The sequence below is a fragment of the Streptomyces sp. B6B3 genome (assembly GCF_039871525.1).
GTDB lineage: Bacteria > Actinomycetota > Actinomycetes > Streptomycetales > Streptomycetaceae > Streptomyces.
In genome coordinates this window covers 1-57193 of record NZ_JBDPLU010000022.1, presented here as the reverse complement: position 1 = coordinate 57193, position 57193 = coordinate 1, and the positions used below count along the sequence as shown (strand labels likewise).

The window sequence follows — 57193 nt, the reverse complement described above, 5'->3', positions numbered from 1 at the left end:
CGGAGGCGCAGGCCGGGGACAACGTCGCGGCGCTGCTGCGCGGCGTCCCGCGCTCGGCCGTCCGCCGCGGCGACCTCGTGCTCCAGCCGGGCAGCGTCATGCCCCGCCGGCGCTTCACGGCGGAGGTGTACCTGCTGTCCGCGGCCGAGGGCGGCCGGCGCACCGCCGTCGCGACCGGCTACCGGCCGCAGTTCTACGTCAGGACCGCGGACGTGGTCGGCGCCGTGCACCTGGCCGGGAGCGACCGCGCCCAGCCGGGGGAGCGGGTCACGATGACGGTCGAGCTCGGCCACCCGGTGCCGGTGGAGCCGGGGCTCGGCTTCGCGATCCGGGAGGGCGGACGCACCGTGGGGGCCGGCACGGTCACCGAGGTCGACGACGACTGACCGTCCGCCCCGCCGCCTCCCGGACCGCACGGGTCCGGGAGGCGGGCCACAATGGCCCGATGACCCGACGCACCGACCGGCAGGACGACGCCGCCGAGCCACGGCCCGTACGGCGGGCCGTGGACGGCGGCGTCGCCCGGCTGCTGCCTGACGTCGACCGCGACCGGGCGTGGCTCCTCACCGTCGACGACGCGCCCCAGTCCTATGTCGACCTGACCGACCCGACGCACCTCGAGTTCCCCTACCTGCGCCGGATCGCCGACGTGCTGGACACCCACGCCCCCACCGGCCGGCCGCTGGACGTGCTGCACCTGGGCGGCGGTGCCCTCACCCTGCCCCGCTACGTCGCCGCGACCCGACCAGGATCCCGGCAGCGCGTCGTCGAGGTCGACGGCCCGCTCGCCGAGTTGGTGGCCCGTCACCTCCCGCCGCCCGCCGGCGCCGGGATCGGCGTCGAGGTCGCCGACGCGCTGGGCGCCCTGGCCGCGGCCCCGGCCGGCTCGGCGGACGTCGTGGTCGCCGACGTGTACGTCGGCTCCCGCATCCCCGCCCACCTCGGCACCCTCGACCACGCCCGGGCCTGCGCGCGGGTGCTGCGGCCAGGCGGCGTCCACGTCGCCAACCTGGCCGACGCCGCGCCGTTCGGCTTCCTCCGCTCGCAGCTCGCGGCCTTCGCGACGGTGCTGGACCGGCTCTGCCTGGTTGCCGAGCCGGACGTGCTGGCCGGTCGTCGGTTCGGCAACGTGGTGCTCGTCGCCGGCGGGGCGCCGCTGCCCGTCGCCGAGCTGACCCGGCGCGCGGCCCGCAGCGGCGCCGAACTGCTGCACGGTGCCGCGCTCGCCCCGTTCGTCGCCGGTGCCGCGGCGGCGGCCGAGCCCGCCGCGGTTCCCGCGCCGCGGGCGCCGCGGGGGGCGTTCCGGGTGGGCTGACCCCCGCCCCGCCGGGTCACTCCTCCGTGGCGTAGGGGCGCAGGCTGTTCATCATCTGCTCGATGGTGGCGTCGTCCAGCTCCTCGTCGAATCCGGTGTCCATCACCAGCACCCAGGTGGCCAGGTCGCTGTTGACGTCCAGGTAGGAGACGGTGACGACCTTGCCGTCGAACGTGCCGCAGCGGTTCTCGGGATCGTCGGGAACGTCCGTGATGGTGGCCGTGACGGTGTGTCCCGAGATGCCGTGGTCGCTTTCGAACGGCTCGGTCTGGGACATCTCCAGGCGCCCGCGTTGTTCCTGGTCGTAGGCGGCGAGCGCCCAGTTGCGGGCCTCGTTCTCCGCGGCCTCCTCGGTGCTGGTGGCGCCCTGACCGCCCTTGGTACCGGCCACCGCGCGCCAGCTGACGCCGTACTCGGCCTCGTCGCACCAGCCGTCCAGGTAGGTGCTCACGCCCGACATCGCGACCAGCAGTTCCCCCTCGGCGCTCTCCCGGTTGTCCTCGTATCCCACCATGTAGCCGTCGCTGCCGACCTCCCAGTCCGGCGGCACGTCGAAGGCGTTGTGCCGGTTCTCGATCGTCTGCACCTGCCAGTCGGGCGCGACGACCGGATCGGGCCTCTCGAGCACGCTCTGCCGGGGGTCGTCGGGGTCGGAGCCGCCGCCGGAGTCCTCCTCGTCGTCCGTGTCGTCCGTCGCCGTCGGCTCGGGCGACGGGGAGGCCGTGCCGCCCCCACTCGGCGTGCCCTTGTCGCCGTCGTCGCCGAGCAGGAACACGCCGGTGATGACGGCCGCCGCGATGACCGCCGTGGCCACGACGATGGCGATGGCCGCCCGACCGCCGCGGTTCCGGCCCTCCGGCGGCCCGCCGGTGAGCTGCCCCGGCGGCTGCCACTGGCCCGAGGTCGGGCCCTGGTAGGGCGGGTACGGCTGGGCCTGGGGGTAGCCCGGCTGCTGGCCGCCGGGCGGCGGGTACCCGGGCGGCTGCTGCGGCCCCGAGGGGTACCCGGCCTGCTGTCCCGGTTGGGGCTGTGCCGGTTGGGGTGGTGCCGGCTGCTGCTGTCCGGACGGAGGGGGCCCGGGCTGGTGACCCGGTGGCAGCGGCCCCGGCTGCTGGCCGCCTCCCTGCTTTCCCGGCTGGTGGTGTCCCGGTTGCTGGTAGGGATTCGACCACGGTGGTTGGGGCCCGCCCCCCGGCTGGTGTTCTCCTGGCCTCATGTCCCCCGACCCTAGGCCCCGGCCGGTCAACGAGCCACGTCCGTCCAGTTATCGCTATCCAGCTGGGACATGTCCGGCCACCACCCGGTAGATTACTGGTTGGTAATATGTGGTCCATGACCGATGCCCAGCCGTCTGCCCAGCCGTCCGTCGGCGAGCTGCTGACCACGATCGTTCCGATGGTCCGCACCCTGAGTCTGGAGTTCCTCCTGGTCACCGCCGACCGCGCGGAGGTCCGGCTGCCCGACCAGGCCGCGTTCCACAACCACCTCGGTGGCCCGCATGCCGGCGCCATGTTCACCCTGGCCGAGTCGGCGAGCGGAGCCGTCGTGCTGGCCGCGTTCGCCGACGAGATGTCCCGCGCCGTGCCGCTTCCGGTGCACGCCGAGATCGACTACCGCAAGGTGGCCCGCGGGCCGGTCACCGCGACCGCGACGCTCGCCGGGGCGGCCCGGGACGTCGTCGCGGAGCTCGACGCCGGGCGCCGCCCCGAGTTCCCGGTGACCGTCGCCCTCCGCCGCGAGGACGGGGCGGTGACGGGGGAGATGACCGTCGTGTGGACCCTCCGCCCGCAGCGCGACTGAGCCTCGGCCACCGGCTCAGCCGGAGGCCAGCAACAGCGTTCCCGCGACCGCCAGGCCGGCCCCCGCCGCCTGCATCCCCATGAGCCGCTCCCGCAGGACGCCGCGCGCGGTCAGCGCGGTGATCACCGGGTACAGCGAGGCCAGCACCGCGGCTACGGTGACCGGCCCGATCCGGGCCGCCAGGGCGTAGGTGGCGTTGGCCGCCACGTCGGCGAGCCCGACGAACGCCAGCGAGGGCAGCGCGGCGGTGACCACCGGCCGGCCGCCTTCGGGCAGCGCGGGGCTGCCCCGCCGCACGGCCGCGTAGAGCGCCGCTCCGCCGGCCGCCACGTTGCACACCCGCTGCACGAAGAGGGCGAGGAACAGTCCGGTGACACTGGTGGCCGCCTCGGCGATGAGGGCCAGCACCGCGCCGAAGCCGAACGCGGAGACCAGCGTGTACACCATGGTCCGCTGCTGCACCGGGCCTCCGCCGCGCTGCGGCCCGCCGGCCAGCACCACGCCGACGAAGGCGACCAGGATGCCGGCGTACTGCACCGGCCCCGGACGCTCGCCCATCAGCAACGCCACCCCGACGGGCACCGCCACCGCCGTGCCGACCAGCGGGGAGACCACGCCCATCGGTCCCAGCGCGAGTGCCCGGTAGAAGCACAGCAGCGCGATCGGGCCGATCAGGCCGGCGGCGACGGCGAACCACAGCCGTTCGCCCGCCTCGCTCCACGCGCCGGTGGCCAGCACCACGACGCCGAGCACCGCCGCGGCCAGGGCCTGCGAGACCACCACCACGGTCAGCGCCGGGATGCGGCGGGCCAGCAGGCCGCCCCCGAAGTCCGCCAGTCCCCACAGCAGGCTGGTGGCCAGGGCCAGGGCAATCATCAGGAGCCTCGCAGTACAGTGTGATGGACGGTGCGGTCCATCACACGATAGCGCATTGTGTTGTACTGCTTCATGCACAATATTTCACCAAGCTCAGCGGGGAGCCCGTGACCGAACTCGACCAGCTCACCCAGTCGCTCGCCCGGAACCTCAAGCGGCTGCGCACCGAGCGGGGCTTCACCCTGGACGCGCTCGCGGCCCGGGCCGGCGTCAGCCGCGGCATGCTCATCCAGATCGAGCAGGCCAGGACCAACCCGAGCGTCGGCACCGTGGTGAAGGTCGGCGACGCGCTCGGCGTCAGCATCACCACCCTGCTCGACTACGACCAGGAGCCCCTGGTGCGCCTGGTGCCGGCCGAGCAGGCGGTGCGCCTGTGGTCCACGGCGGCGGGCAGCCACAGCACCCTGCTGGCCGGCACCGAGTCTCCCGGGCCGCTGGAGCTGTGGCACTGGCGGCTGATGCCGGGGGAGGGGAGCGCCTCCGACGCCCACCCGGTCGGCACCAGCGAACTGGTGCACGTCACGGCCGGCGTGCTCACGCTCAGCGTGGACGGCGCCGACCACGAGGTGGTCGCGGGCGCCTCCGCCTCCTTCGAGTCCCACGTGCCGCACGGGTACCGCAACGACGGCGGCGACCCGGTGGAGATGACGATGGCCGTCTCCGTCCCCGCGGCCCCGCACTGATCTGGCACCGCATCTGGCCGACCGCCCCGCCGGTCTGGAGAGGGCGGACCGTCGACGGGGCGGCCTGGGTCAGGTGAGGTGATCGGGTAGGTGCGGCTCGCCGCGGCGGGGCCGCCGGAGGCGTAGGCGATCACCTCGCCCTGTTCGGTGTCCAGGATGCCCTCGAAGTTCTCGAAGCACTCGATCCCGCCGAGGCCGAGGAACGCGCCGTCCCGCAACGGACGGGCGTGGTAGTCGGAGGAATCCGGACGATCTCGGCGGCTGCCGATCTTCCAGGCAGTGCCGCCCCCATGGCGGTGTCGGAGCCGGTCGCCACGATCACGGCTCGCGGAGGTGGATGGTGCCCGTGGTGTCGGTGACGGTCTTGATCTCGTCGGCCAGGTCGACAGCCACGATGTCGTCCGGACCAGTTCGGCGCCGAAGCGTTCGGCCTGTCGACCTCGGTGGGTGGGTGGTCACGGTGTTCGCTTCGCCCGCGTGGCGTCGATCTCGGCGATCAGGGCCTCGATCCGGGTGCGGATCTCGTCGCGGATGGGGCGGACGGCTTCGAGGCCCTGGCCGGCGGGGTCGTCCAGGGCCCAGTCCAGGTACGTCTTGCCGGGGAAGATCGGGCAGGCGTCGCCGCAGCCCATGGTGATGACGTAGTCGGACGCCTTCACTGCCTCGGCGGTGAGCACCTTCGGCTGCTCGGCGGAGATGTCGACGCCGGCTTCCTTCATGGCCTCGACGGCGGCGGGGTTGACCTGGTCGGCGGGCAGGGAGCCGGCGGAGCGGACCTCGACGCGGTCCCCGGCCAGGTGGGTGAGGAACCCGGCGGCCATCTGGGAGCGCCCGGCGTTGTGGACGCAGACGAAGAGGACGGACGCGGCGGGGGTGGAGGACATCAGCGTTCTGCCTTTGCGAGACGTGAAGCGGGTTCAGGGGGGAAGCCGGCGAGGAGATGGGTGATGTGGGCGTTGCACTGGTCGCGGATGGCGCGGACGACGACGAGGGGTGCGAGGTCGGGGTCGGGGAGCTGTCAGTCCAGGTAGCGGTGGCCGGGCATCACGGCCAGGCGTCGCGGCAGCCCGTGGTGACGACGATGTCGGCGGTATGGACGACCTCGTCGCTCAGCGGCTTGGGGCAGGCGTCGCCGAGCGTGCCCCCGGCCTCGGCGAGGACCTCGGCGACGTCCGGTTCCACGTGGCCGCTCGACGCGGTTACCGGCGGAGGAGACGTCGACGCGAGGGGGTACGGAGAGGCGGTCATCGGATCGGCCCTTCACGGCTTACGCATCAGCCCATTTGGTGTCAGCTTCAGCTGATGTGACAGTATCAGTCCATGCTGACTTCAGTCGATACTGATCTGATCCGGGTGCTGGCCGACCCGCTTCGCCTGCGGATCGTGACGCTGCTGGCGCACGAGACGCTGTGCACCACGCACCTGGTGGAGGAGACCGGAGCCAGGCAGACCAACCTCTCCAACCATCTGCGGGTCCTGCGCGAGGCGGGTGTCGTGGAGACCGAGCCGTGCGGCCGCTTCATCTACTACAGGCTCAAGCCGGCGATCCTGGAGAGCCTTGCCGGGCAGTTCGCGGTCCTGGCGGCGACCGCCCGCGACACGGTCGAGAACAACCGGAAGCGAGCCTGCCCGTGACCACCGCCAAGACCCCCTCCGTCCCGGAGCAAACCGGACGGCCGGACGCGAGCGAGACCGGGATCGTCGCGAAGCTCTCCACCCTGGACCGCCTTCTGCCGGTGTGGATCATCGCGGCCATGGTCGTCGGCCTGCTGCTCGGCCGGGCGGTGGACGGGCTGGGCGAGGCGCTGGCCGATCTGGAGGTGGGCGGCATCTCCCTGCCCATCGCGATCGGCCTGCTGATCATGATGTACCCGGTGCTGGCCAAGGTCCGCTACGACGCCATCAGCCTGCGCGCCGTCACCGGGGACCGGCGCCTGATGGCCTCCAGCCTGGTGATCAACTGGCTGCTCGGCCCGGCGGTGATGTTCGCCCTGGCCTGGATCTTTCTGCCTGACCTGCCGGAGTACCGCACCGGGCTGATCATCGTCGGCCTGGCGCGCTGCATCGCCATGGTCATCATCTGGAACGACCTCGCGTGCGGCGACCGCGAGGCCGCGGCCGTGCTCGTCGCGGTCAACTCCGTCTTCCAGGTCCTGGCGTTCGGTCTGCTGGGCTGGTTCTACCTCGACCTCCTGCCCGGCTGGCTGAGTCTCGGCGAAGGGGAGGATCTCGACATCTCCGCGGGCGAGATCGCGCTCAACGTCGCCGTGTTCCTCGGCGTCCCGCTGATCGCCGGGTTCGTCACCCGCCGGATCGGCGAGAAGCGCCTGGGGCGGGAACGCTACGAGGATCGGGTGCTGCCGCGGATCGGGCCGTGGGCCCTGTACGGGCTGCTGTTCACGATCGTCCTGCTGTTCGCGCTCCAGGGGGAGACGATCACCTCCGAGCCGTGGGACGTGGCCCGGATCGCGCTGCCGCTGCTGGCCTACTTCGCCGTCATGTGGTTCGGCTCCTACGCGCTCGGGCGGGCGGCCGGCCTGCCGTACGAGCGCACCGCGACGCTGGCGTTCACCGCGGCGGGCAACAACTTCGAGCTGGCCATCGCGGTGGCCATCGGCACCTTCGGCGTCACCAGTGGCCAGGCGCTGGCCGGGGTCGTCGGCCCGCTCATCGAGGTTCCCGTGCTGGTGGCGCTGGTCTACGTCTCCCTCGCACTGCGCCGCCGGTACAGCGCGGCGGCAAGGTCCTGAAGACAACGAGCGGGCCATGTCGCGGACACCGCGGCCGCGACGCGGCCGGCTTCTCGGCACCCGGCCGGGTCCGTCACCGTCAGGTGGCGGGGCGCAGGTCGAGCATCGCGGACATCGCGGCCACCACCGAGGGCGCCACGGCGTAGTAGACCCAGGTGCCGCGGCGCTCGGAGGTCAGCAGCCCGGCCTCGCGCAACTTCTTCAGGTGATGGGAGACGGTGGGCTGGGACACGCCGACGTCGGCGATGTCACACACGCACGCCTCACCGCCCGGATGCGAGGCCACCTTCGAGAACAGCCTCAGCCGCACCGGGTCCGACAGCGCCTTGAACATCGCCGCCACCCGCTCCGCGTCATCCACCGAGAGCTCCCCGGCCGTGAGCGGCGGGCAGCACGGCACCGCCACTCCCTCCGGCTGAAGCACCGGGAGCTCCACCGTTCTGGATTTCGACATACGTCTATATTGACAGCCATCGATGTGGAGTGGCAAGCTGGCGACGTATCGACAGGTGTCGATGCAGAGCGAGGAGTGCTGATCATGTCCGAGTCCGCCGGTCTGCCCGTAGCCGTCATCGGTGCCGGCCCCATCGGTCTTGCCGCCGCCGCCCACCTTGTCGAGCGCGGGATCGAGCCCGTGGTCCTCGAACGCGGCGAGAGCGCCGGGGCGGCGGTGCGTCAGTGGGGACATGTGCGGCTGTTCTCCACCTGGCGCGAGCTGGTCGACCCGGCCGCCGAGAAGCTGCTGGCCCCCACCGGCTGGACACGTCCGGACGACGCCGCCTACCCGACCGGCGCCCAGTGGGCCGAGGACTACCTTCAGCCTCTGGGCGACGCCCTCGGCGAGCGGGTCCACTACGGCGCCACCGTCACCGGGGTAGCCCGCGCCGGACGCGACCGCGTGGTCGACTCCGGGCGCGACACCCAGCCCTTCACCGTCCACCTCAGCCTCACCGACGGCAGCGAGGAGCGGATCACCGTCCGCGCCGTCATCGACGCCTCCGGCACCTACGCCACTCCCAACCCGCTCGGCGCCGACGGCTACCCGGCCGCCGGTGAGCGCGAGCTGGCGGCCGAGGGCCGGATCACCTACCGCGTCCCGGACCTCAACGATCCGGCCGTCTACGCGCGGTTCGCCGGCCGCCGCACCGCCGTGGTCGGGACCGGCGCCTCCGCCTTCACCGCCCTCGCCGGCCTGGCCGACCTCGCCACGGCCGAGGACGGCACCGGAACACACGCGACCTGGGTGCTGCGCCGCGGCATCTCCGGATCCACCTTCGGCGGCGGCAGCGCCGACCAACTCCCCGCCCGCGGGGCGCTGGGCCTGGCCGCGAAGGCCGCCGTCGACGACGGCCACGCCACGGCCCTGACCGGCTTCCGCACCACCGCCGTGGAGACCACCGCCGACGGCCGCCTGGTGCTGGTGGCCGAGGACGGCCACCGCACCGAGCCGGTCGACCAGATCATCGCTCTCACCGGCCTGCGCCCCGACCTCTCCTTCCTGTCCGAAGTGCGGCTCGGCCTGGACGAGCGGCTCTCCGCGCCCACCGCGCTGTCGCCGCTGATCGACCCCAACCAACACTCCTGCGGCACCGTCTACCCCCACGGCGTCACCGAGCTGTCCCACCCCGAACAGGACCTGTTCCTGGCCGGCATGAAGTCCTACGGCCGCGCCCCCACCTTCCTGGCCATGACCGGCTACGAGCAGGTCCGCTCCATCGCCGCCGCCCTGGCCGGAGACCTCGAAGCCGCCCAGCGCGTGGAACTCACCCTCCCCGAAAGTGGGGTGTGCGGCGGCTCCGGACTCTTCGACATCTCCGGAACCGACCAGACCGCCACAGACGGCTGCTGCGCGACGCCCGAACCGCAGCTCGTGCAACTCGGCGTCGGAGTCCCGCCCGCCCAGGACTCCCAGGCGGGCGGCTGCTGCGGCTCCTGATCCACACCGCGACCGCCTGCGCAGCGCCGCCAGGACGACCCGGCAGGTCCGCGATCATGGAGGTCTCACGAGGCAGCTGACCGTGCGGAACGGTGTACCCCCGGCTGCTTGACGGACGCACCGGGAAGGTGATGATGGCGGACGATCGCGACCTGGCCGAGACGCAACGGCGGCACTGGCAGGACACCTACACCGCCCACCCGGGCATGTACGGCGCACAGCCGTCCTCACCCGCGCTCCACGCGGCCTCGGTGTTCCGGCGGGCCGGCGCGAAGGACGTGCTGGAGCTGGGCCCCGGGCACGGCCGCGACACGCTGTTCCTCGCGAGAGAGGGCTTCACCGTCCACGCCGCCGACTTCAGCGCCACGGGGCTGGAGCAGCTACGGGACGCCGCCCGTCTCCAGGGAGTGGATCAGTGCGTGACGACCACGGTGCATGACGTCCGCGAGCCGCTGCCGCTGCCGGACACCTCCGTGGACGCGGTCTTCGCACACATGTTGCTGTGCATGGCGCTGTCCACCAGAGAGATCCACGCGCTCGTCGGCGAGATCCGCCGCGTGCTGCGGCCGGGCGGCACCCTCGTCTACACGGTGCGGAACACGGGCGACGCCCACTACGGCGTCGGCACCGCACACGGCGACGACATCTTCGAGCACGGCGGTTTCGCCGTGCACTTCTTCTCCCGTGACCTGGTCGACGCCCTGGCGGAGCGCTGGACGCTGAACGAGGTGCACGCCTTCGAGGAGGGCGACCTGCCCCGCCGCCTGTGGCGCGTCACCCAGACCCGGCCACGTTGACCGGGTCCACCCTCACCCGGCCGGCGGCCTCGCCGGCGAGCCGCGAGAACCACCGTTTTCCACACCCCGCCACGGTCGTCGGCAGCGCCGAGCCGCCGGTCGGCCGGTTGTCCGTGTGGCGCGGAGGCCGGCGGCGCGGATGTGGTGACGATGGGGGACATGAGCGCCATGCCCCGCCCCGGTCCCCTCGCCTCCGCCGAGCGTTTCGACGCGTTCCGCGCTCTGGCGGAGCGGCGGGGGCGCCCGGGCGAGGCCCTGCTGACGGCGCTCGGCGAGAGCCGGCGAGCGACGCCTGAACCGCCCGAGGCGTGGGCGCCGGGCGCCGCCTCGGCCCTCGGGCTGCCCGCCGCGGCCGGGCTGGGGCCGGCCGGCTACTACGCGGATCTGGCCGCCCCGCACGGGCGTCGGCATGTGCGGGTCTGCACCGCGGCCGCGTGCTTCGCCGCGAGTGGCGGCCGGCATCTGGCAGAGGTGGAACGGGCGCTGGGCGTGCGCTCCGGCGAGGTGAGCGCGGACGGGGCGACCTCCCTCCAGGCGGTGCGCTGTCTGGGCTACTGCTACGGCGGACCCGCCGCTCTGGACGGGGTCCTGCCGCGCGCCGGGCCCACGCTGGCCGCCCAGCTCGCTGGGCGGGAGCCGCCCGCCGCACCGGAGATCCCCGCGGTGGCGGCCACCGACGATCCGGTGCTGCTCGGTGGCCTGCTGGGCGGTGCGCGGGGAGAGCAGCCGCCCTGGCGGACCTGGCGGGCCACGCTGACGAGCCGCACCCCCGAGCAGGTGCGGGCCGAGGTGGCCGCGTCGGGGCTGCGTGGTCGGGGCGGGGCCGGCTTCCCGGTGGGCAGGAAGTGGGACGCGGTCGCCGGGCGGGGCGAGGGCGTCGTTGTGGTGGCCAACGGAGACGAGGGCGATCCCGGCTCGTACGCCGACCGGCTGCTGATGGAACGGGATCCGGTCCTGGTGCTGGCGGGCCTGGCGCTGGCGTGCTTCGCCTGCCGCGCCGCCCGGGGCGTGGTGCTGGTGCGCTCGGAGTATCCCCGTGCCCTCGCCCGGATGCGCGAGGCGATGGCGGAGGCGTACGACCAGGGGCACCTGGGGCCCGACGTGCACGGCACCGGGGTGGAGCTGTGGCTTCGCGTGGTGGAGGGCGCCGGTTCGTACGTGGCGGGCGAGGAGACGGCGTTGATCGCCGGCCTGGAGGGCGATCGAGGGTGCGCCAGGCCGCGCCCGCCCTATCCGACCGACCGGGGACTGTGGGACGCGCCCACGGTCGTCAACAACGTCGAGACGCTCGCCGCGTTGCCCTGGATCCTGAGGCGTGGCGCGGCCGCCTACGCGCGGCGCGGAGCGCCGGGGGAGACCGGTACCAAGTTGGTCTGCCTCGCCGAACGGTTCGCCCGCCCCGGATGCTACGAGGTGGAGCTCGGCACGCCGGTCTCGCGGATCGTCGACGAGCTCGGCGGCGGGCTGCGCGGCGGCGGGACGCCGGCGGTGGTCCAGGTCGGCGGGCCGCTCGGCGGTTTCCTTGCCGGCGACGCGCTCGACGTCCCGCTGTCCGAGGCGGCGCTCGCGGAGCGCGGAGCGGCCCTGGGGCACGCCGGACTCGTCGCCTTCGAGGCCGGGCTGGCACCGGAGGAGGTGCTGCGGCACGTGTGGAGGTTCGCCGCCGCGGAGAGCTGCGGCGCGTGCTCGCCCTGCCGGGTCGGCTCCCGGCGGGGACTGGAGATGGTCGAGTCCGGGGACCCCGCGGGGTACGGGCCGCTGCTCGGGGTGCTGGCAGAGGCGAGCCTGTGCGCGTTCGGGCGGCGGATCCCGCCCGCGGTGCGCAGCCTCGCCGCCGCCTACGGCGACCGGCTGGCGAGGTGGCGGCGGTGATCCGGCTGGCGGTGGACGGCGTCGAGATGTCGGTGCCCGATGGTGCCTCGGTGCTGGCCGCCGTTCGGGCGGCGGGCGGCGAGCTGCCCAGCCTGTGCCACGACGACCGGATGAGCCCGGCTGGCTCGTGCCGCACCTGCCTGGTCCGTGCCGACGGGAGGATCGTGGCGTCCTGCGTCACCCCGGCGACGTCCGGCGTCCGGGTCGAGGCGGCGGCCGAGGAGCTGCGGGCCCTGCGGCGCGGGGCGCTGGAGGTCATCGCCGCCGGTCTCCCGCGCCGGGCGCTGGCCGGGACCGACAGCGAGCTGTCCCGGGCCTGCGCCGACCTGGGCGTCGGCCCGGACGCCGCCCGGAGCACCGGAGGCCGCGGCGCGGACACCTCGCACCCGTACGTGCACCTCGATCGTGACCTGTGCATCGCCTGTGGCCGGTGCGTCCGCATGTGCTCCGAGGTGCAGGGCACCTTCGCCCTCACCCTGACCGGGCGTGGCGCCGACACCGTCGTCGCTCCCGGGACGGGCGGTCCCTGGGTGGACTCCGACTGCGTCGCCTGTGGCGGATGCGTCGACACCTGCCCCACCGGCGCCCTCACCGAACCGGGCCCGGCGCGCGGCCTGACCTCCGCCACCCCCCTCCCGATCCCCGGCGGCCCCGCCACCGGCGTCACACGCACCACCTGCGGCTACTGCGGTGTCGGCTGTTCCCTGGACGTGGTCACCGCCGACGGGGAGGTCACCGCGGTGCTGCCCGACCTCGGCGGCCCGGTCAACCGGGGCCACGCCTGCGTCAAGGGACGCTTCGCGCACCGCTACCTGCGTTCGACGGAACGCCTCACCCAGCCACTTCTGCGCCACGGCGACCGCCTGGTGCCCGTCGGTTGGGACGAGGCACTCCGGCACGTGGCCGACGGCCTGCGCGCCGCCGTCGCCGAGCACGGCCCCGAGTCGGTCGCCGTCATCTCCTCGGCCCGCGCCACCAACGAGGAGAACTACCTCATCCAGAAGTTCTGCCGGGTGGCGATCGGCACCAACAGCGTCGACAACTGCTCCCGGCTGTGCCACTCACCCTCCGCCCTCGGTCTCACCGCCTCCTTCGGCATGGCCGGCGGCACCGACGGCTTCGACGACGTGCAACGCGCCGACTGCTTCCTCGTCGTCGGCGCCAACCCCGTGGAGGCCCACCCCGTCGTCGGCGCCCGCCTGCTCAACCGGGCGTTGCGAGGCGCCCGGCTGGTCGTCGTGGATCCCCGCGCCGTCGGCCTCGCCCGCCACGCCGACGTGCACCTCCGCCCCCACCCCGGAACCAACGTCGCGCTGTGCCACGGACTCGCCCACGTGATGCTGGCCGAGGATCTCACCGACGAGACGTTCCTCCGCGACCGCGCCACCGGTCTGCCCGAGCTGACCGCGCTGCTGGACGACTACCCGCCGGCCCGGGTCGCGGACCTCACCGGCGTGCCCGAGTCCGACATCGTCGCCGCAGCCCGGCTGTACGGGCGGGCGCAGCGCCCCGCCATCCTGCACGGCCTCGGCGTCACCGAACACCTGCACGGCACCGACGGGGTGCGGGCGTTGGCGAACCTCGCCATCCTGCGGGGCGCCGTCGGCACCGGGCGGGGCTACGGGGTCAACCCGCTGCGCGGCCAGAACAACGTCCAGGGCGCCTCCGACATGGGCGCGCTCCCCGACCTGCTGCCCGGCTACGCCAAGGTCACCGACCCCGAGGCCCGCGCCCGCGCCGCACGGGTGTGGGGCGTTCCCGTCCCGGAGCGCCCCGGCCTGCGCATCCCCGAGATGTTCGCGGCGGCCCGCGCGGGGCGGCTCCGCGTCCTCTGGGTCATCGGGGAGGACATCTGCGCCACCGACCCCGACACCCACCAGGTCGTCGCGGCCGTCCGCGCCTGCCCCCTCGTCGTGTGCGACGAACTGTTCCCGTCCGAGACGGCCCGGCACGCCGACGTGGTGCTGCCCGCCACCTCGTGGCTGGAGAAGGACGGCACCTTCGTCAACTTCGACCGCCGTGTCCAGCGGGTACGCCCCGCCGTTCCGCCGCCGGACGGTGCCCGCAGCGACTTCGACATCGTCCACGCCGTCGCCGACCTGCTGGGCGCGTCGTTGGGCTGCCCCACCCCGGCGGCGGCGCTGGCCGAGTGCGCCGCCCTCACCCCCGACTTCGCCGGGCTCTCGCACGAGCGTCTCGACCGCGAGGGCGCCGTCCCCTGGCCCTGCCGTGGCCCCGACCGCCCCGGTGAGACGTCGCTGTACCGGGAGCGTTTCGCCACGCCCGACGGCCGCGCCCACCTGGCCGCCGCCCCCTACCTTCCGCCGGGGGAGGAACCCGACGACACCTACCCTCTGGTGCTGGTCACGGGCCGGCGGTGGGCCCACTACAACTCGGGCAGCATGACCCGCCGCGGGCCCAACCTCACGCTGGCGCCGGTGGACTTCCTGGACCTGCACCCCGACGACGCGGAGCGGTTCCGGATCGCCGACGGGGCGCCGGTCAGCGTGACCAGCCGGCACGGCTCCGCCCGGCTCGTCGCCCGCGTCGGCCGGGAGAGCGCCCCCGGCCAGGTCTTCGCCGCCTTCCACTTCCCGGCCCACGGCGTCAACAGCCTCACCTCCGGCAACGCGGACACCGTCACGTCCTGCCCCGAGTACAAGGTCACCGCGGTGCGGGTGGCGCCGGCGGGCGCGACCGCGCCGGGGCCGCCCGGGCGGCCTGACCGGCGTCCCGGAATCGGTCCCGGATTCACTTCCGGTGCCCCGGGGCCGAGTGGTGTACTGGAGGTAGGCGCCGAGGGAAAAGGCGCGGAGAGACGATCGTAAGGATCGTGTACCGCGGTCTTGGATCCACGACAGTGGACGACCCCCGGCGCTGACGTGTGTCCGGGACACTTCCCGCCCTCCGCCGCGCCGCCGAGCACCCCGCCGCGTGCGAGCGATCACTTAGCGTCCCGATCGGCGCACCGTCGCGCGGCGTTCCCTCTCCGGTTCTAGCCTGGTTAGTGGACATATGCGCGCTACGCGCCAGATTGTCGACGCAAGGCGAGGAGGCGGCTGTGAAGGCGAGCGTGGGAGACGTCCTGATCGTGGAGAGCCCCACGGCCGGTGGGTCCCGACGGGAGGGTGAGATCGTCGCGCTGCATCGTTCCGACGGGGAGCCGCCGTACGACGTGCGCTGGTCCGACACCGAACGGGTCGCCCTGGTCTACCCGGGGCCGGACGCCCACGTCGAGCACCCCGGGGAGGGCGGGCCGTGAGCGTGGTCGGCAACAGGCTGCTCGCCGCCGTTCCCGCGGACCGCCGCGACGAGCTGCTTCGGCTCGCCCGCGAGGTGGAGTTCCCCAGCGGAACCCGTCTCTTCGCCGAGGGAGGCGTGGCCGACCGCTTCTGGACCATCGGCTCCGGCACCGTGGCGCTCGACGTCCACGTGCCCGGCCGACCGTCGGCGACCGTGGAGATCCTGGGCCCCGGCGAGCTGCTCGGCTGGTCGTGGCTGGTGCCGCCGCACCACTGGCATCTGGGCGCGGTCGCGGTCAGCCCCGTGCACGCCCAGGAGTACGACGCCGCGGCGGTGCGTGCCCTGTGCGATCGCGATCCGGTGCTGGGCCAGGCGCTGGCCGTGTACGTGGCCGGCGTCGTGGGGCACCGGCTGCGCGCCACCCGGCGGCGGCTGCTGGACCTGTACGCCCCCTACGGCGCCGGGGCGGCCTCGTGAACGCGCGGTCGCCCCGCCGGGTGCGCGACGTCATGCGGCGACCGGGCGTGGCGGTGAGCTCCGGCACCCCGTTCAAGGAGATCGTCCAGCTCATGCGGCGCTGGGACGTCGACGCGCTGCCGGTGGTCCGTGGCGACGGCCGCGTCGACGGGATCGTCTCCGTGGCCGACCTCCTTCCCAAGGAGGAACTCCGCGACCCGAGCCGGCTGCCCACAGACGACACCAGGGCGGGCGCCGCGACGGCGGGTCGGCTGATGACCTCCCCCGCCGTCTCGGTCCGCCCCGACGAGCCGTTGGCCCACGTGGCCCGCCTGATGGGCTCCTGGCATCTCGCCCTGCTGCCGGTGGTCGACGGCGAGGGCCTGCTGACCGGCAGCGTCTCCCGCCAGGACGTGCTGCGTGGTTTCCTGCGGCCCGACGAGGACATCGCCGACGACATCCGGGAGCAGCTGTGGCACCTCGGTCCCGACGCCCCGGAGACCGTCGCGGTGCGGGTACGGGACGGCGTCGTCACGCTCACCGGCAGCGTCCGGGGAGGAAGGCTCACCCGGGCGGAGACGCGTGGCCTCTACACGGTCGAGGGCGTCGTGGACGTCGTCTGCCGCTTCACCGGGGAGGCGGGGCCGCCCCAGGACCGGACCGGATGAGACGACACCGTCGTCTCGGCTGGCGGAACTACGGATGCGGCCGGATGGGCCTGTCCCGATGATGAGGGTATGAGCCGTGCCGTCCGGGTGGGTGGCCGCGAGGAGCCGCCCGGGAGCCCGGACGGCGGTGGGGCCGCCGAGCCACGGGCGGCCATCTCGGAGGTGCCGGCGGGCGCGGTCTTCGCGTCCCTGGACACCTCGCCGCCCGGCCTGCCGTCGGAACGGGCGCTGGAGCGGGCGGCCCGGTACGGGGCGAACGAGCTACCGCGGCCGAGGCGGCGAGGGCTGTGGCGACAGTTCGCGGGACAGTTCAGGGACCTGTTCGCCGTGGTGCTGCTGGCGGCCTCCGCGATCACCTTCCTCTCCTACGCCCTGGAACGACCCCGCGACGTCGGGCATCTCCAACTCGGCGTGGCGATCCTCGGCGTCGTACTGCTGAACGCGCTGATCGGTTTCACCCAGGAGTACGCGGCCGAGCGCACGGCCGAGATGTTGCAGCGGATGGTGCCGCACACCTGCCGGGTGCTTCGCGACGGTCAGCGCCGCGAGCTGGCGGCGCGCGAGCTGGTGCCGGGCGACGTGGTGCTGCTGGAGGCGGGGGACGCCGTGCCCGCCGACTGCCGGCTGGTGGAGAGCCACGAGGTCGCGGTGAACAACGCCTCGCTCACCGGGGAGAGCGACGCGGTGGGCCGCACCGACGAACCGGTCGCGGCCGGCCCTCCGCTCCAGGCCCGCAACTGCGTGTTCCTCGGCACCGACGTCGTCGCGGGCTCGGCCCGGGCCGTGGTGTTCGCCACCGGGCTGGACACCGAGTTCGGGAGGATCTTCCGGCTGACCGCCGGGGCGCCGGCGCGGAAGTCCCCGTTGCAGGACCAGGTGGCGGGAATGGCCCGGCGCGTCGCGCTGGCGGCGCTGGCGTGCGGTGTGCTGCTGTTCGCCGTCCGGCTGCCCGCAGGCGAGGGGATGGTCTCCTCCTTCGTGTTCGCGCTGGGGGTGATGGTCGCGCTCGTGCCCGAAGGGCTGCCGGCCACCCTCTCGGTGACGCTCTCCTTCCAGGTGCGGCGCATGGCCCGGCGCCACGCCCTGGTGAAGCGACTGCTGGCGGTGGAGGCCCTCGGCTCGACGACGGTGATCTGCACCGACAAGACGGGCACGCTCACCCAGGCGGCCATGACCGTGACGATGGTGTGGACCGCCGGGCGCGCTCACCCCGTGTCGGGCATCGGCTACGCGCCGGAGGGCGAGGCGGCCGGCGGGGAGCCGGTGCGCGAGCTGCTGCGGGCGGCCGGTCTGTGTGGCAACGCGCGGCTACTCCCCCCGGAGGAGCACCGCGGCTGGCGGGTGCTGGGCGATCCCACCGAGGGCGCCCTCGTGGTGGCGGCCACCAAGGCCGGCCTCGACCTGCGGGCCGAGGAGTCGGCCACACCCCGCACGGCGGAGTTCCCCTTCGACTCCGTCCGCAAGCTGATGACGACCGTCCACGCGTGCGACGGCGGCGCGGTCCACCGGGCCCACGTGAAGGGCTCCACCCAGGCCGTCCTGGCCCGCAGCGACCGGATCAGGTGGGACGCCGACCAGCGGCCGCTGACCGAGGAGGCACGGGCCGAGGTGGTCGCCGCCCACGACGAACTGGCCGCCCAGGGACTTCGGGTGCTCGCGGTGGGCACGCACGAGGTCTCCTCGGCACGCCCCGCGCAGGACGAGGCGGAGAGCCGACTCACGTTCCTCGGTCTCGTGGGCATGAACGATCCGCCGCGCCCCGAGGTCGGTGACGCGGTCGCGGCCTGCCAGCGCGCCGGCATCCGCATCATCATGCTGACCGGCGACCACCCGCTGACCGCCGAGAGCATCGCGCGCCGCGTCGGCGTGGTGAGCCGGTCCTCGCCGGCCGTCCTGACCGGCGACCGCCTCGACGCCCTGGACGAGCCGGGACTCGACGCCCTGCTGGCGGACGACCGGACGTTGCTGCTGTGCCGGGTGAGCCCGGAGCACAAGACGCGCGTGGTCGCCGCGCTGCAGCGGCGCGGCGAGGTGGTGGCGGTCACCGGGGACGGAGCCAACGACGCCCCCGCCCTGCGCCGCGCGGACATCGGCGTCGCCATGGGCCTGTCGGGCACCGACGTCGCCCGGGAGGCGGCGGCGATGGTGCTGCTGGACGACTCGTTCGCGTCCATCGCGGTCGCGGTGGAACTGGGCCGGTCCGTCTACGGCGACATCCGCAAGTTCCTCGTCTACCTGTTCAGCCACAACGTCGCCGAGCTGGTGCCCATCCTGGCGGCGACCTTCTCCGGTTTCCCCCTCGTGCCGATCACGGCCGTGCAGATCCTGGCGATCGACCTCGGGTCCGACGTCCTGCCGGCGCTGGCCCTGGGCACCGACCCTCCCGAGCCGGACGTGATGGACCGCCCGCCCCGCGGCCGGCGCGAGCCGCTCTTCTCCGCGGCCGTCGTCCGCCGATTCCTGTTCCTGGGCACCATCCAGGCGGCCGGGGCCTGCGCGGTGTTCTTCTGGCGCGTCCACTCCTCCGGCATCCCGTTCGCGGACTTCACGGCCGACGACGTCGCCTACCGGGAGGCGATCACCATGACCCAGGCATCCATCGTGGTCAGCCAGTTCTTCAACGCCCAGGCCGTGCGCACCGAGCGGGAGAGCGTCCTGAAGGTCGGCCTGCTGTCCAACCCGCGGCTGCTGCTCGCCGGCCTGCTGGGCATCGCCCTGATGGCGGCCATCAGCTACGCGCCGCCGCTCCAGTCCGTGTTCCACACGGCGGCCCTGTCGGCGACGGACTGGCTGGTGCTGGTCGGGCTGGGCGCGCTGCTGCTGGTCGCCGAGGAGACGCGCAAGTGGCTGCTGCGCCGCGGCCGGACGGACGAGAGGGAGGTGCCGCGATGAGGGTGCTCGTCGTCGGCTGCGGGCGGGTCGGCACCGGCCTGGTCGCCCAGCTCACCGCCGAGGGCAACGACGTGCGCGTCATCGACCGGTCGGCCCGCGCGCGGCACCGGCTGCCCGCCGCGTTCACCGGAAGCTTCCACGAGGGCAACGGCTACCACCGAACGGTGCTGGAGGAGGCGGGCATCGAGCACGCCGACGCGCTCGTCGCCGCCACCTCCGCCGACACCAGCAACATCGTCAGCGCCCGCGTCGCACGCGACGTCTATCGCGTCCCCACCGTGCTGGCCCGCATGGACGACCCGCGCCACGCCACCGCCTACCAGGAGCTCGGCATCCCCACCGTGGCCGGCGTCCGGTGGACGGTCCACGAGATCCACCGCCTCCTCACGCACCGCCACCTCGCGCCGGAACTCGCGTTCGGCCACGGCGAGACGCTGCTGCTCAGGGCCCGAACGCCCGACCACCTCGTCGGTCGGCGACTGGCCGAGTTCGACGTGGCGGGCGAGATCCGGGTCGTCGAGGTGACCCGGGCCGGCCGCTCGCTGGTGCCGGGCGAGCACACCCGCATCCGGGGCGACGACCTGGTCACCTTCGTGGTGGCGGCCACCTCCCTGGCCCGGCTGCGCGGCTTCCTCGGCAAGGATCTCGGCACGTGAGGGCCGTCGTGGTCGGCGGCGGCCGGCTGGGTGCGCAGGTCGCCCAGGCGCTGGCCGCGGCTGGCCACGAGGTCGCGCTTGTCGAGGTCGACGAAGATCGTCTGACGGTCCTCGGCCGGCACGTCCCTGCCCGACTGGTCCCCGGTGACGCGTGCGACCCGGCGGTGCTGGAGGCCGCCGGCCTGCTCGGTGCCGACCTGATGGTCGCCGCGACCGGCAGCGACGAGACCAACCTGGTGGTGAGCCTGCTCGCCAAGCGGCGCTTCGCGGTGCCCCGGGTGGCGGCGCGGGTGGACGACGCCGAGAACGCCTGGCTGTTCGACCGGAGCTGGGGCGTGGACATCGTCGTGCCGTCCGCCATGCCCCTGGTGTCCCTCATCGAGGAGGCCGTCGGCGCCAGCGACACCGTCGCACTGCTCCGCCTCGGCAGGGCCGGCGTCAGCGTCATCGAGACCGTCATCGCCTCGGAGTCACGCGGCGCCGGTCGAACCCTCGGGGAGATCCCGCTCCCGGACGGCACGGTCGTCGCCACCGTCGTCCGGGACGGACAGCCCACGCCGCCGCTGCCCGGACTGCGACTGCTCCCCGGCGACGAGGTGCTCGTCGTCTCCCACGCCAGCACCGAACGGGAGATCGACGAGGCGTTCCATTGAACGGCCCGGCAGGACACGCCTCCGGCGCGGGCCTCTCGGCGGCCGAGGCCGCCCGCCGGCTCGCCGAGCACGGCCCGAACACGGTGGCCTCCGACGGCCGGATCCCGACGTGGCGGCGGGTGCTGTGGCAGCTTCGCGACCCGTTGATCCTGCTGCTCCTGGTGGCCGCGGCCCTGACCGTCGGGACGGGTGACATCCCGGACACCGTCGTGATCGGTCTGGTCGTCGTCGCGAACACGGCCGTGGGCGTGGCGCAGGAGGCCCGGGCGGAACGGGCCCTGGCGGCCCTCAAGGCGATCAGCGCCCCGGCGGCGCGAGTCGTGCGCGACGGTCGGGAACGACTCGTGCCCGCGGCCGAGGTCGTGCCGGGAGACGTGGTGCTGCTCGGGGAGGGAGACATCGTGCCGGCCGACGGCGAGGTGCGGGAGGCGTCGACGCTCCTGGTCGACGAGTCGGCGCTGACCGGGGAGTCCGTCCCGGTCGAGAAGACCATGCCGTTCGCCGCCATCCCGGAGACGGTCTCCTCCGGGACCGTCGTCGTGCGGGGACGGGGACGGATCCGGGTCACGGCCACCGGCGCCGGGAGCGCCGTCGGTCGGATCGCCTCGTTGATGAGCACGGGCCCCAGGCTGACCCCGCTGCAGCGCCGGCTGGCGGAGCTGGGCCGCATCATGGCGGCCGTCACCGTGGCCTTGTGCGCGGTCGTCCTGGTCTCCGGGCTGGCCCGGGGACAGTCGGCCGAGCTGATGGTCGTCACGGCGATCAGCCTCGCCGTGGCCGCCGTGCCCGAGTCGATGCCCGCCGTCGTCACCCTGGCCCTCGCGCTGGGCGCCCAGCGCATGGCGCGCCGGAAGGCCATCGCGCGACGGCTCCCCGCCGTGGAGACGCTGGGCGCGGTGACGGTGATCGCCTCCGACAAGACCGGCACCCTGACCGAGGGACGGATGCTCGTCGAGCGGCTGTGGACGCCGGTCGGCGAGGCCCACGTCACGGGCAGCGGTTACGAACCCCACGGTCAGGTCCGGCGCGAGGAAGCCGAGGTCACCTGGACCGACGCGCCGGACCTCGCGACGCTCACGCGAGCGGCGGTCCTGTGCAACGACGCTGGTCTCGAGCCACCCACGCCGGACGAGGACCGGTGGCGAGCGCTGGGCGACCCGATGGAGGCGGCCCTGCTGACCGCCGCCGCCAGACTGGGCCGCGACCCCGACGCCCTGAGGGAGGAGGCGCCCCGGCTCGACGAGATCCCCTTCGACAGCGCGCGCCGGCGCATGACCACCATCCACCGGCTCCCCGCCGGCGACGTGTGGGTGGTGACCAAGGGCGCCCCCGAGGTGATGCTCCGGCCCGAGCTCCTGGAGGCGCCGGGCGACGTCCTGGACCAGGCCAGGGCCGCGGCCAGCCATCTGGCCCGCCAGGGCTACCGGGTGCTGGCCGTCGCCGCGTCGGCCCACTCCACCGTGCCCGAGCACCCGGAGACCGGCATGGCCCTGCTGGGCCTGGTCGGCATCCTGGACCCACCCAGAGCGTCGGCCCGCGCCACCGTCGCCGCCTGCCAGGCAGCGGGCCTCGCCCTCGTGGTGATCACCGGGGACCACCCGCTGACGGCCCGGGCGATCGCCGCCCGCCTCGGCGTTGTCGACCCGGCGCGCACGGGAGAGGTGGTCACCGGCGAGGAGTTGCGGCGCGCCGGCGCGGCACCGCCCGAGGCCGTACGCGTCTACGCGCGAACCACCCCGGAGCAGAAGGTGGACATCGTCGAGGCGTGGCGCGCGGCCGGACACGTGGTCGCCATGACCGGCGACGGGGTCAACGACGGCCCCGCGCTGCGACGCGCCGACATCGGCGTGGCCATGGGGCGGCGCGGCACCGAGGTGGCCCGGCAGGCGGCCGACCTGGTGCTCACCAACGACGACCTCGGCGTCGTCGTGGCCGCGGTGGAGGAGGGGCGCCGGGTCTACGGCAACGTGCGGCGGTTCCTGCTGTACGGCCTCGCCGGTGGCGTGGCGGAGATCCTCGTCATGCTCGTCGGACCGGCGGCCGGGATGGCGCTGCCGCTGCTTCCCGCCCAGATCCTGTGGATCAACCTGCTCACCCACGGCCTGCCCGGCGTCGCACTCGGCGCGGAACCCGCCGAGGCCGACGTGATGCGGCGCCGGCCCCGTTCCCCGACCGAGGGCATCCTCGGTGGCGGCCTGTGGCTGCGGCTGCTGCTGCTCGGCGCGCTCACCGCCACGCTCAGCCTGGGGGCGGCCATCTGGGCCCGGGAGCTGGGCTGGCCGTGGCAGTCGGTGCTGTTCCTGGTCCTGGGCGCGATCCAACTGGGCCTGGGCCTCGGATCCCGCGCCCGACCCCGGAGTCTGGCCAACCCCTTCCTCCTGGTCGCCGTGGCCGCCGCGCTCGCCCTCCAGGTGGCCGGCGTCTGCGTTCCGGCGCTCCGGACCCTGCTGGGCACTGAACCGGTCCCCGTGGAGGCGTTGTTGCTGGCGGCTGGCCTGGCCGCGGTGGGCTACACCGCGATGCGCCTGCAGACCGGGGTGCGCCGATGACCTACCAGCGGGACCCGTCCTCGCCCGGGTGGCCGCGCGTCACTCCCGGTCGGCCCGCGCCGCGGTGCCGCGCACCACGACGACGGGGCAGTGGGCGTGGGCCTGGACCGCCTGGCTGACCGAGCCCAGCAGCAGGCCCGCGAAGCCGCCCCGTCCGCGGGCCCCGAGGACGAGGAGCCCGGCGTCCGCGCTGGCATCGATGAGCGCGGGGCGCGCCCGCCCCCGGACGACCGACCGCTCCACCCGGACGGCCGGATACCGTTCCGTCCGGCCGGCCAGCGTCTCCGCGAGCAGTCGCTCCTCGCCCTGGGCGAGCACATGGGGCCGGTCCGGGTGGGGAAGCGACGGGTCGGGAGGGGGCGACGCGGGCGCGTCCGCCGGAGTCCAGGCGTGCAGGGCCCTCAGCGGCACGTCACGGTAGGCGGCCTCCTGGAAGGCGAACTCGACCGCCGCCTCTCCGGCCGCCGAGCCGTCGACACCCAGTACGACGGGGCGTTCCGGATCCGGCCGGCCGCGCACGATCATCACGGGGCAGGCGCTGTGTGCGGGCAGACGCGCGGACGTCGAGCCCAGCAGCGCCCGCTGGAAGGCTCCGAGGCCCCGGCTTGCCACGACAACGAGGGCGGCCTCGCGGGAGTGGGCCACGAGCACGCTGAGGGGATCGCCCTCCTCGGTCACTCCGGCCACCTCCTCGCCCGGTAGTAGGCGACGGGCCCGGTCCACCGCGTGGGTCGTCACATGCTCCGCGAGATCGTGAATCCGCTCCTCCAGCGGATGAAGCGGCGGTTGCCCCTCCCGCATCGGCACGGCGGGCACGGGGTAGGCGTGCACGACCGTGAGCCCGCAGCCCCGCATGCGTGCCTCTCGCGCCGCGACCTCCAACGCGGTGTGGCTGGCCTCCGAACCGTCCACGCCGACCACGACGGCTGGCACCGAGGGCGACCGTGCCGGCCCGTCGCCGGGCCGTGGCGGGGTGCTCGACATCGACCGGCCTCCTCACTCCCTGACGTCACGATCACCCGCCTCCGTCGCCTCGGCAATCCGGCGGCACGCGGACCGCGCCCCGGCGAGTGATGCTCGCCCCGCCGCACGCCCCGCCTTCGCCCCTCCGGAAGGGCCGGGTAGCGCGTGACCGGTCGCGATGCTGTCCTGAGAAGGGCCCGCCGCGTCCAGGGCAGGGCCAGCGTCAGAAAGCGGTGGTCAGGTGGAAGATCCGGTGGTGGTCGGAGTGGACGGGTCACGGCCCAGCCTCGCGGCGCTGGACTGGGCGGTGGACGAGGCCGCGCGCCACCACCGGGCGCTGCGCCTGGTCCACGGCCTGGAGGGAGAGATCGACGACGCGCTCGATCCGCAGGGCGCCGAGCGGGCGGCTCGTGAGGTGCTCGCCGCGGCGGAGGAGCGGGCCCGGGCACGTCGACCCGAGGTCGCCGTCTGCAGCGAGGCGCTCGACGAGGACCCGGTGCACGCGCTGGTGCACGAGAGCCGGGTGGCCTCGGTGCTCGTCGTCGGCAGCCGGGGGAAGGCCGCGCTGACCGGAATGTCGCTGGGCTCGGTCGGCCTGGGCGTCGCCGCCCGAGCCACCTGCGCGTCGGTCGTCGTGCGGGGCTCGGAGTCGTCCCGGCGAGGCGATCACGGCGTGCTGCTGTTGGGCCTGGCCGGCACCCCTCGGGACCTGCCGGCCGCCCGGTTCGCCTTCTCCGAGGCGCGGGCGCGCGGGTCTGCGGTGCGGGCCGTCCACGTCGGGTTCCGGCCGGAGGCGAAGACCCGGCACGCCACCGGAGGCGCCGACGAAACGGACACGGCGGGGGTCAGGGAGGTGGTCGACGAGACGTTGGACGCCACGGCCGACGCCTACGCGGACGTGTCCCTGCACCGGGAGGTCATCGAGGGACCGCCGCGTGGCACGCTGCTGGCGGCGGCGGAGAGCGTGGACCTGCTGGTCGTCGGCGCCCGCCAACGCGGCGGAGTCGCCGGGCTGCAGCTGGGCCTGCTGAGCCACGCGCTGCTCCACCTGGCACCGTGCCCGGTCGCGGTGGTGCCGGAGGGCTGACGGCCGGCCAGGTCGCCTCTCAGCCCCTCACAGGCGAGCGGACGTCGGACCCCGCGGCCTCCGCCGCCCCTGACGTTCACGGGTACGCGCCAGATCACGTTCGGCGCCGGCGACGTTCTCCTTCACCGCCAGGAAGCTGTCAGGGGCGACGGACACCGAGTCGATGCCGGCCTCGACCAGCAGGCGAGCGAAGTCAGGATCGTCGCTCGGCCGTTGCCCGCACAGGCCGGCGGCGCGCCCGCGGGCGTGGGCCGCGCCGACGAGTTCCCTGATGCTGTGGGTCAACGCCGGGTCCCGCTCGTCGAAGAGCGGCGCGAGCCGCGCGGAGTTCCGGTCCACTCCCAGGGTGAGCTGGGTGAGGTCGTTGCTCCCGACGGAGAAGCCGTCGAACCGGTCGGCGAAGCCGTCGGCCAGGATGATGTTGGAGGGGATCTCCGCCATGACGTACGTCCGCAGCCCGTTGCGGCCGCGCAGCAGCCCGTTCTCCGCCATGGTCTCCAGCACCCGGTCGGCCTCGTGGAGGGTGCGGCAGAACGGGATCATCACGACGACGTTGGTCAGGCCCATGCCGTCCCGCACCTCGCGCAGCGCCCGGCACTCCAGGCCGAACCCCTCCCGGTAGCCCTCGCTGTAGTAGCGGCTGGCGCCGCGCCACCCGAGCATCGGGTTGTCCTCCGTCGGCTCGAACTCCTCGCCGCCGACGAGCCGGGCGTACTCGTCGGTCTTGAAGTCGCTCATGCGCACGATGACCGGTCGGGGCCACCAGGCGGCGGCGATCCGTCCCACGCCGTGGGCCAGGCGCTCCACGAAGTACGCCGTCTTGTCGGCGTAGCCCTCGGTCAGCTCCGCGATGCGGGAGCGCGCCGCCTCGTCCCGTAGGCCCTCGTACCGGACCAGGGCCATCGGGTGGATCCGGATGTGGTTGGTGATGACGAACTCCATCCGGGCCAGTCCCACGCCGTCCGCCGGCAGCCGCCACCAGCGGAACGCCGCGGACGGGTTCGCGATGTTCAGCATCACCCTCGTGTCGGTGGCGGGCACCCTCGCCAGGTCGATGTCCCGTGCCGCGAAGTCCAGGAGGCCCCGGTACACGTGGCCCTCCTCGCCTTCGGCGCAGGAGACCGTGACGTCCTGCCCGTCGGCGAGCGCGGACGTGGCGTCACCGGTGCCGACGACCGCCGCGACGCCGAGTTCCCGGCTGACGATCGCCGCGTGCGACGTGCGTCCACCGTGGTCGGTCACGATGGCCGCGGCCCGTTCCATCACGGGCTCCCAGTCGGGATCGGTCATCCGGGTGACGAGCACGGAGCCGTCGACGAAGCGCCCCATCTCCTCGACGTCGTCGAGCCGGCACACCCGGCCGGCGGCGACGGCGTCCCCGACGGCGAGCCCGGAGGCCAGCCTCGGCCCCTCCTCCTTCAGCCGGTACGAGCGCAGCGTGGTCGCCTCCTTCCGGACCTGCACCGTCTCCGGACGCGCCTGGACGACGTGGAGTTCGCCGGTCACCCCGTCCTTCGCCCACTCCATGTCCATCGGGCAGCCGTAGTGCTCCTCGATCGACACGGCCCAGGTGGCCAGCCGGAGGATCTCCACGTCGTCCAGGACGCGGGCCCGCCGTTCCTCGGGGGTCGTCTCCACGGTGACCGTTGGCCTGCCGTCGCCGCCGTAGACGACCTTCGTCTGCTTCGCGCCGGTCTCCCGGGAGATCACCGGAACGACGTGCGCACGCCCCAACAGGGGTTTGAACACCTGGTACTCGTCGGGATCCACCTGGCCGGAGACCACCGACTCACCCAGGCCGAACGCCGCGTTGATCAGCACGACGCGGGGGAAGCCGCTGTCCGTGTCCAGGGTGAACATCACCCCGGCGCCCGCGAGGTCGGAGCGCACCATCTGCTGGACGCCGACCGAGAGCGCGACGCCGAGGTGGTCGTAGCCGCGGTCCTCCCGGTAGCTGATCGCCCGGTCGGTGAAAAGCGACGCGTAGCAGCGTTGGCACGCCTCCAGCAGCCGCGCCTCCCCGGTGATGTTCAGATACGTCTCCTGCTGGCCGGCGAAGCTCGCCTCGGGGAGGTCCTCCGCGGTCGCGCTGCTGCGCACCGCCACGTCCGGGTCACGGCGGGACAGAGTCTGGCCCAGCGAGCGGTAGGCCTCCACGATCGCCCGGGCCAGGTGGGGCGGGAACGTCGCGTCGCGGAAGGCCTCGCGGATGGCGGCGCCGACGGTCGTCAGGTCCGTGCCCTGGTGGAGGTCGTCGATGAGGCGCGTGATCCGCGGGCGCAGACCGTTGGCGTCCACGAACTCCTCGTAGGCGTCGGCCGTCGTGGCGAAGCCGCCAGGCACGGCCACTCCCCGTGACGACAGGTGACGTATCATCTCGCCGAGTGACGCGTTCTTGCCGCCGACGACGGGGACGTCCCGTGACGACAGGTCCGCAAGGCGCCTCACCAGGTCGTGCTCGCCCGGGTGATCGGTCATCGTCGTCCTCTCCCGGCCCGCGCCACGCCACCCGCGCGCCGTTCCTGGTCGCCGCGTTCCGCCGCGGCCCGTTACCCGCCGGCCGTCGCGCGGCGGGTAACCACCCGGACGCGGCGGAAACGGCGACGCGCGAGCGACCTGCCGGCGACCCTGACGAGCCCCACAGCCCACCAGACCCCCCGGGGCCGTGCCCACCCCGACCGGCGCAGGTCGAGGGGCGTGGCGGTTCGGACCGTCGCATGCTGAGCCTGGTGGACGAGTACGGGCGACGGGTTGGGTGAGGCGCGATGACGGCCACGGAACACCGTGCGACGGGCACGCATGCCCTGCTGGCGGACGGCACCACGGTGCGCATCCGGCCCGTGGTGCCGGAGGACAGCGAGCAGGTGGGGCGGCTGTACCAGGAGATGTCGGCGGAGAACCTTCGCTCGCGGTTCTTCGCGGCGAGCCGCTGGTCGGGCCGGCAGGAGACCGAGCGGATGTGCGCTCCGGGCAGGCCCGGGTATCAGGCGCTGGCGGCCGAGGTGGGAGGGCGGATCATCGGCGTCGCCGACTTCGAGCGCACGGGTCGGGCGCCCGACGCCGGGGCCGACGGGGGCCTCGTGGAGGCCGAGCTGGCGTTGGCCGTGGCGGATGACTGGCACCACCGGGGGGTCGGGACGCTGCTCGTGGAGCACCTCGTGGACCGGGCCCGCCAGGACGGCGTCGCCGCGTTCCGCGCCGACGCGCTGTCCGACAACCACGCCGTGTTGCGGGTCTTCGGGGATCTGGGGTTGCCCGTCTCCCGCAGGTTCGAGGGTGCCGAGGTGCGCTGCACGGTGCGGTTGGACGTCCGCGACGACGAGCCGTACCTGACCGCGGTGGAGCGGCGCGCGAGCGCGGCGGACATCGCCAGCCTGCGCCCCCTCGTGCGCCCGGGATGCGTGGCGGTGGTGGGCGCGGGGCGCAGGTCCTCCTCGGTGGGGCGCGTGGTGCTGCGCAACATGCGCCGGGGCGGCTTCACGGGACTGCTGTACGCGGTGAATCCCCACGCGCGCTTCCTGGAGCACGTCCCCACCTACCCGTCCGTCGGGACGTTGCCGCACGTGCCGGACCTGGTGGTGGTGGCGGTGCCGGCCGCCACGGTGCCGGGGGTGGCCGAGGACTGCGGGCGGGCCGGGGTACGGGCGCTGGTGGTGGTCTCCGCCGGTCTGGACGCGGAGCAGGGTGCGGCGCTGCTGGACGCCTGCCGGACGCACGGGATGCGCCTGGTGGGGCCGAACTGCCTGGGCCTGGCGAACACCGAGGGCGAGGTCCGGCTGGACGCCACGTTCGCCGCGCGGGGCCCGACGACGGGCACGGCGGGCGTGGCGGTGCAGTCGGGCGGGGTGGGCATCGCCCTGCTGGGCGGGCTGTCGCGGCTGGGCATCGGCGTGTCCAGCTTCGTGTCGTTGGGTGACAAGTACGACGTCAGCGGGAACGACCTGCTGCAGTGGTGGGAGGCCGACGGCGTCACCGGACTGGCGCTGTTGCACCTGGAGTCGTTCGGCAACCCGCGGGCGTTCTCCCGTACCGCCCGGCGGGTGGCGCGCCGGATCCCGGTGCTCACGGTGGACGCCGGGCGTTCGGCGGCCGGTCGGCGCGCGGCGGCGTCGCACACCGCCGCGGCGGCCACCCCGACCATGACCCGCCGGGCGCTGTTCACCCAGGCCGGCGTCATCGCCACCCGCAGCATCGGCGAGCTGCTGGACACCGCGGCGCTGCTGCACACCCAGCCGCTGCCCACCGGCTCCCGGGTGGCGGTGCTGTCCAACGCCGGCGGGGCCGGCGTGCTGGCCGCCGACGCCCTGGTCGAGGCCGGGCTGACCGTCCCGGAACTGCCCGCCGACCTGCTCGCCTCTCTCCGCCGCGTGCTCCCTCCGGGAGCCAGCGCGACCAACCCGATCGACGTCACTCCCGCCGTGACCGAGACGGCACTCACCGAGTGCCTGGACCGGCTGGCCGCCCACGACGCGGTGGACGCCGTGCTGGTGAGCCTGGTGCCCACCGCACTGGGCGCGGCCACCGGAGAGGACCCCGAGCGGTCACTCACCGACCCGAGCGGCGTGGACCTGCCCTGCCCGGTCGTGGCGGTCCGACCCGACCAGGTCGAACGCGTCACCGTCCTGCGGGCCACGTCCGGGCGCGACGTCCCGGCCTACGCCGAGCCGCAGGCCGCCGCCCAGGCCCTGGCCCACGCCGCCGCCCGCGCCCGCTGGTTGTCCCGCCCCGGCGGAGTGCTCCCCGAACTGTCAGGCATCGACGAGCCCGGCGCCCGGACCGTCGTGGACGCCTACCTCGACGCCCATCCCGACGGTGGCTGGTTGGAGCCCCGCGAGTGCGCCGAACTCCTGGCCCGCTACGGCGTTCCCCAGGTGCCATGGGCCTGGGCCACCACCGAGGACGAGGCCGTCGCCGCCGCGGCGCGGGTGGCCGAGCCCGATCGACCGGTGGTACTGAAGGCCCACTGGCCGGGGCTGGTCCACAAGAGCGCCCAGGGCGCCGTCGCGCTGGACCTGGCCGGGGAAGAACAGGTCCGCGACGCCTACCGCCGGTTCACCGAACGCTTCGGCGCGCGCATGACCGGGGTGCTGGTGCAGGCCATGGCCCGCCGCGGCACCGAACTCTTCGCCGGCATCGTGCAGGACGACGTCTTCGGACCCCTCGTCGTCTTCGGCCTGGGCGGCACCGCCACCGAACTCCTGGCCGACCACGCCGCCCGCCTGGCGCCCCTCACCGACCAGGACGTCCACGACCTGATCACCGCCCCCCGATCCGCTCCTCTCCTCCTGGGTGGCCAGGACCGGGAACCCGCGGATCTGGCGGGCCTGCAGGACGTGCTCTCCCGGGTGTCCCGGCTCGCCACCGACCTGCCCCAGCTCGTCGAGGCCGATCTCAACCCGCTGGTCGCCCGCCCGGACGGCGTCCTCGCGGTGGACGCCCGCCTCCGCCTGGTGCCCCGCCGCGCCTTCGACCCGTACCTCCGCCGGCTCCGCTGAAACCGGCGGCCCCCATGCCCGTCAGGGCTGCGGCACCACCGCGACCGGGCAGCTCGCCTGATGCAGCAGCGCGTGGGAGACGAGGCCGAGGTGGAGGCCGGGAGCGCCGCGTCGTTGATGAGCCCCCACCACCAGGAGATCGGCCTCCTCCGCGGCCCGGAGCAGCGCCTGCCGGGCGGAGCCCTCGACGACCTGGCGACGCATCGGCACGTCCGGGTGTCCGACCCGGTCCTCGTCCAGGGCCGTGTCCAGCAGCTTCTCCGCGGCCCCGGGAACGTCGTCGCCCACCACACCCCCCGCGTTCGACCCGGGCCTGCGCCAGGCGTGCACGGCCAGGAGCTCGCAGCCGCGCGCCTCCGCCTCCCGGAACGCGTATCCGACGGCCGCCGCGCCGTGCGGCGTGCCGTCGACCCCGACCACGACCCGTCCACGCGATCCCGCCACGCTCGGTGAGGAACCGCGCACCACCACGGTCGGACACGGGGCACGCCCGGCGACGCCCAGGCTGACCGAGCCCAGCAGCGCCCCGGCCAGCGGGCCGCGGCCGCGGCAGCCGACGACGAGGAGGAACGCGCTGCGTCCCTCCTCCAGGAGCGACTCCACGGCGCCGGCCGCCAGGACGTCCTGCGAGAGGGCGACGCCGGGACGCCGGACCGCGGCACGGTGCTCGGCGGCGGCGAGCACGTTGTGAGCCATGACCTGCGCCGTGGGGCGGTCGACGCCCACGCTCGGGGTCACCCCCTCGTAGCGTTCCCACAGCGAGGCGTGGACCATCCGCAGCGGCCGGCCGTGGCGTTCCGACGCGTCCAGGGCCCAGTCGACCGCCAGCAGGCTGGAGTCCGAGCCGTCCACTCCCACGACCACCGGACGCTCCACCTGGCCACCACCTCTCCGCCGTTCCTGACCCCCGGCTCTCTCCAGCACACCATCACCATCGCCTCTCGGCGAGACGGACGATCCGCACACCCCCCGAATGGCATATCGGGATAAATACACCAGAATGAGAAGAGTCAGGGGAAGGAGCGTGTGTCATGAAGGCGCTGGTGTACCACGGCCCGGGACGACCCTCGTGGGACGACGTCGACGATCCCACGGTCCAGGATCCTGGCGACGCGATCGTGCGCGTCGACACCACCACGATCTGCGGGACCGACCTGCACATCCTCAAGGGCGACGTCCCCGAGGTGACGCCCGGCACCATCCTGGGGCACGAGGCCGTCGCCACCGTCGTCGAGACCGGGTCGGAGGTGCGGACGGTGCGTCCGGGAGACCGGGTTCTGGTCTCCTGCATCTCGGCCTGTGGCCGCTGCTCCTACTGCCGGCAGGCCGCCTACGGCCAGTGCCTGGGCGGCGGCGGGTGGATCCTCGGACACCTGGTGAACGGCGCCCAGGCCGAGTACCTGCGCGTGCCGTTCGCCGACCTGTCGACGCACCCGCTGCCCGAGACGCTGGATCCCAAGGACGCCGTGCTGCTGTCCGACATCTTCCCCACCGCGTACGAGGTCGGCGTGCACAACGGCGGCGTACGCCCCGGGGACACGGTGGTGATCGTCGGGGCCGGACCGATCGGGCTCGCCGCCGTCGCCACCGCCCGACTCCTCTCGCCGGGACGGATCATCGTCTTCGACCCGGCCAAGGACCGACTCGAGGCGGCCCGCGCGCTGGGCGCCGACGTCATCGGCGACCCGCACGAGAACCCCGAGGCGCTGGTGGCGGACCTCACCGGCGGACTGGGGGCCGAGGTCACCATCGAGGCGGTGGGCCTGGCGGAGACGTTCGAGCTGTGCGCCCGACTGGTCCGAGCCGGGGGCCGGGTGGCCAACGTCGGCGTGCACGGCGGCCCGGCCACCCTGCACCTGGAGGACCTCTGGATCCGCAACATCACCATCACCACGGGCCTGGTGGACACCCACTCCACCCACACCCTGCTGTCCCTCCTGGCGGACGGCCGGCTGCCCGCGTCCGACCTCGTCACCCACACCTTTCCCCTCGACCAGATCGAGCGGGCCTACCAGGTCTTCGCGGACCCCGGCACCACCGGCGCGCTGAAGGTGGCCCTCACCACCAGGCCCACGAACAACGGTGAGCTGATACCGACCGGCGGGTGAGAGGACGTCAACGGCGTCAACGATGCCGCGGCGCGCCGGCCTCGAGCCTTCCTGGCGGGGTTGCGTATCCCAGGCGCACGAGCATGTGGACCGGTCCGGCATCGCGGTCGGGATCCCCCAGTCTCTCCCTGAGATCCGCCCATTCCAGAGCCTGGTACAGCCAGGAGACATGCACGGCCTGACGCGTGGCGACGAGCCGCGCGTGTTCCAGGGCCTCACCCGCGGCCAGCCAGTCGGTGCGCCGGTCGTGCGCGGTGGAGAGCACCGCCAGGATCGGATTCGACTCGTAGACCTCGACCGGAGGCGAGTGGTGGAGCAGGGCGGTGAGGTCATCCACGAGGCCGGGCCGCGGGGCCTGGTGCGGGCCGACCGGAGAGACCCCGAACGAGCCGAGGTCGTGGATCCAGCGTCTGCTCTCGTCGCGCCGCTCGGGATCGACGATGTTGCGCGCCTCCGCCTCCGCCGTGAGGGCGAGGAGCCGCCGGGTCTCGCCGTGGTCGGCGAACCGCAGCCGGGCGCCCTCCCCTTCCGCCGCCGCTTCCATGCCGGTCACCACGGCCGGCGGTAGCGGCTGGTTGACCGAGGGGAACCGGCCCCTGGTGCCGTTCCAGAGCGCGTCGTAGAGGTCGGTGCGCTGCGCGGAGACGGCGTCGCCTCGGTCGCCGTCCGCGTCGGCCACCTGGGCGACCGCCAGCACCTCGGGGTGCTCAGGGCTCGGCAGGGTGGTCAGGCGGAGCCGCCAGCCGACATGGGCGGCGGCGACCCTGAGGTTGAACAGGGCGGCCCCGGCCGCGAGGAGGAGGATCCGGCCCACGGGGTCCGCGTGGGGAAGCTGTCGTTCGGTGTTCGCCGTCAGCTCGATCGTTCCGGCGTCGCGGTCGGCGCGCAGGCGCCACGGCTGCCCGTGGTGGACGGTGGGCGCGGCGAGCACCGCGGACATCACCGTGTCCAGCGTCGTCGCGTCGAGCGCTCCGTGCTTCATTCCGCGGCTCCTACCTGCAGGCCGGGACCCGATGGGTTCGTGAACACTCCGTGCCACCCATTTTCGGGTGCCATGCGGTATTACGCAGTTCGGGCTCAGTCGGTCCGCACCCGTCGGCCGGTGATGCGGACCGGCTCGATGCGCAGCCACCGGTCCCGCGCCCCGCCGGCCCACGGGGCCGAGCGAGCACGCTCGGCCAGCCGCTCCGCCTCACTCGCGTCGGTCACCCGACGGGCCGCACCGGCGATCAGCACGCTCCAACCACCGCTGAAGGCCTCGTCGACGTGGTCCACCTCGAAGGCAACCGGGGCACCGGCCGCCCGGTCCGGGGTGCTGCCCGCCGCCGTGCGGATGACGACGGTTCCGTCCACCACGCTGTAGTTGACCGGGAGGACCACCGGGCCCGCCGCCTCGCAGACCGCGATCCGGCCCACCCCGTGGGACGAGAGGCGGGACCAGCACTCCGCGTCGCTGAGCTCCTCCAGCCGGGCCCGCGGCGCCGCCTGCCCCCGTCCGGTGGGCTGATCAACGCCGCCGCCCCGCAGGGCCGCGGCGGTGGTCTCCAGCGCACCCGCCAACCGCAGCAGGGAGCCGGTGTCCGGCGTGCCCGAGCGTTCCTCCAGATAGCGCAGGTATCCGGGTGCCACGCCGGCGCGCGCGGCGACCTCCTCCCGGCTGAGGCCGAGTTCCTCGCGCCGCAGCGCGGCACGCCTGCCGAAGTCTCCCGGCCCGTTGGCGGAAGCGGTCATCCGGGCGCTCCTCGTCGTGCTACGAACTCCCGAGCTCATGATGGCCGCCGAACGGCCCGCTGTCCTCCCGAACGACGCCGCGTCCCTCGTTCGGCGCGACCGGCTCGCACGACGCACCGGCAGGACGGACGCTGCCCGTGGTGGAGGTCCGCGCAGCCCACCGGGTGCGCCCCCGCCGTGACGGAGAAGGAAGGCCCCGCCATGACCCACCCGGTCGTCGTCGGCGTCGACGGCACACCACAGAGCGCGGCCGCCGCGGCATGGGCGGCCGAGGAGGCTCAGCGGCGCGACGCACCGCTGAGCCTCCTGCAGGCCTGGACCATCAATCCGACCGCCAGCCCCGAACTCATCGCCGCCTCGGATCCCGAGCAGTCCGCCGAACTGGTGCTCAGCCGCGTCCGGGACAGGCTGCTCGCCCATCACCCGAACCTGGAGCTCACGGCGGAGACCGTCGCCGACAGCGCGGTGACGGCGTTGGTGAGCGCCGCGGAACGGGCCCAGCTGCTCGTCGTGGGCACCCGCGGCCTGGGCGCCCTGGGCGGCTTCCTGCTCGGCTCGGTCAGCTCCCACGTGATCGCCCGCGCAGTCTGCCCCGTCGTCGCCGTCCGTGCCTCCCAGGTAGGACAGCCGACCGGGGAGGTGGTGGTCGGCGTCAAGCGTCTGCACGCCTCGGACGCCGACGCCCTGGACTTCGCCTTCGCCACGGCCGCCCGCGGGAACCTTCCCGTCCGGGTGCTGCACGCCTGGCACGCTCCGCCCTCGCGCCATGGCCAGCCCTCCGCCCCGGAGGCGGCCGAACAGGGGGTGGGACAGGCCGCCGCCCTGGCCGACCTCCTGAAGCCGTGGCGCGCCGACCACCCCGACCTGCCGGTCAGCGAGACCCTGCTGGTGGGCAACGCCTCCCAGGCGCTCATCGACGCCGCGACCCGGGCCGCGCTGGTCGTCGTCGGGCGCAGCGGCCACCGCCCCGGCCACGGCACCCGCGTGGGCGCGGTGACCCACGCCCTCCTGCACCACTCCCTGGCCCCGGTCGCCGTCGTGCCACCCTCCACCCGCACCGACGGGGAACGGTGAAGCCGCCGAGCCGACAGGAGAGTCCGGATGACACCGCAGGCGACCGCCACCGACCTCTACGAGGTCACCATGGCGCTGTCCTACCTGCGTGAGGGTATGACGGCTCCGGCGACGTTCAGTCTGTTCGTCCGCGACGTACCTCCCCAGCGCGGGTTCCTGGTGTCAGCGGGACTGGAGTCGGCGCTGGACTACCTCGAGGGTCTGCGCGTCGAGCCGGCGGACGCGGAGGCCTTCGCGGCGGCGCTGCATCGGCCGGCCGCCGACCTCGCCCCGCTGGCGGGGCTCCGCTTCACCGGTGAGGTGTGGGGAGTGCCCGAGGGTCGGATCGTGCTGCCGGGCGAACCGCTGCTGGAGGTCACGGCTCCGCTGCCGGAGGCCCAGCTCGTCGAGACGTGCCTGCTGAACATGCTGAACCACCAGACCTCCCTCGCCTCGAAGGCGGTGCGCTGCGTCCTCGCCGCGGACGGCCGGCCGGTGGTCGACTTCTCCCTACGCCGCACCCACGGCATCGAGTCCGGCATCCAGGCCGCCCGGGTGGGCGGCCTCGTGGGCTTCGCGGCCACCAGCAACGTCGCCGCGGCCCAGGCCTTCGGCCTCCCCGCCACCGGCACCATGGCGCACTCGTACGTCGAGGCGTTCGCGGACGAGGAGGACGCGTTCCGGGCCTTCGCCCGCACCCATCCGGGTCCCGTCACCCTCCTCGTCGACACCTACGACACCGAGGCCGGCACCGCCGTCGCCGCCCGCGTGCTACGGGAGCTGAACCGCGGACCGGGCTGCGGCATCCGCCTCGACAGCGGCGACCTGGGCGTACTGGCGGAGCGCTGCCGGCGGCTGTTGGACGACGCCGGCCTCCCCGAGGTCCGGATCGTCGCCAGCGGCGGCCTGGACGAGTTCGCCGTCGACGCCCTGGTCCGCTCCGGCGCGCCGATCGACGTCTTCGCGGTGGGCACCCGGGTCGGGGTGGCCGCCGACGCGCCCTACCTGGACTCCGCCTACAAGCTCGTCGCGTACGACGGGACGCCGGTGATGAAGCTCTCCACGGCCAAGGTGACCGCGCCGGGGCCCAAACAGGTCTGGCGACGCCCGGGCTTCCGCGACGTGATCGGCACCCGCGACGAACGGCCGCCCGCCGACGGCGGGCCGCTGCTGCACAGGGTCATGACCGACGGCGAACGCGTCGGCCCCCGGCCCGCCCTCGACGCCTCGCGACGGCTCCTCACGGACGACCTCCGCACGCTCCCGGCCGAGGCGAAGCGCATCCACGATCCGGTGAGCCCGCACGCGACGATCTCCCCACGCCTCTCCCGCCTGACCGACGAGGTACGCCGCCGCCTCCAAGGAACGGCGCGGGCGGCCTGAGGGGGAACACCCGACGAGGCGCGGGTCCGGGGGGTCCGACACTCCGACCCCCCACACGTGTCCGATATCTACTAAAATAAGGCGCTTCGCCGGCGTGAAGTGCGGATCCCTGCTGGGAAGGCACCGACGAACCACGGAAGGCACCCGGTCCGGCCCCGGTGACCAGGAGGAGAAACGCCGCATGCTGCCGATCAGCAACGACCAGCTCTCCGCCATCCGGACCGCCGTGCGAGGACGCCCCGACGGCGTCCACCAGCCGCTCGATCCTTCCAACCCGGACGACGCCGCGGCCATCAGGGCCTTCCTGGAGCTCAGCGGCAAGACCGCGGAAGCCTGTCCCGGCCTCCACGCCGATCTGGACCGCCTCACGCGAAGCGCTTCGCCCCTCGCCAGAGCCGACGGGCAGGTGCTCGACATCGTCGACAGCGGCCGGGACGTCCACGGTCGGGCGACCGCCCGGGTCTGGCATCTCGACACCGAGGGCGGGCTCATGGCCAGCAGCCTGGCGCTCGCCGTGGACGCCGACAGCGGGCGTCCGGTGGCCCTCGGCTACGCCAACCGGGTGGGTGGCGGCCTGGTGCCGGCCGCCACCCGTTCCGAGTCGGCCCTTCCGGCCCCGGACCGCATGACCACGATCGGCTTCGCGTGCTCGCTCAGCACCCCGGACACCGACCCGAAATTCGGCGTCGTCGCCAGGACCGCACCGGTCATCGGTGCTGGTCCGATCGCGGCCGTGGTCACCGATCCGGTCACGCACAACAGCCACAGCGAGGTCCGAATCGGTCTCGGCCGGCCCTGGGATACCAAGGATCTCGACTACTGGTACAAACAAGACCTCAGCGACCAGCCGCAACTGGTGGTTCCCTTCACCGGAAGTGCCCACGTCCCGTATCCGCTCGCCAACGTCGACGGTGGCCGGTTCACCGAGGGACTACAGGTCAGCACCTGGTTGTACTCGCGCACTGCCAGGAGCTTCGTAGCCCACCTCGACTCCCGGCAGCCGCTCGGAGAACGACTCACGGGCGATGCCTCGACGAGCGTCGTCACCTGGAGCTACCCGTACGACGGCGACGGTACGCCCGGCAACTACGCCTCACTGATGTACGAACCCCTGGCCGAGGCGAACGACAACCTCACCGCCTTCGTCTTCTCGTTTCAGATCCCGGTGCGTGACCCCTCGGGGGTGACGCCGACCTACAACTTCACCGTATGCACCAAGGACGGCCGGACTGCCCGTCGGTCAACTGCGTGACGATTCCTGACCTCGAGTTCTGGTGGCACTGCCTGGCAGAGGGCACTCGGGTCACCCTCGCCGACGGCGGCACGGTGCCCGTCGAGCATGTCGACAACACCATGCGGGTGCGCACCCGGGACGGCGGATCGATCGGCGTGGAGGCCACCACCCGAGGCCTGCACGCCGGCGAGGTACTGCGGCTGAGTACCGAGGACCATCACAGCGTGGTGTTGACCGCCGGGCACCCGGTCGTCACCCCGGACGGGCTCCGGCGGGCCGTCGATCTGGCCGTCGGCGACCACGTGCTGACGCAGGACGGCGTGACTCAGGTGACTGAGAGGGTTCCCGTGCCGTCCACCGCAGTGTTCGCGAACCTCAAGCTGATCAATGACGATGACAGGGCGCGCGGCCTCGCCGGAAGCGTCGGCACCTTCATCGCCAACGGGATTGCCGTCGGTGACTTCCTGTCCATGACCGCCCTGCACAAGCAGAACGCGCGTTCGCTGGGCTACATGTTGCCCAGGTTGCCGGAGAAGTACCACACCGACTACGCCAGCATGCTGGCCGACATCGCCCGCGACAACGTCCACTACGGCGGAAACCTCTAGGTCGCGCGCGGAGAACGGAGAGGCAGCCGGTGGCATCGTTCCAGTGGGTCCAGTATGTCGACCCGTTCGCGCCGCTTCCCCTCGACGCCCGCTACGAGGCCGGTGTCTTCGCCACGCTGTCCGACTCACCAAGCGGCACCGTCGCCTACGCCGCGTTGCTCGGCGACCAGACTCCTGTCGGCTATGGCACCAGCGTTGCCGGGAGCTTCGTCGGGGTACTCAACTCCAGCCCCCTGGTGGCAGGAATCGTCTACCAGATGCTGGTGCAGTTTCAGGCCCCTGGCAGAAATCCCGCCGACATGGACTGGTCCGATCCCACCGCGGTGATCTCCGCGCCGGTGGTCGTGCAGCAGACCAGGATCAACGCGGCCCAGGTCACGGGCGCCGAGCTGACCGTGGTCTGGGAGGCCCCTGACGCGTCGCCGGTGGCGGGGGCTTCGTCGAACTCGTCAGGGGCCCCCCATCTCGGCGCGCAGCGCCGCGTTCCTCAGTTTCGACCTGCGACTCCTCTCCCTCGCGGACGCCACGCGTCCCGTGCCACTGGTGCGGTTCCGTCGGCTCGACTACCAGCTCACCGCCGGGTGACCACTACGGGGCCCGACTCGTTCGTCGCCCCACCTTTCGGAGGTTGGGGCCGATCCCCGCGGCGCCGCACGCCGGTGCGCCGGGGGACCGGGACCAGTGGGCTACGGGCGCTGGTAGATGTCGGGGATGCCGTCGGCGTCCTCGTCGACGTTCTCGGCCTCCCAGAGCCTGCGGTAGACGCGGTCGCGGCGTTTGATCAGGACGGCGCCGAGGGCGGCGGCGATCAGGGAACCGGCGAGGACGGCCGCCTTGGCGTGTTCGGCGTCGGTCGGATCGGTGAAGGCGAGTTCGCCGATCAGCAGGGCGACGGTGAAGCCGATACCGGCAAGGACGGCGAGGGCGAACACGTCGGACCAGGCCAGGTCGGGGTTGAGGCGGGCGCGGGTGAAGCGGGCGGCGAGATAGGTGCCGGCGAAGATGCCCAGTGTCTTGCCCACGACCAGGCCCAGCACGATGCCCAGCGGTTCCGGGCGGGTGAACACCTCCCCGAGGGAGGACAGCGAGACGCCGACGCCGGCCGCGAAGAGGGCGAACAGCGGAACCGCCACGCCCGCGGAGAGCGGGCGCAGCAGGTGCTCGGTCCGTTCTCCTGGCGACTCGGTCTCCTTCTCGCGTCCGGCCCCGCCGGTGTCGGGGGTGATGCGCAGGATCAGGCCCATCGCGACGCCGGCGACGGTGGCGTGCACGCCGGCGTGGTAGGTCAGCGCCCAGATCGTCAGGCCCAGCGGCACGTACCACCACCAGCCGCGGACCCGGGCTCGCTGGAGCGCGTAGAAGACGAGGAGGCCGGCCACCGCGCCCGCGAGCGCCCACAGGTTCGCGCCGCTGGTGAAGAAGACGGCGATGACCAGGATCGCTCCCAGGTCGTCGACGACGGCCAGGGTGAGGAGGAAGGCCCGCAACGCGGCCGGCAGATGGGTGCTGAGCACGGCCAGGACCGCGAGCGCGAACGCGATGTCGGTGGCCATCGGCACCGCCCATCCACCCAGATCCCCGCCACCGCCGAGCACGACCATGGCGTACAGCCCGGCCGGGACCACCATCCCGCAGACCGCGGCCACCACCGGCAACGCCGCCGCGGCCGGGGTGCGCAGCTCGCCGATCACCAGCTCGCGTTTCAGCTCGATCCCCGCCACGAGGAAGAACAGCGTCAGCAGGCCGTCGGCCGTCCAGTGCCCGACCGACAGGTCGAGCCCCAGCGCGGACGGGCCGACGTGCCAGTCGCGAACCGACTCGTAGGAGTCACCGAGCGGCGAGTTGACCCACACCAACGCGACCGCCGCGGCGCCCAACAGGATCAGCCCGCCCACGGTCTCCGTCCGCAGCGCCCGCGCCACGCTCAGCCGTTCGGTCCACGGAAGGAGCCCCAGAAACGCCGAACCGGCACGCTGGCTGCTACGCATGGGGAAGATCCTCCGGGTGTGGCGGCGGCGGCGGACACGACGGTCCCTGTCGCCGACCAGACTTCCCGGCACACCAGCGCCTGCCTTGACGCGTTCCTTGCACCCTACCCGCGTCACTTGTCCCGGCGCCACGGGCGGCCACAACGGTCAGCTCGCGCCGCCTGGCATGTCCGTGCTGGAACTACCGCTCCGGTGGCCGCCAGATGTCGGTGTTCACGAAGCGGCCGTGGACCGATTGCCGTGACCGCCGTCACCCTCCCGCTCGTGGATGATCCCATCCGCTACCTGGAGCCTGCGGTCACCCCGACGTGGGCGTCGGGCGTCGGGCGTCGTGGCGAGGTAGACCTGCCTACCGGTAACCGAGGGAGTCGAGTTCGATCGCCGGGCACCGGTCCATGACCATGTCGAGGCCGGCCGCGCGGGTGCGCGCGAACGCCGCCTCGTCGATCACCCCGAGCTGGAACCAGACCGCCGACGCCCCCACCGCGACGGCCTGGTCCGCGACCGGACCCGCCAGGTCGCTGTTGACGAAGACGTCGACCACGTCGACCGGGAAGGGGATCGCGGCCAGCGTCGGGTATCCCGGCTCCCCGTGCACGGTCTCGGCCTTCGGGTGCACCGGCACCACCCGCTTGCCGAATCGCCGCAGCACGCCCGCGACGCCGTACGCCGCGCGCCGCTGGTTCGAGGACAGGCCCACGACCGCCCAGGTGTCGCCGAGCTCGGTGAGGATCCTGCGGATGGTCTGCTCGTCGCCGTGCACGGTGCGCTCCCTGGGCCGTTCGGTCGCCGGACCTGGACAACGCGGGCCGCGCCCGGCGGATTCCCCGCCCCACTCGCCTGGCGGAGCCGGGCCCGCGCGCTCCGACCCGTACGCTGTGCGGATGCGGGACGGGTATCTCACGGTGGCCGGCGACGGTGAGTTCGAGACGGAGGTCAACCGCTCGCGTTTCGTCTGCGCCCTGGGGCCGGCCGCCAGCGAGCGGGACGCCGAAGCGTTCGTCGCCCGCGTCCGCGCCCGCCACCCCGATGCCTCCCACCACTGCTACGCCTACGTCATCGGCGCGGACGCCGGCGTCCAGCGCAGCGCGGACGACGGCGAGCCGGGCGGCACCGCCGGCCTCCCGATGCTGCGGATGCTGCTGCGCCGCGAGATCCGCTACGCCGTCGCCGTGGTGAGCCGCTACTTCGGCGGCACCAAACTGGGCGCGGGCGGCCTCATCCGCGCCTACGGCGGCGCGGTGGGCGCGGCCCTGGACGGCCTCGGCACCATAGCCCGGCACCGCCTGCGGCTGGCGGTCATCACCGCCGACCACGGCAGCGCGGGCCGGCTCCAGCACGAGCTGCGGGCCGCCGGGCGGGAGATCCGCGACGTCCGCTACGGCGCGGAGGTGACCCTCGAGGTGGCGCTGCCCAGCGCCGAGACCGAGGACTTCCGCGCCTGGCTCGCGGACAGCACCGCGGGCAGCGCCCGCCTGGCGCTCGGCGCGGAGGTCTACGGCGTGGGGTGAGGGACCCCGCCCGGCCCGGAATACCATCGCGGAGGGCGACGTTCATCCAAATAGTTGAAGAATAAACTAACTGGGAGTCTCGCATGCAGATCGGAGTGTTCACCGTCGGTGACGTCACGCCGGACCCGACCACGGGCCGCACGCCCACCGAGCACGAGCGGATCAAGGCCATGGTCGCCATCGCCCTCAAGGCGGAGGAGGTCGGCCTCGACGTCTTCGCCACCGGCGAGCACCACAATCCGCCGTTCGTGCCGTCGTCGCCCACCACGCTCCTCGGCCACATCGCCGCCCGCACCGAGCGCCTGGTCCTCTCCACCGCGACCACGTTGATCACCACCAACGACCCGGTCAAGATCGCCGAGGACTACGCCATGCTCCAGCACCTGGCGGACGGCCGCGTCGACCTCATGCTGGGCCGCGGCAACACCGGCCCCGTCTACCCCTGGTTCGGTCAGGACATCCGCCAGGGCATCCCCCTGGCCATCGACAACTACGCCCTGCTGCACAAGCTGTGGCGCGAGGACGTCGTCGACTGGGAAGGCCGCTTCCGCACCCCGCTACAGGGCTTCACCGCCACACCCCGCCCCCTGGACGGCGTCCCCCCGTTCGTCTGGCACGGCTCCATCCGCAGCCCCGAGATCGCCGAACAGGCCGCCTTCTACGGTGACGGCTTCTTCGCCAACAACATCTTCTGGCCCAAGGAACACTTCCAGCGCCTCATCAGCCTCTACCGGGAACGCTTCGCCCACTACGGGCACGGCACCCCCGAGCAGGCCATCGTCGGCCTCGGCGGACAGGTCTTCATGCGCGCCAACTCCCAGGACGCCGTCCGCGAGTTCCGCCCCTACTTCGACAACGCCCCGGTCTACGGCCACGGGCCCTCCCTGGAGGAGTTCACCGAGCAGACCCCGCTGACCGTCGGCAGCCCCCAGCAGGTCATCGAAAGCACCCTGACGTTCCGCGAGTCCTTCGGCGACTACCAGCGCCAGCTGTTCCTCATGGACCACGCCGGCCTGCCTCTGAAGACCGTCCTGGAACAGCTCGACATCCTCGGCGAACAGGTCGTGCCCGTGCTGCGCCGCGAGTTCGCCCAGGGCCGTCCGGCCGCCGTTCCCGACGCCCCGACCCACGCCGCCCGCCTCGCCGCCGCCCGCCGCGACGAGACCGCCGGCACCGACTGACCGCCCGACCGACCCCCCGACGGACCCCGCCGACCGCACAAGGAGCTCCCGATGACCACCACCCCGCGCCTCGTGGCCGTCACCGCCGGCCTGAGCCAGCCCTCGGCCACCCGCCTCCTCGCCGACCGGCTCACCACCGCCACCCGGGACCACCTCGCCCGCGCGGGCCGCGACGCCGAAACCCGCACCGTCGAACTGCGCGAACACGCCACCGACATCGCCAGCCACCTGGTGACCGGATTCCCGACACCGACGCTGCGCGGGACCCTCGACGCCGTGCGCAACGCCGACGCCCTGATCGCCGTCACCCCGATCTTCGCCGCCTCCTACAGCGGGCTGTTCAAGTCCTTCTTCGACCTCCTCGACCCCGCCGACCTCGACGGCACCCCCGTGCTCATCGCCGCCACCGGCGGCACCCCCCGCCACTCCCTCGCCCTGGAACACGCCCTCCGACCCCTCTTCGCCCACCTGCACGCCACCGTGGTGCCCACCGCCGTGTTCGCCGCCGCCGAGGACTGGGGCGGCACCGGCGACTCCCACACCGCCCCGCTGCCCAGCCGCATCGACCAGGCCGCCGGCCAACTCGCCGCCCTGACGCCGCGACAGCACGCCGACGCCGAAACGGCCGAGACCGTCACCCCCTTCGCCGACCAGCTCGCCGCCCTCCGCCCCCACTGACCGAGCCGCGCCCCACGACGCGCCGGCTCCTCGGCAACCCCCGTCCCGACGGTGACCACTCAGGGATGTCACGTCCCCACGAGAACGGACACCCATGAACGACAACCCACCGCCCGCCCCGGCCGCCCAGCCCCGACGGACCCCCCACGCGGCGACCCTCGTACTCGCCACCGCCCTGCTGGCCGGCGGCGCCACCGGCCTCGCCCCGGCACAGGCCACCGCCCCGACCGACACCCTCATCACCGTCGCCCAGGACGGCAGCGGCGACCACACCACCGTGCAGGCCGCCATCGACGCCGTCCCGGAGAACAACACCACCGAGACCACCATCAGCGTCGCCCCCGGCACCTACCGCGAGCTCGTACACATCCCCAGCGACAAACCGCACATCCGCCTCACCGGCACCGGCGACTCGCCCGCGGACGTCACCATCGTCTACGACAACTCCGCCGGCACCGCCACCCCCGAGGGCGGCACCTACGGCACCAGCGGCAGCGCCACCTTCATGGCCGACGCCGACGACTTCCGGGCCAGCAACCTCACCATCGCCAACGACTTCGACGAGATCGCCCACGCCGACCAGGAGGGCCACCAGGCCGTCGCGCTCCGCACCCGGGCCGACCGCGTCGTCCTCGACACCGTCGTCGTCACCGGCGACCAGGACACCCTCCTCCTCGACAGCGCCTCCCAGGACGTCCAGGGCAGGGTCCACATCACCGACTCCACCATCCAGGGCAACGTCGACTTCATCTTCGGCCGCGCCACCGCCGTCATCACCGACTCCGTCATCGAGGTCACCCAACGCCCCGACGGCACCTCGGCCGGCTACGTCACCGCCCCCTCAACGGCCCCCCAGTTCCCGGGCTTCCTCATCACCGACAGCACCATCACCGGTGACGTCGCCGACGACACCTACTACCTCGGCCGACCCTGGCACGCCGGCGGCAACGCCTCCCTCGACCCCCAGACCACCATCCGCGACACCGAACTCGGCGCCGCCGTCCGGGACACCCCCTGGACCGACATGAGCGGATTCTCCTGGCGCGACGACCGGTTCGCCGAGTACCACAACACCGGCCCCGGCTCCGGGCCCGCCAGCGACGACCGACCCCACCTCACCGACGAACAGGCCGCCGCCGCCGAGCCCGCCGACTGGCTCGGCGACTGGACCCCCTGACCCGCCCCCGCCCCTCCCACCCCTGACAGGCCACCAGGCCACTGTCCGACCCCGATGGCAGACTGGGCAGCCGTCGAGACGCCGGCGATCACCGGCGACCACACAGGCGGGAGAGGGCGGGGACCATGGCCAACACACCGGCGGGTGCGCTGCCGTGAGGCTCCTGCACACCTCCGACTGGCACCTCGGCCGCAGTTTCCACCGCGTCAGCCTCCTCGACGCCCAACAGGCCTTCCTCGACCACCTCGTCGCCACCGCGCGCGAGCACCACGTCGACGCCGTACTCGTCGCCGGCGACATCTACGACCGGGCCGTGCCCCCACTCGGCGCCGTGCGCCTCTTTGACGACGCCCTCCACCGGCTCGCCGCCCTCGGCATCCCCACCGTCATGATCTCCGGCAACCACGACTCGCCGCGCCGCCTCGGCGTCGGCGCCGGACTCCTCCAACGCGCCGGCATCCACCTGCGCACCGACCCGGCCCACTGCGCCACCCCGCTCGTCCTCGCCGACCGGCACGGCGACGTCGCCCTCTACGGCCTGCCCTACCTCGAACCGGCCCTGGTCCGCGACGAGTTCGGCGCCACCGCCCCCGGACACCCGGCCGTCCTCGGCGCCGCCCTCGACCGCGTCCGCGCCGACCTGGCCACCCGCCCCGCCGGCACCCGCTCCGTCGTCCTCGCCCACGCCTTCGTCACCGGCGGCCAACCCTCCGACAGCGAGCGGGACATCACCGTCGGCGGCGTCTCCGCCGTCCCCGCCAGCCTCTTCACCGGCATCGACTACGTCGCCCTCGGCCACCTCCACGGCTGCCAGACGCTCACCGACCGACTCCGCTACTCCGGCTCCCCCCTCGCCTACTCCTTCTCCGAGGCCGACCACCGCAAGTCCCTCTGGCTCGTCGACCTCGACGCGCACGGCGGCGTCCACGCCGAGCGCCTCGACTGCCCCGTGCCCCGCCCACTCGCCCGACTCCGCGGCCGCCTCGACACCCTCCTCACCGACCCCGCCCTGCACCCCCACGAGTCCGCCTGGGTCGAGGCCACCCTCACCGACCAGATCCGACCCGACGAACCCATGGCCCGCCTCACCCACCGCTTCCCCCACGTCCTCAGCCTCGTCTTCGACCCCGAACGCCCCCCGGACACCCACGACGGCAGCTACGCCGAGCGCCTCACCGGCCGCGACGACCGGCAGATCGCCGAGGACTTCGTCGCCCACGTCCGAGCCGGCCACCGCCCCGACGCCGACGAACGCGCCGCGCTGCACGCGGCACTCGACGCCGCCCGCCCCCGAGAGACCTGACCGTGCGCCTCCACCACCTCACCGTCACCGCCTTCGGGCCCTTCGCCACCACCCACCACATCGACTTCGACCAGCTCGCCAGCCACGGCCTGTACCTCCTGCACGGCCCCACCGGAGCCGGCAAGACCTCCCTCCTCGACGCCGTCTGCTACGCCCTCTACGGCTCCGTCCCCGGCGCCCGCCAGTCCAGCTCGGTCTCCCTGCGCAGCGACCACGCCGACTCCGCCACCCGCACCGAGGTCGTCCTCGATCTCACCCTCGGCGGCCGCCGCCTCGAGATCACCCGCCGCCCGGAACAGGAGCGTCCCAAGAAGCGCGGGGCCGGCACCACCCGCGACAAGGCAGCCACCCTCCTGCGCGAGCGCCACCCCACCACCCACGGCTGGCAGTCCCTCAGCAACTCGCACCAGGAGACGGGCGAGGAGCTCACCCGGCTCCTCGGCATGAACCGCGACCAGTTCTGCCAGGTCGTCCTCCTACCCCAGGGCGACTTCGCCCGCTTCCTGCGCGCCCCCGCCGAGGATCGCGCCAAGCTCCTCGGTCGCCTCTTCGACACCCGGCGCTTCGGCGCCGCCGAGACCCATCTCGCCGAGCAACGCGCCACCGCCGCCGAGCGGGTCCGCACCGCCGACGAACGCCTCCTCGCCACCGCCCACCGCATCGACCAGGCCGCCGGCCCGCCCGCCGGTCGCGACACCGCCGGGCACCCCGCTCCCGGCGACCCCCACCTCGCCGAGAGCATCCTCGTCCACGCCGCCCATGCCCGCTGCACCGCCCGAGAACGCCGGGACATCGCCGCCCTCGCCCTGCGCACCGCCGAGACCGCACACGCCGACACCCAGACCCACCACGCCGACACCCAGGAGCTCGCCCGCCTGCAGACGCGCCACGCCGAAGCCCGGGCCCGCGCCGACCTCCTGGACGCCCAGCGTCCCGAACGCGACGCCACCCGCACCCGCCTCACCCGCGCCCGCGCCGCCGACACCGTCACCCCCGCCCTCGCCCTCCGCCACGCCGCCGAGGCCGAGCACCGCGCCGCCGCGGCCGCCGAACGACACGCCCGCGCCCCGCTCCCCGCAGAGCTCGCCGAGGCCCCCGCCGCCCACCTCGCCGACCGGGAGCGCGCCGCCGGCCAGCGCCTCGGCGCCCTCGCCGCCGCCCACCGGGCGGAACAGCGCGCCCGACACCTCACGGCGGAGCTCGCCCGCCTCGACACCGAGGCCGTCGCCGACGAGGAGCTCCAGCGCGCCGCGGCCCGAAACCTCGACCGCTGGCCCACCACCCACGAGGCGCTCCGGCAGCGCCTGCACCACGCCCAGCAGGCCCTCACCCAGGCCGCCCAGATCGCCCAGCACCTCGACACCGCCCAACGCCGCCTCGCCGCCGCCGGCCGCCGCGACGACCTCGCCCGGGACATCCACACCGCGGACCGCGACCTGCTCGCCGCCCGCGAACAGGCCGCCGACGCCTACGCCCACTGGCTCGACCTCAAGGAGCGCCGGCTGCACCAGCAGGCCGCCGAGCTCGCCCTCGGCCTCACCCCCGGGCACCCCTGCGCCGTCTGCGGCGCCACCGAGCACCCCCGCCCCGCCCGCCCCACCGCGGACCACGTCGACCCCGGGACCGAGGACGCCGCCCTCCCCGCCCCCCAAGAGGCCGAACGCCGCCGCGCCGACACCGAACAGCGCCTCGCCGCCGCCCGCGCCGCCCACACCGCGGCCACCGCCGAGGCCGGCGACGACCCGCGGGACGACCTCGCCGCCGCCGTCCACGAGCTGCGGACCGCCCACGGCACCGCCCAGGCCCGGGCCGCCGACGAGCCCGCCGCCCGCCGGGCACTCGACGACGCCGAACGCGGCCACGCAGACCTCGTCGCCCGCACCCAGGAAGCCCAACGCCGCGCCGCCGCCCGCGCCTCCCGCCGCGACGCGCTCGACGCCGAACGCGCCGCGCTTCACGCCGACCTCGACCACACCCCCGACGGCACCCCCGGCCTCGCCGAACGCGTCGCCGCCCTCACCCGCCACACCGAGGAGCTCGCCGCCGCCACCGCCGCCGCCCGCACCGCCGAGGAGACCGCCCAGCGCCTCAAACAGGCCGACGACCGCCTCGCCGACGCCGCCTACCGCGCGGGCTTCGGCACCCCCCAGGCCGCCGCCGACGCCACCCTCCCACCCGACGAACAACAACGCCTCCAGAAGCGCCTCGACGCCTGGCACGCCGAGGAGACCGGCCTCGCCGCCACCCTCGCCGACCCGCGGATCACCGCGGCCGCCGCCCAACCCCCGGCCGACCCCGCCGCCGCCCAGACCGGCCTCGACACCGCCACCCGACGCCTGCGCGCCGCCTCGGCCGCCGACACCGCCGCCCGCGCGCGCTGCGCCGACCTCGACACCCTCTCCGCACAGGCCGCCGCCGAGGCCGCCCGCCTCGCCCCGCTCCGCACCCACCTCACGCGCGTCACCCGCCTCGCCGGCCTCGTCGCCGGCACCTCACCGGAGAACGACTACCGGATGCGCCTGGAGACCTACGTCCTCGCCGCACGCCTCGAACAGGTCGCCGCCGTCGCCACCACCCGGCTGCACCGCATGTCCGCCGGCCGCTACACCCTCGTCCACACCGACGCCCGAGCCGCCGGCCGCGCCCGCTCCGGCCTCGGCCTCCACGTCGTCGACGCCTGGACCGGCCGCGCCCGCGACACCGCCACCCTCTCCGGCGGCGAGTCGTTCTTCGTCTCCCTCGCCCTCGCCCTCGGCCTCGCCGACGTCGTCGCCCAGGAAGCCGGCGGACAACGCCTCGACACCCTCTTCATCGACGAGGGGTTCGGCAGCCTCGACGAACAGTCACTCGACGAGGTCCTCGACGTCCTCGACGCCCTCAGGGAACACGACCGCAGCGTCGCCATCGTCAGCCACGTCCCCGACCTCCGCGCCCGCATCCCCGCCCAACTCGAGGTGCTCAAGACCCGTCACGGCTCCACCGTCCGACACCACACCGCACCCCGCAGCCCCTGACCCCCGACAGCCGGCCCGCCCATGGCGGCCACGACGGCCCGATCCACGCCCACCCGCCCGACGCACACCGGACCGCCGCACCGCTCCGCTCACGGCCGTCCCGACCCCGCGCGGCGCGGACGCGCTAGAGCACCGACAACTCGGCCACCAGATCGTCCAGGCCCAACGCTCCCTGCGACAGCGCCGCCATGTGCCACGCCTTCGCGTCGAACGCCGCACCATGCGCCCGCCGGGCCGCCTCCCGCCCCTGCAGCCACGCCCGCTCACCGAGCTTGTAGCCGATGGCCTGCCCCGGCATGCCGAGGTAACGCACCAGCTCGCTCTCCACGAACTCCGCCGGCCGGCCACTGTGCCGACCGAAGAACTCCTGCCCCAACGCCGGCGACCAGCGCTCCCCGGGACGGAACGGCGAGTCCGCCGGAATGCGCAGCTCCAGGTGCATGCCGATGTCGATGATCACCCGCACCGCCCGCATCATCTGGCAGTCCAGGTACCCCAGCCGTCGCTCCGCGTTGTAGAGGAAGCCCAGCTCGTCCATCAGGCGCTCCGCGTACAGCGCCCACCCCTCCGCGTTCGCGCTCACCATCCCCACCGTCGTCTGGTACCGGGACAGCTCGTCCGCCACGTGCACCCACTGCGCCAGCTGCAGGTGATGCCCGGGCACCCCCTCGTGGTACCACGTCGACACCAGGTCGTAGACCGGGAACCGGCTCTCGCCCATCGTCGGCAACCACGTCCGCCCGGGCCGCGAGAAGTCCAACGACGGCCCCGTGTAGTAGGGCGCCGCCGCGCTGCCGGGCGGAGCGATCATGGACTCCACCCGCTTCACCCGCTCCGCCAGCTCGAAGTGCGTGCCGTCCAGCGCCTCGATCGCCTCGTCCATCAGCGACTGCAGCCAGATCCGCACCTCCTCCACCCCCTCGATGGCCTCGCCCTCGGTGTCCAGATGGCGCAGGGCCTCCCATGGACTGGCGCCCGGCAGGATCTTCTCCGCCTCCGCCCGCATCTCCGCGTGCAGCCGCTGGAACTCCGCCCAGCCGTAGGCGTACGCCTCCTCGAGATCCAGGTCCGTGCCGTTCCAGTACCGCACCCACCGCGCGTAACGCTCCCGGCCCACGATCTCGGCCCCGCCGTCCGCCGCGGGGGCGTACCGGTCCCGCAACCAGTCGCGCAGCTCGGCGATCGCCCCCGTCGCCTGTCGCGCCGCGGCGTCCAGCTCCCCGCGCAGCGACTCGGGCCCGTCCGCGGCGAACGCCCCGAACCAGCCGCCGCCTCCCGGCTCGCCCATCCACTCCGCCAGTTGACCCAGCACGGTGGACACCTGCCAAGGGCCGGCCACCATGCCGCGCGCCAGCCCTTCCGCCAACGACGCGCGGTAGCCCGCCAGGCTGTCCGGAACCGCCCGCAGCCGCCGCGCCACCGTGGCCCAGTCCTCCTCCGTCTCCACCGGAGTGAGCGTGAACACGCTGCGCACCGAGTGCACCGGCGAATGCAGGTTGTTGACCGCGCGGAGCGCCTCGCCGGCGTCGTGCACGGCCAGCTCCGCCGTCAGCCGCTCCCGCAACAGCCGGCCACAGCGCCGTTCGCTCGCGCTATCGGCGCCCGGCTGCGACTCCGCCCGCTCCAGCCGCCGCAGCGTGCGCCGCGCCAGCTCGGCCAGCGCCTCCTGACCGTCGGGAGAGAAGTCCGGCAACCGCTCCGAACTCCCGGGAACTCCCAGGTAGGTGCCGGTGATCGGATCGAGCGCGACGAATTCGTCCACGTAGGCGTCGGCCAGCTGGCGAGGCAGCGAAGCGGCGGTGTCATCAACCATGGGCACATCCTGGTACGACATGGGCCGTACGTCACTACCGCGACCGGTTGACCTTCCTTACCGCAGGCGGCCTCCCGGCAGCGCCGGGGCGTCCACCCCCAGCGGCTGCCCGCCCACCCGGAGGGAAACCACCAGCGCACCCTCCTCCGGCTGGCAGTCGAACGGCAGACCGGTACCCCGCAGGACGCCGATCATCCCGGCGTTCGACGCCTCGGTCACCGCGTACACCTCGCCCCGCCCCGTCTCCACGGCCCACCCCAGAAGCCGGCGCAGCAGCGCGGAGCCCACCCCGCGACGCTGCCAGTCGTCCGCGACCAGCAGGGCGATCTCCGCCTCGTCCCCGTCCCACAGCAGGTGACCCAGACCGACCAGGTCCCCACAGGCGCTCTCCGCGACGACCGAACGCCCGTGCCGGGGGTCCAACAGGTGCCCGAGATAGCCGTCCGCCTCCTCGACCGGCTCCCGGTACCGCAGCCCCAGCGTCCGCGCCGAGCAACGCCGGTGCAGCTCCCGAGCCTTCGGCAGATCGTCAACCCCCGCCGCGCGCACCACCAGCCCGACGCCGGCTCCGTCCACGCCCCATGCCCCCACCTGACACACCCACCCCGAGCGACCTCGACCCCCGATGCGACGAGACAAACGATACGGGAAGGCGGACGTGCCGCAGCGGGCGTTGGAGAGAACCATGCCTGCACTGTCGCCTGTTGTTATTGCGCGATCACGAACGCTCTGTGACCGAAGAGTTAAGGAGGCAAACGAAACCAAATGCCCCATCGGCCCCGGCTCTTCGCCGTGACGCGAACGCCACGGAGTCCCGACGGGCCTGAGCGGCGTGGGTGCTCCGGCACCGTCCGCCGACGGTGCTCCGGCACCGTCCGCCGACCATTGTCGCAGCGCTGTTATATTAGCGCTGTGACATCTTCCGATCCCACCGCGCTGCCCGATCCCTGGCGGCCGCTGCACAACCTGCTCGCCGCCATGGACGCCGAGATCGAGCAGGTGTACGTCGCCCGCGGCATCGAGGGAGTCCGGCCCCGGTTCGCCTATCCGCTGATCCGGCTCGCGCACACCGGGCCACTCACCATCCGCGAGCTCGCGAAGTCCCTCGACCGCTCGCACTCCGCCATCAGCCAGACCATCACCGCCATGCGCAAGGAAGGCCTGGTCACCTCCGAGCCGGGACCCGACGCCCGCACCCGACGGATCGACCTCACCGAACGCGGCCGGTCCCTGGTGCCGTTCCTGGAGGCCGAGTGGCGCGCCACCCACGCCACGGTCGCCGAACTGGACGCCGAGATCCCGCACCCGCTGACGACCGTCGTCGAGGAGCTGCGGCGGGCGCTGGAACGCCGGTCGATGCGGCAACGAATCCTCGACCACCTCATCGAACCACCGCGATGAGACCCCGCGTCCGATTCCTCGACACCCGCCCGCTGCGCGACAGCCGGCCGTTCCGCGACCTGTGGATCGGCACCTCGCTCTCCTCACTCGGCGGGCAGATAGCCACCGTCGCGGTGCTGGCCCAGGTCTGGGACCTGACGGGCAGCCCCGTGGGCACCGGCACCATCGGGCTCGCCACCGGCCTGCCCATGGTGCTGTTCGGGCTGCTCGGCGGCGCGTTGGCCGACGCCGTCGACCGCCGTGCGCTGGTCCGGGCCACCGCCACCGGCCAGCTGCTCGCCGCCGCCGGTCTGTGCGCCCAGGCGTTGGCGGACAACCGGAACGTGCCGCTGCTGCTCGCCCTGGTCGCCACCGGCACCGCGTGCGGCGCACTCGGCGCGCCCGCCCGGCGCACCTTTCCCGTCCGGCTGCTGCCCGCCGACCAGGTCGCCGCCGGGCTCGCGCTGACCAACGTCTCGTTCCAGGCGGCGATGCTGGCCGGCCCCGCACTGGCCGGGCTGATCATCGCCCACTGGGGCTACCCCGCCGCCTATGCCGCGCAGGCCGCGGCGGTCGCGGTCTCGCTGCTCGCGGTGATCCGCCTCCCGGCCATCCGGCCCGAGCACCGCCCCGAGCCGGGGGACACGGAGGCCGCCCCGGCGGAGGGCTGGGGGAGCGTCATCGTGCGTCGCCCCACGCTCTGGGGCTCGATGGCCACCGACCTGTCCGCCACGCTGCTCGCCATGCCGATCGCCCTCTTCCCGCTCGTCAACGAGATCCGCTTCGACGGCGACCCGCAGACCCTCGGCCTGTTCCTCTCGGCCGTCGCCATCGGGGGAATCACGGCCGGACTGCTGTCCGGCACGGTGACCCGCTGGCGCCGCGGCGGCCTGGTCCAGCTGACCGCGGCGGGCATCTGGTCCCTCGCGCTCGCCGGCTTCGGTCTGGCCGGGCCGTTGTGGCTGGCACTCGGCTGCCTCGCCGTGGCCGGCGCGGCCGACACCGTCTCGGTGATCACCCGGAGCGCCCTCGTCCAGTTGGAAACCCCGGACGCGTACCGCGGGCGGGTCTCGTCCGTCGAACACGTCATCGGCGTCGCCGGTCCCGAACTCGGCAACTTCCGCGGCGGACTGCTGGCGTCGGTCACCTCCGCCCCCGTGTCCCTGGTCGTCGGCGGCCTGTCCGCGGCCCTCGCGATCGCCACCGTGGCGGCGACCAACGCACCCCTCCGCGGCTACCGCACGCCGCCTCCCGCACCACCCGTCGCCCACGCGCCGACGACAGGCGACCGGCCGGGGCCGCCGCCCGACCGCGGTGGCGAGATCGACGCCCTGGCGCCCTGACACCCGGCCCCTGACGACCCCGGAGACCAGGGGACCTTGTCGGGAGCGGCGGCCGAGACCCATGATGTTTGCGTGAACATCCGACAGGACGGGGACGCGCGGCGGATGCCCGCGGGGTTGGTCGCGCTCGCGCTCGGCAGCTTCGGGATCGGCCTGACCGAGTTCGTGATCGCCGGCCTGCTGCCCCAGGTGAGCCGCGGCCTGGACGTCTCCGAGGCCGCGGCCGGATGGCTCATCTCGGGCTACGCCCTGAGCGTGGCGGTCGGCGCCATCCTGCTGACCGCCCTCACCACCCGCCTGCACCGCAAGGCCGTCCTCGTCGGGTTGGTGGCGCTGTTCGTCGTCGGCAACCTGCTGTCGGCCGTCGCACCCACCTACGCCGTGGCGCTGCTCGGCCGCATCGTCGCGGCCCTGTGCCACGGCTCCTTCTTCGGCATCGGCTCGCTCGTCGCCCGCCGCATGGTCCCACCCGAGCGGGCCTCGCGCGCGGTCGCCGTGATGTTCGCCGGGCTGACGGTCGCCAACGTGCTGGGCGTGCCGTTCGGCGCCCTGGTCGGCGAACGCTGGGGCTGGCGCGCCACGTTCTGGGCCATCACCGGCATCGGCGTGCTGGCCGTGGCCGCCATCGCCGTGTGGGTCCCGGCCTGGGCGGGCGCCGTCGACGAGAGCCACCGGGCGGCCGGCCTGCGCCCTCAGATACGCGCCTTCCGCTCCTCGCAGGTCTGGCTGACCCTCGCCGCCACCGCCCTCAGCTACGGCGGCATGTTCGGGGCGTTCAGCTACATCGCGTACACCTTCACGGAGGTCACCGGCTTCTCCAGCGCCGACGTCGCCTGGCTGCTCGTCGTCTACGGCAGCGGCCTGGTGATCGGAAACGTCGTCGGAGGCCGGGCGGCCGACCGCGACCGGGACCGCACACTGATCGCGTCCCTGGCGGGACTCGCCGCCACGCTCACCGTGTTCGGGCTGCTGGCCGACGGCCGGGTGGCGTCGGTGGTCCTGGTCTTCCTGCTGGGCGTCTTCGGGTTCGCCAGCGTCCCCGGCATGATCACCCGTGTCACGGACGCCGCCGGCGGCGCGCCGCTCGCCGCCAGCGCCAACGTCTCGGCCTCCAACGTCGGCAACGCCCTGGGCGCCTGGCTCGGCGGCCTCGCCATCAGCGCCGGCCTGGGCTACACCGCGCCGCTCTACGTGGGCGCCGCGGTCGTGACGCTCGGCCTCGCCGTGATGGTGGTCACCGCACGCACCGGGCGTGCCGCCCCCCACGCCGCCGCCTCGACGCGTCCGCCGGTCGAAACGGAGATCAGCGGCGGTCGGCGGGCCCGTTGAGCGCTGCCGCGGCGCCGATCGCCCGCGTCGTGTCGGCGGAGACCGGGTCGGCGGGCAGGTAGGCGTTGAAGCGAATACCGGCGGGTCCGACGTCCTGGAACATGAGCACGGTGAACGCCAGCCGCCCGGCGGGGTGATCGACGAGCGGGGCGTCCGCGCCGGCCCGCCGCAGCTCCCGGCTCTCCGACAGCAGCCGGAAGCGGGAGCTGCGCTGGCCCAGTTCCTCGACCAGGGCCACGACCGTCGGGTCCTGGAGGTGGGCGCGGGAGCGCTGCCGGAAGGTGTGGACCACGCGGGCCGCGTACTCGTCGCGGTCGACGAGCCTGGTGGCGAAGGCGGGCTGGGTGAACAGCAGCCGGAGCAGGTTGCGCTCCTGGAGCGGCCATGCGGCGTAGTCGCCGAAGACCTCGCTGGCCAGCGCGTTCCAGGCGAGCACGCCGGTGGCGGCGTCGGTGACGTAGGCGGGGGCGCTGACGTGTTCCAGCAGGGACCGGAGAAGCCGCGGGTTCGGGACGTCGGCGGTGCCCCAGGACGGCGGGGTGTGACCGGTGTGGGATGGTGCCGGAGGGGCGGCGCGGACCTCGCCGTCGACACCTCCTACTACGCCCGCTCCGTCGCTCCCGCCCTCGCGCACCGTCTGCCCGGCCTCGGGCCGGTGGTGGAGAAGCGGACCTGGACGGGCCCGTACGACCAGAACCGGCTCGACGGCAACATGATCCTGGGCAACTGGCCAGGCCGCCTGGACAACTTCTACGTCGCGACCGGCTTCTCCGGGCACGGCTTCATGCACGCCCTCGGAGTAGGACGCGGCCTGACGGAACTGATCCTGCACGGCGAGTACGCCACGCTCGACCTGCACCGCATGGGCTGTCACCGGATCCTCGACCACCGTCCCTATCCCGAGAGGGGCATCCGGTAGAACGGGCCGACGGGTTCCGACGGGAGGGTGCGGGGATGAGTTTCCGGCTGGCGGCGTACGCGGTGTGCATCGAGGACGGGCGGGTGTTGCTCGCCCACTACCTGGCGAAGGACTGGACGCTTCCGGGCGGCAGGGTCGAGCACGCGGAGGACCCGATCGACGCGGTGGTCCGGGAGGTCGCCGAGGAGACCGGCTGTGACGCGGTGGTCGAACGCCTGCTGGGCGTGGACTCGCGGGTCGTCCCCGCGGCCGTCGCGCGTGCCGGGGTCGAGCACCAGAACGTCGGCATCTTCTACCAGGTCCGCATCGTCGGCGGCCGGCTCCGCCCCGAACCGAACGGCGACACCACGGAGTCGGTCTGGACTCCGATTCCCGACGTCGCCGGCCTGCGCCGGTCATCGCTGGTCGACGTCGGCCTCGACCTGGCGCGGACCCGGCCGGCGACCGGCCACGTCCCGCCCGTCCCGGTCGGCGGCCTGATCCAGCACTGAGCCGCCACCAGCGTCCCGGTCGCCGCGCACCCGAGCGAAGCGGCAGCCCATCGGCAGCGGCTGCCGATCGGGCGGACGCGTGCGGGCCGTGCGCGCCGGCGACCGGGACCGCTCGGTCCAAGGCGCAAGCCCTCCTAATTCGTGAGTAGGCGGTTCCAGGCCGACCTCGTCAGGGGCCGCTGGATTGACTGATGTAGACGGGTTTCGCGGTGGCCGCGTGGGCGCCGGATGGACTCCTGAGTTCTCCCGGCCCGCTGA

50 protein-coding genes and 1 pseudogene (1 of these 51 cut by a window edge) are annotated in these 57193 nt (G+C 73.8%); 35 read left to right on the top strand and 16 right to left on the bottom strand.

The features are described 5' to 3' along the window. Positions 1 to 386, top strand: the final stretch of a protein-coding gene (gene tuf / locus ABGB06_RS32405; protein ID WP_347596576.1) for an elongation factor Tu. The gene continues 790 nt to the left of window position 1, outside the view; 386 of the gene's 1176 nt are visible here — the last part of the coding sequence; the start codon falls outside the window, past its left edge; the stop codon is at positions 384 to 386. Positions 387 to 445: 59 nt separating this feature from the next. After that, the gene (locus ABGB06_RS32400) at positions 446 to 1315 is read left to right on the top strand and encodes a fused MFS/spermidine synthase (RefSeq protein ID WP_347596573.1); all 870 of its coding nucleotides are present in this window, start codon (positions 446 to 448) and stop codon (positions 1313 to 1315) included. Between the two features lie 16 nt (positions 1316 to 1331). Here ABGB06_RS32400 and ABGB06_RS32395 read toward each other — a convergent pair whose 3' ends face one another. Then, positions 1332 to 2531, bottom strand: a complete 1200-nt coding sequence (locus tag ABGB06_RS32395; RefSeq protein WP_347596570.1) for a hypothetical protein — start codon at positions 2529 to 2531, stop codon at positions 1332 to 1334. 116 nt (positions 2532 to 2647) lie between these two features. On the opposite strand from ABGB06_RS32395, the gene ABGB06_RS32390 reads away from it, so the two are divergent. Further along, entirely contained in the window at positions 2648 to 3115 is a 468-nt protein-coding gene (locus tag ABGB06_RS32390) for a DUF4442 domain-containing protein (RefSeq protein ID WP_347596567.1), read from the top strand. A gap of 15 nt (positions 3116 to 3130) precedes the next feature. Here ABGB06_RS32390 and ABGB06_RS32385 read toward each other — a convergent pair whose 3' ends face one another. Continuing rightward, positions 3131 to 3991 carry an EamA family transporter gene (locus ABGB06_RS32385; protein ID WP_347596564.1) on the bottom strand — a complete coding sequence of 287 codons (861 nt, stop codon included), beginning with the start codon at positions 3989 to 3991 and terminating at the stop codon, positions 3131 to 3133. Positions 3992 to 4098: 107 nt separating this feature from the next. Here ABGB06_RS32385 and ABGB06_RS32380 point away from each other — a divergent pair, with 107 nt between their 5' ends. Beyond that, positions 4099 to 4674, top strand: a complete 576-nt coding sequence (locus ABGB06_RS32380) for an XRE family transcriptional regulator (RefSeq protein WP_347596561.1) — start codon at positions 4099 to 4101, stop codon at positions 4672 to 4674. A gap of 301 nt (positions 4675 to 4975) precedes the next feature. Here ABGB06_RS32380 and ABGB06_RS32375 read toward each other — a convergent pair. From ABGB06_RS32375 to ABGB06_RS32365, 3 genes and pseudogenes are all read right to left on the bottom strand, one after another. After that, positions 4976 to 5108, bottom strand: a pseudogene (locus ABGB06_RS32375) (thioredoxin-disulfide reductase); the annotation flags it as partial. A gap of 21 nt (positions 5109 to 5129) precedes the next feature. Continuing rightward, a complete protein-coding gene (locus ABGB06_RS32370; RefSeq protein ID WP_347596558.1) occupies positions 5130 to 5558 on the bottom strand; it encodes an arsenate reductase ArsC in 429 nt (142 codons plus the stop codon). Between the two features lie 160 nt (positions 5559 to 5718). Beyond that, the gene (locus tag ABGB06_RS32365) at positions 5719 to 5856 is read right to left on the bottom strand and encodes a hypothetical protein (RefSeq protein WP_347596555.1); all 138 of its coding nucleotides are present in this window, start codon (positions 5854 to 5856) and stop codon (positions 5719 to 5721) included. A gap of 138 nt (positions 5857 to 5994) precedes the next feature. Here ABGB06_RS32365 and ABGB06_RS32360 point away from each other — a divergent pair, with 138 nt between their 5' ends. Both ABGB06_RS32360 and arsB read left to right on the top strand, forming a co-directional pair. Then, positions 5995 to 6309: a metalloregulator ArsR/SmtB family transcription factor gene (locus ABGB06_RS32360; protein WP_347596552.1), complete on the top strand. Its 315-nt coding sequence runs from the start codon at positions 5995 to 5997 to the stop codon at positions 6307 to 6309. A gap of 62 nt (positions 6310 to 6371) precedes the next feature. Next, entirely contained in the window at positions 6372 to 7424 is a 1053-nt protein-coding gene (gene arsB, locus ABGB06_RS32355) for an ACR3 family arsenite efflux transporter (RefSeq protein WP_347596792.1), read from the top strand. A 79-nt stretch (positions 7425 to 7503) separates the two neighbouring features. On the opposite strand, the gene ABGB06_RS32350 is transcribed toward arsB, so the two are convergent. Continuing rightward, a complete protein-coding gene (locus tag ABGB06_RS32350; protein ID WP_347596549.1) occupies positions 7504 to 7878 on the bottom strand; it encodes a metalloregulator ArsR/SmtB family transcription factor in 375 nt (124 codons plus the stop codon). Between the two features lie 84 nt (positions 7879 to 7962). Here ABGB06_RS32350 and ABGB06_RS32345 point away from each other — a divergent pair, with 84 nt between their 5' ends. From ABGB06_RS32345 to ABGB06_RS32295, 11 genes are all read left to right on the top strand, one after another. Beyond that, a complete protein-coding gene (locus ABGB06_RS32345) occupies positions 7963 to 9360 on the top strand; it encodes an FAD-dependent oxidoreductase (RefSeq protein WP_347596546.1) in 1398 nt (465 codons plus the stop codon). 134 nt (positions 9361 to 9494) lie between these two features. Then, complete coding sequence (locus tag ABGB06_RS32340; RefSeq protein ID WP_347596543.1) at positions 9495 to 10157, top strand: class I SAM-dependent methyltransferase; 663 nt, start codon at positions 9495 to 9497, stop codon at positions 10155 to 10157. A gap of 159 nt (positions 10158 to 10316) precedes the next feature. Further along, positions 10317 to 12029, top strand: a complete 1713-nt coding sequence (locus tag ABGB06_RS32335) for an NAD(P)H-dependent oxidoreductase subunit E (RefSeq protein ID WP_347596540.1) — start codon at positions 10317 to 10319, stop codon at positions 12027 to 12029. Next, positions 12026 to 14857, top strand: coding sequence for a formate dehydrogenase subunit alpha (fdhF, locus tag ABGB06_RS32330; protein WP_347596537.1), 2832 nt, complete (start codon positions 12026 to 12028; stop codon positions 14855 to 14857). Before ABGB06_RS32335 ends, fdhF begins: the two co-directional genes overlap by 4 nt. A gap of 233 nt (positions 14858 to 15090) precedes the next feature. Next, positions 15091 to 15291, top strand: a complete 201-nt coding sequence (locus tag ABGB06_RS32325; protein ID WP_347596534.1) for a DUF1918 domain-containing protein — start codon at positions 15091 to 15093, stop codon at positions 15289 to 15291. Then, a complete protein-coding gene (locus ABGB06_RS32320; RefSeq protein WP_347596531.1) occupies positions 15288 to 15749 on the top strand; it encodes a cyclic nucleotide-binding domain-containing protein in 462 nt (153 codons plus the stop codon). Before ABGB06_RS32325 ends, ABGB06_RS32320 begins: the two co-directional genes overlap by 4 nt. A gap of 32 nt (positions 15750 to 15781) precedes the next feature. Then, the gene (locus ABGB06_RS32315; protein WP_347596528.1) at positions 15782 to 16396 is read left to right on the top strand and encodes a CBS domain-containing protein; all 615 of its coding nucleotides are present in this window, start codon (positions 15782 to 15784) and stop codon (positions 16394 to 16396) included. Positions 16397 to 16465: 69 nt separating this feature from the next. Beyond that, a complete protein-coding gene (locus ABGB06_RS32310) occupies positions 16466 to 19288 on the top strand; it encodes a cation-transporting P-type ATPase (protein ID WP_347596526.1) in 2823 nt (940 codons plus the stop codon). Further along, positions 19285 to 19944 (top strand): TrkA family potassium uptake protein, encoded by a 660-nt coding sequence (locus ABGB06_RS32305; protein ID WP_347596523.1) that lies wholly within the window; start codon positions 19285 to 19287, stop codon positions 19942 to 19944. The genes ABGB06_RS32310 and ABGB06_RS32305 overlap by 4 nt, the downstream gene beginning before the upstream one ends. Further along, the gene (locus ABGB06_RS32300) at positions 19941 to 20597 is read left to right on the top strand and encodes a TrkA family potassium uptake protein (protein ID WP_347596520.1); all 657 of its coding nucleotides are present in this window, start codon (positions 19941 to 19943) and stop codon (positions 20595 to 20597) included. Before ABGB06_RS32305 ends, ABGB06_RS32300 begins: the two co-directional genes overlap by 4 nt. Further along, positions 20594 to 23146: a cation-transporting P-type ATPase gene (locus ABGB06_RS32295; RefSeq protein ID WP_347596517.1), complete on the top strand. Its 2553-nt coding sequence runs from the start codon at positions 20594 to 20596 to the stop codon at positions 23144 to 23146. The genes ABGB06_RS32300 and ABGB06_RS32295 overlap by 4 nt, the downstream gene beginning before the upstream one ends. A gap of 39 nt (positions 23147 to 23185) precedes the next feature. Here ABGB06_RS32295 and ABGB06_RS32290 read toward each other — a convergent pair whose 3' ends face one another. Then, complete coding sequence (locus tag ABGB06_RS32290; RefSeq protein ID WP_347596514.1) at positions 23186 to 24130, bottom strand: universal stress protein; 945 nt, start codon at positions 24128 to 24130, stop codon at positions 23186 to 23188. 220 nt (positions 24131 to 24350) lie between these two features. On the opposite strand from ABGB06_RS32290, the gene ABGB06_RS32285 reads away from it, so the two are divergent. Then, complete coding sequence (locus ABGB06_RS32285) at positions 24351 to 25196, top strand: universal stress protein (protein WP_347596511.1); 846 nt, start codon at positions 24351 to 24353, stop codon at positions 25194 to 25196. Positions 25197 to 25223: 27 nt separating this feature from the next. On the opposite strand, the gene ppsA is transcribed toward ABGB06_RS32285, so the two are convergent. Then, positions 25224 to 27674 (bottom strand): phosphoenolpyruvate synthase, encoded by a 2451-nt coding sequence (ppsA, locus tag ABGB06_RS32280; RefSeq protein ID WP_347596508.1) that lies wholly within the window; start codon positions 27672 to 27674, stop codon positions 25224 to 25226. Between the two features lie 287 nt (positions 27675 to 27961). Here ppsA and ABGB06_RS32275 point away from each other — a divergent pair, with 287 nt between their 5' ends. Further along, complete coding sequence (locus tag ABGB06_RS32275; protein ID WP_347596505.1) at positions 27962 to 30691, top strand: GNAT family N-acetyltransferase; 2730 nt, start codon at positions 27962 to 27964, stop codon at positions 30689 to 30691. 21 nt (positions 30692 to 30712) lie between these two features. On the opposite strand, the gene ABGB06_RS32270 is transcribed toward ABGB06_RS32275, so the two are convergent. Then, positions 30713 to 31567 (bottom strand): universal stress protein, encoded by an 855-nt coding sequence (locus ABGB06_RS32270; RefSeq protein ID WP_347596502.1) that lies wholly within the window; start codon positions 31565 to 31567, stop codon positions 30713 to 30715. 155 nt (positions 31568 to 31722) lie between these two features. On the opposite strand from ABGB06_RS32270, the gene ABGB06_RS32265 reads away from it, so the two are divergent. Then, positions 31723 to 32799 carry an alcohol dehydrogenase catalytic domain-containing protein gene (locus ABGB06_RS32265; RefSeq protein WP_347596499.1) on the top strand — a complete coding sequence of 359 codons (1077 nt, stop codon included), beginning with the start codon at positions 31723 to 31725 and terminating at the stop codon, positions 32797 to 32799. Positions 32800 to 32815: 16 nt separating this feature from the next. Here the strand turns inward: ABGB06_RS32265 and ABGB06_RS32260 are convergent, their stop codons facing one another. Both ABGB06_RS32260 and ABGB06_RS32255 read right to left on the bottom strand, forming a co-directional pair. After that, positions 32816 to 33781: a hypothetical protein gene (locus tag ABGB06_RS32260; protein ID WP_347596496.1), complete on the bottom strand. Its 966-nt coding sequence runs from the start codon at positions 33779 to 33781 to the stop codon at positions 32816 to 32818. Between the two features lie 95 nt (positions 33782 to 33876). Then, positions 33877 to 34530, bottom strand: coding sequence for a pyridoxamine 5'-phosphate oxidase family protein (locus tag ABGB06_RS32255; RefSeq protein ID WP_347596493.1), 654 nt, complete (start codon positions 34528 to 34530; stop codon positions 33877 to 33879). Between the two features lie 201 nt (positions 34531 to 34731). On the opposite strand from ABGB06_RS32255, the gene ABGB06_RS32250 reads away from it, so the two are divergent. The 4 genes from ABGB06_RS32250 (at position 34732) to ABGB06_RS32235 (ending at position 38808) form a co-directional block, all read left to right on the top strand. Beyond that, positions 34732 to 35604 (top strand): universal stress protein, encoded by an 873-nt coding sequence (locus tag ABGB06_RS32250; protein WP_347596490.1) that lies wholly within the window; start codon positions 34732 to 34734, stop codon positions 35602 to 35604. Positions 35605 to 35631: 27 nt separating this feature from the next. Next, positions 35632 to 36966 carry a nicotinate phosphoribosyltransferase gene (locus tag ABGB06_RS32245; RefSeq protein WP_347596487.1) on the top strand — a complete coding sequence of 445 codons (1335 nt, stop codon included), beginning with the start codon at positions 35632 to 35634 and terminating at the stop codon, positions 36964 to 36966. Positions 36967 to 37147: 181 nt separating this feature from the next. After that, the gene (locus ABGB06_RS32240; RefSeq protein ID WP_347596484.1) at positions 37148 to 38218 is read left to right on the top strand and encodes a hypothetical protein; all 1071 of its coding nucleotides are present in this window, start codon (positions 37148 to 37150) and stop codon (positions 38216 to 38218) included. After that, positions 38215 to 38808, top strand: a complete 594-nt coding sequence (locus ABGB06_RS32235) for a Hint domain-containing protein (RefSeq protein ID WP_347596482.1) — start codon at positions 38215 to 38217, stop codon at positions 38806 to 38808. Before ABGB06_RS32240 ends, ABGB06_RS32235 begins: the two co-directional genes overlap by 4 nt. 686 nt (positions 38809 to 39494) lie before the next feature. On the opposite strand, the gene nhaA is transcribed toward ABGB06_RS32235, so the two are convergent. Next, complete coding sequence (gene nhaA, locus ABGB06_RS32230) at positions 39495 to 40796, bottom strand: Na+/H+ antiporter NhaA (RefSeq protein WP_347596479.1); 1302 nt, start codon at positions 40794 to 40796, stop codon at positions 39495 to 39497. 349 nt (positions 40797 to 41145) lie between these two features. Continuing rightward, entirely contained in the window at positions 41146 to 41559 is a 414-nt protein-coding gene (locus ABGB06_RS32225) for a CoA-binding protein (protein WP_347596477.1), read from the bottom strand. Positions 41560 to 41680: 121 nt separating this feature from the next. Between ABGB06_RS32225 and ABGB06_RS32220 the strand changes: the two genes are divergently transcribed. The 6 genes from ABGB06_RS32220 to ABGB06_RS32195 all read left to right on the top strand — a co-directional run bounded on the left by ABGB06_RS32220 (position 41681) and on the right by ABGB06_RS32195 (position 49660). Beyond that, positions 41681 to 42307: a YigZ family protein gene (locus tag ABGB06_RS32220; RefSeq protein WP_347596476.1), complete on the top strand. Its 627-nt coding sequence runs from the start codon at positions 41681 to 41683 to the stop codon at positions 42305 to 42307. A gap of 83 nt (positions 42308 to 42390) precedes the next feature. Next, entirely contained in the window at positions 42391 to 43488 is a 1098-nt protein-coding gene (locus ABGB06_RS32215) for an LLM class flavin-dependent oxidoreductase (protein WP_347596473.1), read from the top strand. 51 nt (positions 43489 to 43539) lie between these two features. Next, positions 43540 to 44166 carry an FMN reductase gene (locus tag ABGB06_RS32210; protein ID WP_347596470.1) on the top strand — a complete coding sequence of 209 codons (627 nt, stop codon included), beginning with the start codon at positions 43540 to 43542 and terminating at the stop codon, positions 44164 to 44166. A gap of 94 nt (positions 44167 to 44260) precedes the next feature. Next, on the top strand, positions 44261 to 45343 hold the full coding sequence (locus ABGB06_RS32205) for a pectinesterase family protein (protein ID WP_347596467.1): 1083 nt from the start codon (positions 44261 to 44263) through the stop codon (positions 45341 to 45343). Between the two features lie 154 nt (positions 45344 to 45497). Continuing rightward, positions 45498 to 46646, top strand: coding sequence for an exonuclease SbcCD subunit D (locus tag ABGB06_RS32200; RefSeq protein ID WP_347596464.1), 1149 nt, complete (start codon positions 45498 to 45500; stop codon positions 46644 to 46646). Positions 46647 to 46648: 2 nt separating this feature from the next. Further along, the gene (locus ABGB06_RS32195; protein WP_347596461.1) at positions 46649 to 49660 is read left to right on the top strand and encodes an SMC family ATPase; all 3012 of its coding nucleotides are present in this window, start codon (positions 46649 to 46651) and stop codon (positions 49658 to 49660) included. A 124-nt stretch (positions 49661 to 49784) separates the two neighbouring features. Here ABGB06_RS32195 and ABGB06_RS32190 read toward each other — a convergent pair whose 3' ends face one another. Both ABGB06_RS32190 and ABGB06_RS32185 read right to left on the bottom strand, forming a co-directional pair. Beyond that, positions 49785 to 51473 (bottom strand): DUF885 domain-containing protein, encoded by a 1689-nt coding sequence (locus ABGB06_RS32190; protein WP_347596458.1) that lies wholly within the window; start codon positions 51471 to 51473, stop codon positions 49785 to 49787. Between the two features lie 57 nt (positions 51474 to 51530). After that, entirely contained in the window at positions 51531 to 52049 is a 519-nt protein-coding gene (locus tag ABGB06_RS32185) for a GNAT family N-acetyltransferase (protein WP_347596455.1), read from the bottom strand. A 336-nt stretch (positions 52050 to 52385) separates the two neighbouring features. Between ABGB06_RS32185 and ABGB06_RS32180 the strand changes: the two genes are divergently transcribed. The 3 genes from ABGB06_RS32180 to ABGB06_RS32170 all read left to right on the top strand — a co-directional run bounded on the left by ABGB06_RS32180 (position 52386) and on the right by ABGB06_RS32170 (position 55525). After that, positions 52386 to 52874, top strand: coding sequence for a MarR family transcriptional regulator (locus ABGB06_RS32180; protein ID WP_347596452.1), 489 nt, complete (start codon positions 52386 to 52388; stop codon positions 52872 to 52874). Beyond that, positions 52871 to 54196: an MFS transporter gene (locus tag ABGB06_RS32175; RefSeq protein WP_347596449.1), complete on the top strand. Its 1326-nt coding sequence runs from the start codon at positions 52871 to 52873 to the stop codon at positions 54194 to 54196. Before ABGB06_RS32180 ends, ABGB06_RS32175 begins: the two co-directional genes overlap by 4 nt. A 105-nt stretch (positions 54197 to 54301) precedes the next feature. Then, complete coding sequence (locus tag ABGB06_RS32170; protein ID WP_347596790.1) at positions 54302 to 55525, top strand: MFS transporter; 1224 nt, start codon at positions 54302 to 54304, stop codon at positions 55523 to 55525. Here the strand turns inward: ABGB06_RS32170 and ABGB06_RS32165 are convergent. After that, positions 55500 to 56159, bottom strand: a complete 660-nt coding sequence (locus tag ABGB06_RS32165) for a hypothetical protein (protein ID WP_347596446.1) — start codon at positions 56157 to 56159, stop codon at positions 55500 to 55502. The genes ABGB06_RS32170 and ABGB06_RS32165 overlap by 26 nt on opposite strands. Between ABGB06_RS32165 and ABGB06_RS32160 the strand changes: the two genes are divergently transcribed. Together ABGB06_RS32160 and ABGB06_RS32155 are read left to right on the top strand one after the other, a co-directional pair. Continuing rightward, a complete protein-coding gene (locus tag ABGB06_RS32160; protein WP_347596443.1) occupies positions 56067 to 56444 on the top strand; it encodes an FAD-binding oxidoreductase in 378 nt (125 codons plus the stop codon). The genes ABGB06_RS32165 and ABGB06_RS32160 overlap by 93 nt on opposite strands. 35 nt (positions 56445 to 56479) lie before the next feature. Further along, the gene (locus tag ABGB06_RS32155) at positions 56480 to 56935 is read left to right on the top strand and encodes an NUDIX domain-containing protein (RefSeq protein WP_347596440.1); all 456 of its coding nucleotides are present in this window, start codon (positions 56480 to 56482) and stop codon (positions 56933 to 56935) included. Positions 56936 to 57193 lie beyond the last annotated feature (258 nt).

What these genes read in the sequence shown, in the direction of transcription:
- ABGB06_RS32350 (WP_347596549.1), bottom strand. Translation starts at nt 7,878, where the DNA reads ATGTCGAAATCCAGAACGGTGGAGCTCCCGGTGCTTCAGCCGGAGGGA.
- ABGB06_RS32400 (WP_347596573.1), top strand. Translation starts at nt 446, where the DNA reads ATGACCCGACGCACCGACCGGCAGGACGACGCCGCCGAGCCACGGCCC.
- ABGB06_RS32310 (WP_347596526.1), top strand. Translation starts at nt 16,466, where the DNA reads ATGAGCCGTGCCGTCCGGGTGGGTGGCCGCGAGGAGCCGCCCGGGAGC.
- ABGB06_RS32250 (WP_347596490.1), top strand. Translation starts at nt 34,732, where the DNA reads ATGACCCACCCGGTCGTCGTCGGCGTCGACGGCACACCACAGAGCGCG.
- ABGB06_RS32360 (WP_347596552.1), top strand. Translation starts at nt 5,995, where the DNA reads ATGCTGACTTCAGTCGATACTGATCTGATCCGGGTGCTGGCCGACCCG.
- ABGB06_RS32220 (WP_347596476.1), top strand. Translation starts at nt 41,681, where the DNA reads ATGCGGGACGGGTATCTCACGGTGGCCGGCGACGGTGAGTTCGAGACG.
- nhaA (WP_347596479.1), bottom strand. Translation starts at nt 40,796, where the DNA reads ATGCGTAGCAGCCAGCGTGCCGGTTCGGCGTTTCTGGGGCTCCTTCCG.
- ABGB06_RS32395 (WP_347596570.1), bottom strand. Translation starts at nt 2,531, where the DNA reads ATGAGGCCAGGAGAACACCAGCCGGGGGGCGGGCCCCAACCACCGTGG.
- ABGB06_RS32390 (WP_347596567.1), top strand. Translation starts at nt 2,648, where the DNA reads ATGACCGATGCCCAGCCGTCTGCCCAGCCGTCCGTCGGCGAGCTGCTG.
- ABGB06_RS32265 (WP_347596499.1), top strand. Translation starts at nt 31,723, where the DNA reads ATGAAGGCGCTGGTGTACCACGGCCCGGGACGACCCTCGTGGGACGAC.
- ABGB06_RS32190 (WP_347596458.1), bottom strand. Translation starts at nt 51,473, where the DNA reads ATGGTTGATGACACCGCCGCTTCGCTGCCTCGCCAGCTGGCCGACGCC.
- ABGB06_RS32345 (WP_347596546.1), top strand. Translation starts at nt 7,963, where the DNA reads ATGTCCGAGTCCGCCGGTCTGCCCGTAGCCGTCATCGGTGCCGGCCCC.
- ppsA (WP_347596508.1), bottom strand. Translation starts at nt 27,674, where the DNA reads ATGACCGATCACCCGGGCGAGCACGACCTGGTGAGGCGCCTTGCGGAC.
- ABGB06_RS32385 (WP_347596564.1), bottom strand. Translation starts at nt 3,991, where the DNA reads ATGATTGCCCTGGCCCTGGCCACCAGCCTGCTGTGGGGACTGGCGGAC.
- ABGB06_RS32340 (WP_347596543.1), top strand. Translation starts at nt 9,495, where the DNA reads ATGGCGGACGATCGCGACCTGGCCGAGACGCAACGGCGGCACTGGCAG.
- ABGB06_RS32370 (WP_347596558.1), bottom strand. Translation starts at nt 5,558, where the DNA reads ATGTCCTCCACCCCCGCCGCGTCCGTCCTCTTCGTCTGCGTCCACAAC.
- ABGB06_RS32260 (WP_347596496.1), bottom strand. Translation starts at nt 33,781, where the DNA reads ATGAAGCACGGAGCGCTCGACGCGACGACGCTGGACACGGTGATGTCC.
- ABGB06_RS32155 (WP_347596440.1), top strand. Translation starts at nt 56,480, where the DNA reads ATGAGTTTCCGGCTGGCGGCGTACGCGGTGTGCATCGAGGACGGGCGG.
- ABGB06_RS32255 (WP_347596493.1), bottom strand. Translation starts at nt 34,530, where the DNA reads ATGACCGCTTCCGCCAACGGGCCGGGAGACTTCGGCAGGCGTGCCGCG.
- ABGB06_RS32170 (WP_347596790.1), top strand. Translation starts at nt 54,302, where the DNA reads ATGCCCGCGGGGTTGGTCGCGCTCGCGCTCGGCAGCTTCGGGATCGGC.
- ABGB06_RS32240 (WP_347596484.1), top strand. Translation starts at nt 37,148, where the DNA reads ATGCTGCCGATCAGCAACGACCAGCTCTCCGCCATCCGGACCGCCGTG.
- ABGB06_RS32275 (WP_347596505.1), top strand. Translation starts at nt 27,962, where the DNA reads ATGACGGCCACGGAACACCGTGCGACGGGCACGCATGCCCTGCTGGCG.
- ABGB06_RS32175 (WP_347596449.1), top strand. Translation starts at nt 52,871, where the DNA reads ATGAGACCCCGCGTCCGATTCCTCGACACCCGCCCGCTGCGCGACAGC.
- ABGB06_RS32305 (WP_347596523.1), top strand. Translation starts at nt 19,285, where the DNA reads ATGAGGGTGCTCGTCGTCGGCTGCGGGCGGGTCGGCACCGGCCTGGTC.
- ABGB06_RS32210 (WP_347596470.1), top strand. Translation starts at nt 43,540, where the DNA reads ATGACCACCACCCCGCGCCTCGTGGCCGTCACCGCCGGCCTGAGCCAG.
- ABGB06_RS32335 (WP_347596540.1), top strand. Translation starts at nt 10,317, where the DNA reads ATGAGCGCCATGCCCCGCCCCGGTCCCCTCGCCTCCGCCGAGCGTTTC.
- ABGB06_RS32205 (WP_347596467.1), top strand. Translation starts at nt 44,261, where the DNA reads ATGAACGACAACCCACCGCCCGCCCCGGCCGCCCAGCCCCGACGGACC.
- ABGB06_RS32215 (WP_347596473.1), top strand. Translation starts at nt 42,391, where the DNA reads ATGCAGATCGGAGTGTTCACCGTCGGTGACGTCACGCCGGACCCGACC.
- ABGB06_RS32245 (WP_347596487.1), top strand. Translation starts at nt 35,632, where the DNA reads ATGACACCGCAGGCGACCGCCACCGACCTCTACGAGGTCACCATGGCG.
- ABGB06_RS32315 (WP_347596528.1), top strand. Translation starts at nt 15,782, where the DNA reads ATGCGGCGACCGGGCGTGGCGGTGAGCTCCGGCACCCCGTTCAAGGAG.
- ABGB06_RS32290 (WP_347596514.1), bottom strand. Translation starts at nt 24,130, where the DNA reads ATGTCGAGCACCCCGCCACGGCCCGGCGACGGGCCGGCACGGTCGCCC.